Below are 49,533 nucleotides of genomic sequence, written 5' to 3'. Positions count from 1 at the left end.
CACAAGGGATTTGTGAAAGGCGCAGATCCCCTGTGGGAGCGAGCCTGCTCGCGAAGGCCGCGACCCGGTCAATAGCCTGTCACGGGATTATGCCTGCCCCGGATGCGCCGCCGCCAACAGCTCCTTGGTGTACGGATGCTGCGGTGAACCAAACACATCATGGCTGGCGCCGCTTTCCACCACCTTGCCGTCCTTGATCACGATCATGTCGTGGGCCAGGGCGCGCACCACCGACAGGTCATGGCTGATGAACAGATACGTCAGACCATGTTTTTCCTGAAGCTGGCGGAGCAGGGCGACCACTTGTTTTTGCACGGTGCGGTCCAGCGCCGAGGTCGGTTCGTCCAGCAAAATCAGCGCCGGTTTCAAGACCAGCGCCCGGGCAATGGCGATGCGTTGGCGCTGGCCGCCGGAAAATTCATGGGGATAGCGATGGCGGCTTTGCGGATCGAGGCCGACTTCCTGCAAGGCCCGAATCACCTCGGCGTTGCATTGATCGACGCTCAACTGGCTATGCACTTCCAGGCCTTCGCTGATGATCTGCGCCACGGACATCCGTGGGCTGAGGCTGCCAAACGGGTCCTGGAACACCACCTGCATTTGCTTGCGCCACGGCCGCAACTGTTTCTGCGTCAGGCCGTCCAGTGCCTCGCCCTGGAAGCGAATGCCGCCTTCGGAGTCGAGCAGGCGCAGAATCGCCTGGCCCAGTGTTGATTTGCCGGAGCCGGATTCGCCGACAATGCCCAGGGTCTTGCCGCGCTGAACATTAAGGCTGATGCCGTCCACGGCGTTCATGTAAGTCTTGCGCCGGAACAACCCGCCACTCACCGCAAACTGCACCCGCAGATTGTTGACCTCAAGCACGTTTTCACGCTCGTCACGGGGCAGCGCTTCGCCTTCCGGCTCGGCATTGAGCAGCACGCAGCTGTAGGGGTGTTTCGGTTCGGTGAAAATGGTTTCGCAGCTGGCCTGCTCGACGATTTCCCCGGCCTTCATCACACAGACGCGCTGGGCAATGCTGCGTACCAGGTTGAGATCGTGGCTGATCAGCAGCAGCGACATGCCGAGCCGCCGTTGCAAGGATTTGAGCAGCAGCAGAATCTTGCGCTGTACGGTGACGTCCAGTGCGGTGGTGGGTTCGTCGGCGATCAACAGCTCCGGCTCGCAGGCCAGGGCCATGGCGATCATCACCCGTTGGCGCTGGCCGCCGGACAATTGATGGGGGTAAGCCTTGAGCCGTTCCTTGGGTTTCTGGATACCTACCAGGTGCAGCAACTCAAGAATCCGCGCCTGGGCCTCCTTGCCCGCCATGCCTTTGTGCACCAGCAAGGTTTCGCCGATCTGCTTTTCGATGCTGTGCAACGGATTCAGGGAGGTCATCGGCTCCTGGAAAATCATGGCGATGCGGTTACCGCGTAATTGACGCAACCTTTTGGCGTCTGCGCCCACAATCTCCTGGCCGCGATAACGGATGCTGCCAGTGGTTTGGGTCCCGCATTCGGGCAGCAACTGCAGGATCGAGTGGGCGGTCACCGACTTGCCCGAACCCGACTCGCCCACCAAGGCCAGGCATTCGCCGGGGCGGATGTCCAGGCACAGATTGCGCACCACCGTCTGGCCGCTGAAGGCCACGCTGAGGTCACGGATTTCGATCAGGTTACTCATATCAACAGTCCGCCTCTCAAGATCGGGGATCAAACGCGTCGCGCAAGGCTTCGCCGATGAACACCAACAAGGAAAGAATCAACGCCAGGGTGAAAAACGCCGTCAGCCCCAGCCACGGTGCTTGCAGGTTCTGCTTGCCCTGGCCGATCAGTTCGCCCAGGGATGCACTGCCGGCCGGCATGCCGAAACCGAGGAAGTCCAGCGCCGTGAGGGTCGAGATGGCCCCGGTCAGAATGAACGGCAGGTAGCTCAAGGTCGCGTTCATGGCGTTGGGCAGAATATGCCGCACGATGACTTTGCGATCGGTCAGGCCCAAGGCCCGGGCGGCCTTGACGTACTCCAGGTTGCGCCCGCGCAGGAACTCGGCGCGCACCACGTCCACCAGTGCCAGCCAGGAAAACAGCGCCATGATCCCCAGCAACCACCAGAAATTCGGTTCGACAAACCCCGACAGAATGATCAGCAGATACAGCACCGGCAACCCGGACCAGACCTCTTGCAGGCGCTGGCCGAGCAAGTCGACCCAGCCACCGTAATAGCCTTGCAGGGCGCCGGCAGCAATGCCGATCAGGGCGCTGACGAAGGTCAGCATCAGGGCAAACAGAATCGATACCCGGGCGCCGAAAATCACCCGGGCCAAGACGTCCCGCGCCTGATCGTCGGTGCCCAGCCAGTTCACGTTCGAGGGCGGGCTGGGCGCGGGTTTGTTCAGGTCGTAGTTAGGTGTGTCGTCGCTGAAGGGGATAGGCGGAAACAACAGCCAGCCTCCGTCCTTCTTGATCAGGTTTTGCACGTAGTCGCTGCGGTAATCGGCCTGGAACGGCAACTGACCGCCAAACTCCTGTTCGGTGTAGCGCTTCAGGGCCGGAAAATACAACGAACCTTGATAGCTGACGATCAGCGGCTTGTCGTTGGCGATCAGCTCGCCACCCAGGGTCAACAGGAACAGGCCGACAAACAGCCACAGCGACCACCAGCCGCGACGGTTTTTCTTGAAGCGTTCGAAACGACGACGGCCCAGCGGCGAAAGCTTGAACATCAGGCATTCCTCGCGGCGAAGTCGATGCGCGGGTCGACCAGGGTGTAGCACAGGTCGCCCACCAGTTTTATCAAGAGACCGAACAGGGTGAAGATGAACAGCGAGCCGAACACCACCGGATAGTCCCGTGAAACGGCGGCCTCGTAGCTCATGCGACCCAGGCCGTCGAGGGAGAAGATCACTTCGATCAGCAAGGAACCGGCAAAAAACACGCTGATGAACGCCTGGGGGATCCCCGACACCACCAGCAGCATGGCATTGCGGAACACATGGCCATACAGCACCCGGCGCTCACTCAAGCCTTTGGCGCGGGCGGTGACCACGTATTGCCGGGTGATTTCATTGAGGAACGAGTTCTTGGTCAGGATGGTCAAGGTGGCGAAACCACCGATCACCAGCGCCGTCACCGGCAGCACCAGGTGCCAGAAGTAATCGGCGATTTTGCCCAGGGTCGACAGCGACTCGAAATTGTCCGACACCAGCCCGCGTACCGGGAACCAGTTCAGGGAAGTGCCGCCGGCGAACACCACGATCAGGAACATCGCGAAGAGAAACGCCGGCATCGCGTAACCGATGATGATCGCCGTACTGCTCCAGATATCGAAATGACTGCCATGATGCACCGCCTTGCGGATGCCCAATGGAATCGATACCAGGTAGGTGATCAGCGTCGCCCAGAGTCCGAGGGAAATGGTCACCGGCATCTTCTGCAGGATCAGGTCGGTGACCGTGGCGCCGCGGAAGAAGCTCTTGCCGAAGTCCAGGCGCGCGTAGCTGGTGAGCATCAGCCAGAGCCGTTCATGGGCCGGTTTGTCGAAGCCGTACTGTTTTTCGATGTCTTTGATCAGCTGTGGATCGAGGCCGCGACTGGCCCGGGAAGTGCCACTCATGGACTCGCCGGAACCGCCGCCGACACCGGCCCCGCCGATGCCTTGCAGATGGGCGATGGCCTGTTCCACCGGGCCGCCCGGTGCCGCCTGGACGATCACGAAGTTGACTAGAAGAATGATCACCAGCGTCGGAATGATCAGCAGCAAGCGCCGCAGTATGTAAGCCCACATCAATGCGGTCCTCCGGGGCTGCCACGGCGAATGCGCTCGGCGGTCATCTGCTGGTTGGTCAGCGGCGTGGTGCTGACTTCCCACCAGCTCTCGATGGCCTCGTCATTGCTGGCCTGCACGTTGGGGATGCCGAAGCGATTCCACCACACGGTGGACGTTCCCGGCGGGTAATAGTTGGGAATCCAGTAGTAGCTCCATTGCAGCACCCGGTCCAGCGCATGGGCGTAGCGCAACATGTCGGCCTTGTTGTCGGCGCGCACCAGCCCGTTGATCAGGGTGTCCACCGCCGGGTTCTTCAGGACCATGTAGTTGTTGGAACCGGGGTCGGTGGCCGCGGCGGAGCTGAAATAGTTGAGCAGTTCGCCCCCCGGTGAAGTGGTGACCGGGTAGCCGGTGACGATCATGTCGTAGTCTCGACTCATCAGGCGATTGACGTACTGTGACGCGTCGATGCGACGGATGTTCAGGTCGATGCCGATCTGCTTCAGTGTGCGTTTGTACGGCAGGAGCAAGCGGTCCATGCCGTTCTGGCTGACCAGGAACGTGAAGCTCAGTGGTTCACCGTCGGCGTTGACCAGTTGATCGCCTTTGGGTTTCCAGCCGGCCTGTTCGAGCAGGTCCAGCGCTTGTAGCTGTTTATCGCGAATCAAGCCGCTGCCATCGGTTTTCGGGGCTTCGAACACCTTGGTAAAGACTTCGTCCGGGATCTGTCCGCGCAGCGGTTCGAGTATGGCCAGTTCACCGGCATCCGGCAGTTGTCGTGCGGCAAGTTCGGTGTTGGAAAAGAAGCTCTGCTGGCGGATGTACAGATTGCGCATCATCTGCCGGTTGCTCCATTCGAAATCCCAGAGCATGACCAGCGCCTGGCGCACCCGGCGATCCTGGAACATCGGCTTTTGCAGGTTGAACACGAAGCCCTGGCTCGGTTGCGGCGCTTCTGTGGCCAGGTGGGCTTTTTGCAGGCGACCGTCGCTCAGGGCCGGGCTTTCATAGCCGATGGAATAACCGGTGGCGGAAAATTCGCGGTTGTAGTCGTAGGCGCCGCCGCGCAGCACCTGACGGGCAACGTCGGTATCGCCAAAGTACTCGATACTGAAATGATCGAAATTGTAGAGGCCGCGACTGACCGGCAAGTCCTTGCCCCACCAGTCGGCGTTACGTTCGAACGTGATGCTGCGTCCGGAGTCGACCTTGCCCACTCTGTACGGGCCGCTACCCAGCGGTGCCTCGTAACCGCCGCCACCGGCGAAATCGCGGGTTTTCCACCAGTGCTCGGGAAATACCGGGAGGGTGGCGATGTCCAGGGGCAGGGTGCGGTTTTCGTTGTTCTTGAAATCGAAACGCACGGTCAGCGGCGATTCCACTTCGACGCCTTTGACGTCGGCGAACTGCGTGCGATAGCGCAGGCTGCCCTGGGTCATCAACAGATCGAAGGTGTAGCGCACGTCCTCGGCCGTGATGGGTTTGCCATCGGCAAAGCGTGCCTTGGGGTTGAGGTAGAAGCGCAGGGACAGCCCGTCATCGGAGCGTTCCATCTTCTGCGCCACCAGGCCATACACGGTGTAAGGCTCGTCCAGCGAGCGCTGGGCCAGGGGCGAATAGAGCAAGCCGTCAATCTGCGAGACACCGATGCCTTTGTCGATGTATGGCAACACATGGTCGAAGTGACCGATTTCGATCGCCGAACGACGCATGGTGCCACCCTTGGGGGCCTGCGGGTTGGTGTAGGCGAAGTGACTGAAACCGGCAGGGTATTTGGCCGGTTCGCCGTAAACGGTCAACGCATGTTGCGGTGCGGCGTTCACACCGGCGGCGCCCAACAACAGGGCCGCGGCAGTGAATAACACAGTAGGGAAAGCCAGTCGCATTGTCAGCCTTAGAGCCGGGTGGTCGTTAACGACAATTTGTACGCTAGCGGCGCGTCCCTCGCCAGCCGAATTACGTATCTGAAACACGACGGCCCACCAATAGGCGGGCCGCTGTGAAGGAAAACCAGGCGTCGATCAGTCCTGACGGCTGGTCACTTCCAGCAGGTGGTAGCCGAACTGGGTCTTGACCGGGCCTTGCACGACGTTGAGCGGTGCGCTGAAGACCACGGTGTCGAATTCCTTGACCATCTGGCCCGGACCGAACGAACCCAGGTCACCGCCCTGGCGGCTGGAAGGGCAAGTGGAGTTGGCTTTGGCGATTTCGGCGAAATCTGCGCCAGCCTCGATCTGGGCCTTGAGTTCGGTGCACTTGGCTTCGCTGGCAACGAGGATGTGGCGGGCAGTGGCTCTAGCCATGGGAAAATACTCCTTTCAATGTTCGGTAAAATGAACAGCCTACCGGATTCAGCGCGCTATTTCTCCTCTAACTTCCGCTGCGAGGCACCTGCAGGGCCGGTGTTCCTGTGGGAGCGAGCCTGCTCGCGATGGACGTAAACGATCACGGGTGCTGCCTGAGTAAACGCGTTGCCCCTGAGTTCATCGCGAACAGACTCGCTCCTGCAGGGTGGTATGTGGGTGATATCGCGATCAAAGTCCGGCTTTCTTCAGGCGCTCAGCGTGCTGCACGTAGAGATCAATCGGGTCAATGCGTTTCGCGAGGGGGAAACCTGTCTGGCGCAGGGTGCCCAGGTGATCCAGTGGATAGTCGGAGCGAATGACGGTCCCCAGATGGGAGCTGTAGCGGCCGACCAGGCCATCGTTCTGCCCGGCTTCAGTTATGAAATACCGGGAGAAGGCCCGCATAAATCCGTGCAATGGATCAAGTGAGTTCAAACCATCATCCAGAAGTTTTCCCGACAAGATGCCGCTCCAGGAATAATAGCGGACACCGTTGACCTGTCCGCAGCCCTTGCCACCCCAGGTTTTCGGCAGGCCTTGGGGGAATTTTTCGTTGAATGCGACTACGCCTTCCGTGGTCAGGGCGTTGAGTGCCGCGATAGCGTCTTGCGGCAGGCCGCGCTTGCCACTGAGTAACGACAAGAAGTCCGCAAACAGGGTCGCGACCGTGTCGGCTATCTGCTCAGGCAGGCTTGCGGGCGTGAGCGCCTTGCGCAGGAAATCGGCCAGCTCGGAGCCGTGGTTCGGTCCGCTGACCGAGGTCACCGAAGCAACCGATTGCGGTGCGACCGCTGCTGCATAACGAGCGGCCAGTGCACCCTGGCTGTGACCGATCAGGTTGACTTTGCTTGCACCAGTGCCTTCCAGCACCCGTACGATTTGCGCCAGCAGCTGTTCGCCCCGTGCTTCGTTGCTGTGGGTGGCCGACAGATGCGGTACGAATACCCGCGCTCCAACGTTTCGGAGCGCCTGTTTGATGTCATGGAAGAGCTCGAAGGTGCCGATCCGGTCGAATCCGAAGAGCCCATGAACCAGCAGGATCGGGTAATGAGTGTCTGCATTCCTTTGCATGTTTTTGTCCTTTTTCAGCGGTCAGGGGGAGGAGCCTTGCGCCTCACTCTAAAACACTCGGACGTCGACGCGATGTATGAAAAGGACGCGCTCAGCTGACGAAAACGGAATAGGGGAGTACCGAAAAGACGGGGTGGATAAGGTGCCAGTCGGACCCCCTATCCACCCTTTGAGCATGCCGGGCGCTCTTAATCACGCTGTGCGCGAAGCCGGCCTGCCGCTAGACGCAACAGCTGTTCCGTCCCGCTCCAGCCCAGGCAGCCGTCCGTTACCGACACGCCGTACTTCAGCGACGGGCTCAGCGGCTGGCAGCCCTCGAACAAATGGCTCTCGATCATCATGCCGATCAGCGAGCGGTCACCCTGCAAGCGCTGTTCAAGCACGTCATTGAACACCGCCGGCTGACGCAGCGGATCCTTGCCGCTATTGGCGTGGCTGCAGTCGACCATGATCCGGGCCGGGATCTTCAGTCGGGTCAAGTCGCCGTGTACCTTGGCCACGCTCGCGCGGTCGTAGTTAGGTCCGTGATGACCGCCGCGCAGCACCAGATGGGTGTCCGCATTGCCCGGGGTCTGGATGATCGCGGGGTGTCCCTGGCTGTCGACACCGAAATGGCGATGCGGGTGGGCCGCCGAGCGCATGGCATCGCTGGCCACCGCGACACCGCCGTCGGTGCCGTTTTTGAAGCCTACCGGCATGCTCAGGCCGCTGGCCATCTCGCGATGGATCTGCGATTCGGTGGTGCGTGCGCCAATGGCCACCCAGCTGAGCAAGTCATCGAAATAGCCGGCGGCCATGGGTTGCAGCAGTTCAGTCGCCACCGGCAAACCCAGCAGGAGCATTTCGCGCATCAACTGGCGGGACAGGGCCAGGCCGCCAGCCATGTCGTCGCTGCCGTCCAGGTGCGGATCGTAGGCCAGGCCTTTCCAGCCAACTGTGGTGCGGGGTTTTTCGACGTAAGCGCGCATCACCAGCAGCATTTCGTCGCTGACTTCGGCAGCCAGGCGGGCCAGATTGCCGGCGTATTCGAGGGCAGATTTGGGGTCGTGAATCGAGCAGGGGCCGACAATGACCAGCAGGCGGGAATCTTCACCGTTGAGGATCGCGCGAACGGCCTGGCGGTGGGCCGCGACTTGCTGGGTCAGTGCGTTGGTGAGCGGCAGTTGCTGTTTGAGTTGCAGCGAGCTGGGCAGACGCAGGGTCAGCGCTTCATTGGCAGGGCTCAAGGTGGACAGCGGCAGAGCGGAGACGGACGAGTTCATATTCAGGTTTCCTGGGCGGGCAGCGGGTTCGTTCCCGCGCGCTCGGCCCTATTGGGGTGTTCGACAATTGGCCGGATTGGCTGCGTGTGTGTGCTTGCCACCTATGGGTGACCGATCGGAGGCGGCAGGCTGTCCCGAGCGGAGGGTGGTAAATCGCCAGGCGGTAAAACTGTCGTAACGGTAATAAGTGGCGTAGTTCATGTTCTTGATCCTCTGAATGTCTGGTGTGTCGCTAAAAATTGTTTAGGGCTGAAAAAACAAAACCCCCGGTCAGGAGGCCGACCGGGGGTTGAGAATTCTCTGGTGGCGACCCGTTTGAAGTGGGCGCCGTGTGGGTATCAGGCGCGCCAGTGGCTAAACCAATACCCAAAATAAATGCTGACCGGAGCACAAGCGTCGTTCGCCCGGGCAGCCGCAACCGAGCGCGGGGCGCTGGCGGTATGGAGCTGTGAGAGGGCATTGAACATGGTTTGTCTCCGATGGATGCGCCGAGCTTACAAGAGCCCGGTACGAGTATTCAATCAGAAAATGCTATCGGGTAAAAATGGCGTTTTCTATTGCTTGAGCGCCCCGGCGGTTGTGACACACTTCCAGCTCCCACAAAAGGCAATCGAGGCGTGATGGAATTTGAATGGCGTGCTGCAACTGACCGCGATCTTGAATTTGCCCGTGAACTGACCTGCAGCAATATGCTGCGTTATTACATTGAGCATGATCTGCTGTGGCAGGATGAGGCATTCGACGTCGCTTGGGCAGGTCGCGACAATCGTTTGATCATGCGCGGCGAGAACAGGGTGGGGTACGTCAGCCTGAGTCGAGACGCCAGGGCGCTCTACATCCGCGAATTGCAGATTTCCAAGGGGTTTCGCCGGCAAGGTGCCGGATCCTGGGCAATCGATCAGGTTTTTGCCATGGCTGGCCAGGAACGGCGCCCGGCATTGCGCTTGACGGTTTTTCAAAACAACCCGGCGCGGGCGTTATATGAAAGAAAGGGATTACAAGTGATGGGAACGGACGAGTGTTTTCTGAGAATGCAGCGCGACGTCGAAGGTCCGCATCGCTGAAACACGCTTGGCACCGGGCTTACAAGACACATTGAAACTTTTTATCTGACGCTTTCCGCTAGGTCTGCCAGAAGCTTTTTTGCTAAGGTGTCGACAACTTAATAAGACCATATCGCGAGGTGTCTGCTTGATTAGGGTGCTAGTGGTCGATGACCATGATCTCGTTCGTACAGGCATTACACGAATGCTGGCTGACATCGATGGCCTGCAAGTGGTCGGCCAGGCTGAATCGGGGGAAGAGTCCCTGCTCAAGGCCCGTGAGCTGAAACCCGATGTGGTCTTGATGGACGTCAAGATGCCCGGTATCGGCGGTCTTGAAGCCACTCGCAAATTGTTGCGCAGTCATCCGGACATCAAAGTCGTCGCGGTGACTGTCTGTGAGGAAGATCCGTTTCCTACACGGTTATTGCAGGCCGGTGCCGCGGGCTACCTGACCAAAGGCGCGGGTTTGCCGGAAATGGTCCAGGCCATCCGCCTGGTATTCGCCGGGCAGCGCTACATCAGTCCGCAAATCGCTCAGCAACTGGCGATCAAATCCTTCCAGCCGACCAACGATTCGCCCTTCGATGCCTTGTCCGAGCGGGAGATCCAGATTGCGTTGATGATCGTTGGTTGCCAGAAGGTCCAGATCATTTCCGACAAGCTGTGCCTGTCGCCAAAAACCGTGAACACCTACCGTTACCGCATTTTCGAAAAGCTTTCGATCAGCAGTGATGTCGAGTTGACGCTGCTGGCGGTTCGTCACGGCATGGTTGATGCCAGCCTCTGAAAATGACTGATACCTTTGATCCAAGTGCCTTTCTGTCGACCGTCAGTGGGCGCCCCGGTGTGTACCGCATGTTCGACAGCGATGCGCGCCTGCTGTATGTCGGCAAGGCCAAGAATCTCAAGAACCGCCTGTCGAGCTACTTCCGAAAAACCGGCCTGGCGCCCAAGACAGCTGCGCTGGTGGCCCGTATCGCCCAGGTCGAAACGACCATCACGGCCAACGAAACCGAGGCGTTGCTGCTTGAGCAGACGCTGATCAAGGAATGGCGTCCGCCGTACAACATCCTGCTGCGGGACGATAAGTCCTACCCCTACGTATTTCTCTCCGATGGCCAATTCCCGCGTCTGAGCATCCACCGTGGGGCGAAGAAGGCCAAGGGCAAGTATTTCGGACCTTATCCCAGCGCCGGTGCGATTCGCGAAAGCCTGAGCCTGCTGCAAAAGACGTTTTTTGTTCGCCAGTGCGAAGACAGCTATTACAAGAACCGCACGCGACCTTGCCTTCAATACCAGATCAAGCGCTGCAAGGCGCCCTGTGTCGGTCTGGTCGAGCCCGAAGTGTATGCCGAGGACGTCCGGCACTCGGTGATGTTTCTTGAAGGTCGCAGCAATGCGTTGACCGATGAATTATCGACGGCCATGGAAGAGGCAGCGATCAACCTGGAGTTCGAGCGCGCTGCCGAGTTGCGCGACCAGATTTCGCTGCTGCGGCGGGTGCAGGACCAGCAGAGCATGGAAGGCGGGACCGGTGATGTCGACGTGATCGCGGCGTTCGTCAATCCCGGCGGCGCCTGCGTGCATTTGATCAGCGTGCGCGGTGGGCGGGTGCTGGGCAGCAAGAACTTCTTCCCGCAGGTCGGTATTGAAGAGGACGTTTGCGAAGTCATGGCAGCATTTCTTGGCCAGTACTTCATCAGCAGCCCTGAACGCGACTTGCCCAGCGAGCTGATCGTCAACGTGGTTCACGAGGACTTTCCGACCCTGATTGCGGCCATCGAAGAGCTGCGTGGTCGCGAACTGACCATCAGTCACCGGGTGCGCGGCACGCGAGCACGCTGGCAGCAACTGGCGGTGACCAACGCGGAGCAGGCGTTGGGCGCACGTCTGGCGAACCGTCAGCACATCACGGCGCGCTTCGACGCGCTGGCAGACGTATTGAAGCTGGACGAGCCACCGCAGCGACTCGAGTGCTATGACATCAGTCACTCCAGCGGTGAAGCGACCGTGGCGTCTTGCGTGGTGTTCGGCCCCGAAGGCCCGATCAAGTCCGACTACCGTCGCTACAACATCGAAGGCGTGACGGCCGGGGATGACTACGCGGCGATGCATCAGGCGCTGACGCGACGCTTCAGCAAGCTGAAGGACGGGGAGGGCAAGCTGCCGGACATCCTGCTGGTGGACGGTGGCAAGGGGCAGCTATCCATGGCCCGCGATGTGCTCAATGAGCTGGCGGTGCCGGACCTGATCCTTCTCGGCGTGGCCAAGGGGGCGACGCGCAAGGCCGGCTTCGAAACCCTGTACCTTAATGACGCCGCCCATGAATTCACCTTGCGCGGAGATTCCCCCGCGCTGCATTTGATCCAGCAGATTCGTGACGAAGCTCACCGCTTCGCCATTACCGGGCACCGTGCCCGACGCGGAAAAACCCGTCGAACGTCTACGCTTGAGGGTGTTGCCGGTGTCGGACCCACTCGTCGACGCGATTTGTTGAAACATTTTGGTGGATTGCAGGAGCTGTCTCGTGCCAGCATCGAAGAGATCGCCAAAGCACCCGGGATCAGTAAAAAGCTCGCAGAGTTGATTTATGCAAATCTGCACAGCGAGTAGAATGCCCCCTCACCTCGTAGCCAGTTGTGCCGATGAATATCCCTAATCTGATTACCGTTCTACGTGTCCTGCTCATACCGATCTTCATTTTACTGTTTTACCTGCCTTACCAATGGAGCTACCTGGCGTCAGCCTCGGTCTTCGCATTTGCCGCTGCCACGGACTGGCTGGACGGGTATCTGGCCCGCCGTCTGGAACAAAGCACGCCGTTCGGGGCTTTTCTCGATCCCGTTGCCGACAAGTTGATGGTTGCCGTTGCACTGGTACTGCTGGTGCAGGAACACGGCAATCTGTGGCTCACGCTGCCGGCTGCCGTGATCATCGGTCGCGAGATCGTGGTTTCGGCCCTGCGTGAATGGATGGCCGAACTCGGCGCGCGTGCCCATGTGGCTGTGTCGAACCTGGGCAAATGGAAAACCGCCGCGCAGATGCTGGCGCTGGTGATCCTTCTGGCCAATCCGTCGCACTTCAGCTTTTGGGTGGCGTTGGGTTATGCCTTGCTGATGGTGTCTGCCGGCCTGACGTTGTGGTCCATGGTCCAGTACTTGCGGGCTGCCTGGCCGCATCTGAAGACCGACGTTGAAAAGAAATAAAACTTTTTTGAATCAAAGGGTTGACGGGGCTTCTGGATTCTATAGAATGCGCCACACCAAGACGCGGGAATAGCTCAGTTGGTAGAGCACGACCTTGCCAAGGTCGGGGTCGCGAGTTCGAGTCTCGTTTCCCGCTCCAAGTTTGTACGCATTTGATGTCGCGCTACTGACAGCAAATGTTTTGAGGCCGAGTAGCAAAATGGTTATGCAGCGGATTGCAAATCCGCCTACGCCGGTTCGATTCCGACCTCGGCCTCCACTATAAACAACCCCGTAGATCGATGATCTACGGGGTTTTTTATTGGCTTCAGGAAAGTGCTTCGGTGGCACATGTCCGCTGTTGGTTGTACTTGGGAGAGAGGCTCCTACCAAAGCTAATGCAGGTTAGTTAAGAGTGACAAAACCTGTGGCGAGGGAGCTTGCTTCCGCTGGGCTGCGTAGCGGCCCCAAAAAAAGGACTGCTGCGCAGTCCAACGGGAGCAAGCTCCCTCGCCACAGGTTAATCTTCATCTAACGATCCAGTCACTTCAATAAGGCCGAGCGTTGCAAGCCTCGTCGATGATGTCGATGAAGTCATCATGGGAAACCGGTTTGCTCACGTGGTAGTTGAATCCGGACTGCCTGGCTTTTCTCTGGTCATTGCTGTTTGTATAGCCTGTAAGGGCGATGGCCGGCGTGTGTTTGAGTTGGGGAAACTGTCGAATGGCCTGGATGAATTGATGGCCATCCATGGCAGGCATCCCGATGTCCGAAATGATGACGTCATAGTTGCTGTCCTTCGCGGCCTTGAGGGCTTGCAACGGATCATTGAAAGCCTCCACGTGGGCGTCTTCCATTTCCAGCAGCATCTGCAGGACGTCCATGACGTCTCGAGAGTCTTCCACCAGCAGGACTTTCTGGCCGACCAGACGTCCCGGTTCTGCGACGGCCGGTTGTTCGCCAGGCTGCTGTGAGGGCTGGGAAAGCGGTAGCCGGATGGTAAAGGTGCAGCCTCGGCCAATGCCTTCGGACGTGACATCCACCGAGCCGCCATGAGCTTCCACCAGTTGCCGCACCAACGACAGGCCTATGCCCAGGCCTTCACGCTGATGGCTGGTGTGCTGGTTGTCCGCCTGGCTGAAGAGGTCAAACACCTTGTGCAGGTTGTCCCCTTCAAGTCCCACGCCGCTATCGATGACGTCCAGCTGGGCCATGTCCTCGACGCGATGGGCGACCAGCTCGACACGACCCTCCTTGGGCGTGAACTTCAACGCGTTATTCACCAGGTTCCAGACGATCTGTTCCAGGCGCGTGCTGTCGGCATCGACCACCAACGGCGGCTCGGGCGGCTGCGGTACGTGCAGCGTGACCTCGCACGGATGCTGGTCATTGATTACCACGGTGTAGATATCCTGGAGAATCCGCCCCAGGTCCACTGCCTGCTTTTTCAGCTTGAGTTTGCCGGTGCGCACCCGGGCGACGTCCAGCAGGTCGTCGATGATCCGCGCCTGACTCGAAACGGCATCGCAGATGGTGTTCACGGCTTTCATGACCGGGCCGGCGGTTTTGGTGACGGGCAGGCGGCGCAGCAGTTCGGCATTGAGCTGTATGAGATTGAGCGGGTGCTTGAGCTCGTGGGACATCACCGCAAAGAACTCGTCCTTGAGGTGGCTGCTGGATTGGGTTTCGGCGAGCTTCTGGCTTTGTTCGTCGTGCATGCGCTTGTGACCGGTCAGGTCACGGGCAATTTTGACGTAGCCCTCCAGGTTCTCTCCCTTTAGCAGCGTGACTTCACCGCTGCAATAAAAGCGGCTGCCATCTTTGCGCAGGTGCCAGCGTTCGTCTTCGCCGCGACCCTGCTCGCGGGCTGCTTTCAATTCCAGCGCAGGTATGCCGGCGGCACGATCCTCGGGCGAGAAGATAAGGTCGTAATAAGCGCCGAGCACTTCCGCTTTGGTGTAGCCGAATATCAGCTCGGCGCCGGTGTTCCAGTCGGTAATCACGCCATGCTCATCGAGAATGATGATGGCGAAATCGTGTGTGCTTTCGGCGACCAGGCGCATGCGTTCTTCATTCAGGCGCAACTCATCTTCCGCCGTGCGACGCTTGGTAATGTCGATAAAGGTCAGTACCGTGCCGTCGATGTGATCCTCGCTGGAACGATAGGGCAGGAGGCGGGCGATATACCAGCGCTGGTCGTTGCTGCTGACCTCACGCTCGATCATGTTCAGCGATTCGAAGACGGTCGCGGCATCCTCGGTCATTTCCGGATAATCGAGCCGATGGGTGATGTCCAGCAACGAGCGTCCTGTGTCGACCGGCAGCATGCTGAAAATGTCCGTGGCCCGAGGTGTGAACCAGCGGATGCGCATGTTGCGATCGACGAATACCGTGGCAATGTCGGTCGAGGCAATCAGGTTGGTGAGGTAGTCGTTGATCTTGTCGGTTTCTTCAACCTTGGTCTTGAGCTCGAAGTTGACCGTCAGCAACTCTTCGTTGATCGACTGCAATTCTTCCTTGCTGGTTTCCAGTTCTTCGGTGGCTGAACGCAGCTCTTCGTTGATGGCCTGCATTTCCTCGTTCGAGGCCTTCAGTTCCTCGCTGGAGACTTCCGACTGCTCGATCGTTTCCTGCAAGTGCAGCTTGGTACGCTGCAGCTCATGCTCAAGGTTGACCAGCATCTGGTTTTCAGTCTGATTGGCGGCGACATCCCGCGGGTCTTGAGGGTCGACACTGCGCTCCTCGAAGGTCACCAGCACACAGTCGGTGTCTGTTTTTTCATCGTTGAACGGGTGTGCCGTCAGGTCGATCAGGTAGTTATTCCGATCACGCTCGAAGCGGACTTTGCGGGAGGTGACCGGGACCCCCGCCTGGTTTGCCTGGAACAGGGTAGTGCGGATTTCCAGGCGCAGGTCCGGGTGAGCCAGCGTCAGCAGATTGCGGGAAATCTCACCGGCAACGTAGCGCAGGAAACGCCCGGCGCCTTCGCTCATGTGCAGGATGTTGGCGTTACTGTCGACAATGATGCTCGGCGGGGCGGCCTTTTCCAGCGCTCGCAGGTGAATATCGGCGTAAGAGACTTTGCGTGGCACCGTCGCTTCAATGGGGCTGACGGCAGCTGTGGTCCGTGCATAGCCACCCCGCGGCATGGCCGGCGCACGCCGGACGCTGCTCGAAACGCTTTTGGCGCGGAAGATGCGGTTACGCTTGTCCACCGGGGTAAACAGGTCCAGGCAACCATCAGCAGACTCGGAAGTGCCCAGAAACAAATAGCCACCCGGCCTCAAGGCAAAATGGAACATCTGCATGATGTCACGCTGCACTTCGCGGTCGAGGTAGATCAGCAGGTTTCGGCAGACGATCAGATCGATTTGAGAGAACGGCGGATCCAGCAACAGGCTGTGTTTGGCGAACAGCACTTTTTCTCGGATTTCCTTGCGCACGCGATAGTGCAGGTTTTCCCGTGAGAAGTACTGACGCATACGCGAAGGGGGAACGTCGGTCACGATCGCTTCGGGATAGGCGCCGGCACGGCCAAAGGCTATGGCACGATCATCGATGTCGGTAGCGAAGATCTGCAACTTGGCAGGATTGGCTTCTAGCGTCAGCTGGTCGCTTAACAGGATGGCCAGGCTGTAGGCTTCTTCGCCCGTCGAGCAGCCGGCCGACCAGACACGGATTTCTTCTCGATACGGCAGGGTTTCTCTTAGCGAAGTGACCAGGTTCGGAATGACATCGCGTTCCAGTGCCTCGAACGCATCGCGGTCGCGGAAGAAATTGGTGACGCCGATCAGCATGTCGCCCAGCAATGCCTTGGTTTCTTCCGGGTGGGTTTGCAGGTATTGGTAGTAGGCAGCCAAGTCCGGTTGAGCGGTCACTTGCAGGCGGCGTTCAATGCGACGCAGTACCGTTGCACGCTTGTAGTGTTTGAAGTCGTGGCCAGTACCCACGCGCAATTGCTGCAAAATGTCCTGTAGCAGTTGTTCGGCGAGGGCGACGTCGCGTTCGGTGGACGGTGGCAGGGCCTTGAATTCCGGGTCATTGGCGGTCGGCAGGGTGATGGCTTGCGAGTTGCGCCAAAGCTCCAGCAATTTTTGCGGCATCTCCACGACAGGCAGCACCAGATCGACCATTTGCGTGTCGATGGCTGCCCGCGGCATGCCGTCGAACTCGGCATCTTCCGGCGCCTGCACGAGTGTAATCCCCCCTTGCTCCTTGATCCGCGACAGACCGACCGCGCCATCGGAGCCGGTGCCCGAGAGCACCACACAAAAGGCCCGCTCCTTGTGCACATCCGCCAAGTCCCGGAAGAACAGGTCAATGGCGATGTGTGATCCAGGTGGTCGCTGCGAGGATGTCACCGAAAGATAACCATCGTTCATCGTCAGGTCATGGGCCGGAGAGATGACGTACACGGTGTTTATTTCAATGCCAATCGTGTCAGTCACTTGGTGGACCGGCATTTGGGTGACGTCCTGGATAATCCGGTCCGCGATGCTTTCGTGATCAGGCGATAGATGAAGAATGACGACAAAGGCCATGCCGCTGTCAGCGGGCATGTGTTCAAAAAACGACTTGAGCGCTTGCAGTCCGCCAGCGGAGGCACCGATCCCGACCACGGCAAATGGAAGGGTGCTGGGTGTCAACTCCTTGCGCTGCGGGGCACTGGGTGAGCGCTTCGCGGAAGACTTCATTCATATGGCCTTAAAAGGCTTCGACAATGGCCTGCCGACGCCAATCCAAACGGGTTAGAGATAGTGAAAAAAGGATAATGCGGCAGGCGTTGCATTGCGAAATATCGTCGCTACCGACGCCCATGATAGTTAAAGTATAGGCGTTGGCCAGTGTCGCAATTTCCGTGGGGAACCCGTTCTTGATAACCCGTTGAATCACTCCCTCGCCCAAAGGTTTAGACCTCTGTCGATTTCACTCACACGTGGCGACGATACCTGTGTTCGGCGAGGACTTGTTTCTTGACGGTGCGGGGGGAGTGTAAGCGCCAGGCTATTGAAATTTCGGGATTTCTCGATGGATTGCAGAACCTCCCGGCAGCGGTTTGGTACCGACTTTGTCGATCACTGCAAGAAAACTTCGTAGGTCCATGATTTGCGAAGTTTTTTATTTTCGGAATCAGCAAGATTTAGTCTTGAAAATCGCACTCCCGACCTTGCTTCACCGGGACGGGATGTATATATTCCCCCCCTCTGATTCACCGCGCTACCGCCCGAATGGCGAAACTGGTAGACGCATGGGACTTAAAATCCCCCGCTCGTAAGGGCGTGCCGGTTCGATTCCGGCTTCGGGCACCATCTAAAATCAAGGGTTTGCGAGCGAAAGCTAATGCAAACCCTTGTTTGTTTCCGGGCCGCAATTTTCAGATGCAGCCCCACACCTCATTCACACGCCGTACTGACCGCCTTCTCGGCGCGCTGGATTTCCAGCTTCACGTCAGTCGTTATCCGCTGCTCCTTGAGCTGTTGTCCAAGAAAGGGTTGGTCGCCCCGGGATTTCACTTCCGCATCCGTTGCGGCAACCTGCGCCTGGACGGTGGCGGAGTGCTCCGTGATGACAGCTTCCACTTCCTCTTTGGTGTTGGCGGTATCCAGCGCGGTGATGAGTTTGCCCACCTCGGCTTTTTCCGCTTCGGCATAGCCTTCGACGGACAAACCGGTTGCCATGGCGCGTGCCTGGATCTGCACGGTCTTGAGATGCTCTTGCGCAACTTTGCACAGTGCTTCCTGTCGACGGTTCTTGTTGGACTCCCACGTGCTCAACCCGTAAGTCACGGCAGCCAGTAGGGTCACGACGACAGTAGTGCCAATCAATTTGCCTTTCACGTTTACGAACCCTCAAAAGGCAATGGAATAAGGAGTGGTCGTACGTTTTCACTCAAGAGAGGAAGACTAGCCCAGGATGTGCAGCGAAGGTTGCTCAGTAAATCGCAGCCAAGGAAAAACTCCCGACTACAGGAGTGCAGAAGTCAGGGAGCATTATAGAGCGGGTTGAGCGGTGAGAGTACTCAGCCTTCCGAGTCGCTACTTCCCTGGTTGTCCCCGTCGTCCTTCGAGTGACTCGAGGACTCCGCTTCTTTTTCCAGGGCTTGCGAATCGGCACCGGAATTCGAGCCTGCCGCTTCCTCGCCAATTTTATCGGCCTTTTCCTCGTTGGACTCAGCGCCCTGAGCCTGGTTGAGTCCGGGAATCGCAGCAGGGGGAACAGCGGATCCCTGTTTTGTCGTCTCGCCAGCCAGTGTAAAAAACGAGCAGCTCGACATCAGACCCGCCAACGTGAGCGCAGCCATTTTTCTGTTCATCATTTGAGTCTTCCGAACAAAGGGGTGTACAGCGTTGGAAGAGCGGTGAGGGGAAAGGTGCTGAGCGCCTGACGAGCGGAAAACAGGAAGCCCGGTGTTTAGCCGGGCTTTTGGCATATGTGCTATCTACTACGTCCGGCTCAACCGCCAGTGCCAGGTTCTGTCTTGCGTCGATCGCTGCCGTTAGGATTGCCGCTATTAATCAGCCTCCTTTCCAGCAGAATATTTTGCAGCGCCTCGCGGTCTGACGGGGCCAGTTGATGTTCTCGCTCCTTGAGTTCGAGCAGGATCGGGCTGGACCACTGGCGATAGGTTTGTTCCGCACTACGAATGGATGACATTGTTTCCTCCTTATCAGGCTCCTGCCAATAAAGGCATCGCAGTTCGACACGAAGGTGACCCTAGTCGAGGAAGCCGATTGTCGCCAATGCAGTACGTCGGTACTCAACCCTGATGGTTCCAGATCCCCGTCTCAGCGGTGCGTCGGACATAATCGGAAAAGTCTCGCGCCGGCCGTCCCAGTGCTCGTTGCACACCATCGGTAACGGGCGTGTTGCGGCCGTCGAGTACTGTGGTGAACAGATACAACACCAGGTCCACCAACTCAGCCGGCAACTGTTCCTGCTCCAGTGCCTGGCGATAGGCGTCCGGCGGCACTGCGACGAAACCGATATCGCGATCTGTCGCCCGGGCGATCTCGGCGACGGCGTCGGCGAAGGTCAGTGCCCTTGGTCCGGTCAGCTCGTAGAGCTGGCCGCAATGCCCGGGCTGGGTCAACGCGGCGACCGCGATCTCGGCGATGTCTTCGACGTCGACAAAGGGCTCAGCGATGTCACCGACGGGCAAGGCCAGTTCGCCTTGCAGGATCGGTTCAAGAAAGTGCGCTTCGCTGAAGTTCTGGCAGAACCAGCTGGCACGCAGGATGGTCCAGTCGACGCCACTGTTTTGCACCACGCGTTCGGCCTGTTCCGCTTCGAGCTCACCGCGACCCGACAACAACACCAGTTTGCCGACACCACTATTTACCGCCTGGGCCGTGAACGCCTGGACCGTCTCAAGGGCACCGGGCACCGCGAGGTCCGGTTGAAAGGAGATGTACGCGGCTTGAACGCCCTCCAGGGCAGCCGCCCAAGTCGAACGGTTTTCCCAGTCAAAAGGCGGGGTGGCGCCACGGGAGCCCAGTCGCACGGGCTGTCCGGCCGCTTCGAGCCGCTGGGCAATGCGCCGTCCAGTCTTGCCGGTGGCGCCGAGAATCAGAATGGTTTGCTGATGGTTGTTCATCGCGTTCATCTCCCTTGACAATATGAGTGATGCTCATGTTTAAAAAGATGATAGACCCTCATGTTTTGGCGTCAATCACTGGAAGGTAAAGCCCGACGTACGGCCATCGCCTATTGGGCGCACCGGTGTGCGATGCTAAGGTGAGTCAATGTCATGTTTATTGAACGGGAAGGCGACCGTGGGCAAAAAGACCAGCGAGGTGCTTGAACAGCCTCTTTCAGAGCCGATTCGGCGCAATCCCACGCAGCAACGCAGCCGCGAACGCCAGGAGCGCATTCTCGCCGTGGCTACGCAATTGATCGCAGACAAGGGCAGCGATCAGCTCAAGATGAGCGAGATTGCCGAGCGTTCCGAGATTTCCATCGGCTCCCTTTATCAGTATTTTCCCGACAAAAGCTCGGTCATTCGCACGTTGGCCGAACGCTACAACGCCGAAAGCCGTCGCTGTATCGAGGACGCGTTGGGGGCAGTCAAGGATGTCCCGGGGTTGCAAGCGGCCTATTCGGATTTGCTCGATCAGTATTGCGAGATCGTGTTGGCAACCCCGGCGATGCGTGACATCTGGTCAGGCATGCAGGCCGACAAACAGCTGTTGGCGCTGGAACTGGAGGAGAGTCGCGTTGCCGGTGGTTTATTGGCCGAGGCGATGCTGCGGGTCTATCCGCACAGCGATCCTCGGCAGGTCCGGGAGTCGGCGTTTCTGATCTGGCATCTGGGTGAGGCGACCATGCGCCTGGCGATCTCCTGCGCGCCTGAGGAAGGACGGGGATTGGTCGAGGCCTTCAAGCGCATGACATTGCGCGAGATTCTGCAACCAGCTTGCATGAATACAACGTCTGAAAAGCCCGATCCGGCTATTTGACTTTCCAGCTGCCACCACCGGTTTCACAATCGATCTTCGATTGCGCCAGGTTTTCCGCGTTGTAGTAATACGTAGCGACTTGGGCATTCGCGGGAATATTCAGCGATTTGCTGTCCTTGTCCTTGCTGGTGGACTGGGGATTGGCCAGCGACTCCGGGGTCAATCTGCCCAGGCACGTGGCCTTGTACTGATCGCCGCACCGAGCGACTTTTTTCTTGGTGCTGGTGAGCATTTCCTTGCTCTCGTTGCTGCATGACCAATCGATGGCATCGACCGGCATGTTTTCGTATTCATAGCAGGTGTGGGACTCGATCACCGGGACGGAAGGACTCTGGGAGCGGGTGATGACATCGCAGCCCTGTGCCATGGCCAGGCTGGGGCACAGGCTGCCGATCAGAAGCAGAAGTCTACTGTTCATACCGATTTACTCGCCAATGGTGTCCTGCGCATGTGTGCGCGGACCTAAAGGTTGGGCAAAGCAATCAGCGTTCTCGTTCAATCCATTTTCCGGTTCGCACGCCTCGGGCGGTCGGGTCGAATCGACTCGACCGCCGAAGTTGTCGGTCATACGAAAGGTTGGCCGGTAAAGCCACGGGGCAGCCTTTGCAGCCCGGGCAGGGCGGTCAGGCGCTCGGTCCAGCTCTGGCGCCAGTCGGTAACGGTCTGGGTGACTTTGGTTTTGCGCGCTGCGCGTCGGGCGGCGTTGCGTTGGGCTTTGCGCGCCTCTTTGTACACTTCGGTATTTCGGCAGCTTCTGCATTTGACCCGGTTGAGTTCACGGGTCGAGATAAGCTTGTTGCCTTTGTGGCCGCAGGCCAGATGCCCGCTGACTTTGAAGTGAGTAACCATCGGGACGTCTCCTCGTGACGTGTGATCGTTGGACCCCGCGCGCGTGGTGACGTTCGTTGCCTGCCTTGGGCACAAAAAAAATCCCAGCGCCTGGCTGGGTTCGGGGTGAAGCACGAAATCATCGGGCAGGCATACATGCGGTGACGAGAATGTCGCCGATCATGCCTGCATTGTCAGCCCGTATCTTGGCATCGACTGTCCGGATCGACTCATCTGAACCGTGGCAGCGGTGGCTCGACAGGTTTGAGCGACGACAAGGTGTTGCGGATCAGCGGTGTATCCTTTTCGATGTCGTTCAGGCGATCACGAATTCTCAGGGCAGTCGGGTGTCCGCCTTGATGATCGACCCAATCGGCGATTTCCTTGCATGCCGCAGCCAAGCGAACCTGACGGGAATCAAGCAGGGTAAGCAGGGTGGTGATGGACTCTTTTTCGGACATGGGAAACACCTCCGTTGAAGACACCTGGCAGGGCCTGCCAATGTAGGAGCGAGCATGCTCGCGATGGTCGTTAACGATGACGTGTGTCGATTGACTGAACGCGGCACTCTTCAGTCCATCACGAGCAGGTTCGCTCCTACACACTTCAGCCCTCTTCATTATAGACCCGTAATAGGCACGCCAAGGCTCCTCAGCCTTGTCGGGCCGTGACTTGTGATCTGGCATTCAGCTGGCGGCAGACGCGTTGGGCGTCTTCTTCAAGATCGTAGCCGTCACCGATGAAACCTTGGGTGCGGGTATCGTTTATGCGGTACCAGACAGCGGCATCGGGGGGTGGGTGACCGGTTTCTCCTGCCCGGCGGCCATGAATGATGATCTTGTTGCAACGCTTGACGACGAATATGTCTTCCATGGCTTCACCGCAGCTGATTCGTGTACAGATCAACTATAGAAGTCATTTGTAATCGTGCAAAAAATAGGCGGGTCAATTCGTCGGTTCAGATGCCAGTTTCTCCAGCAACATCGCCAGGCCGACTTCTTCGGCGCGCAAGCCTTTGCGGGTTCTCGGCCGGGGCAATTCGGCCAGGGCGCCCAGCAGAAAGCTCTCGAGTACCGCCGGATGGATATAGCATTTGCGGCACACCGCTGGGGTATTGCCCAACTGTCTGGCAACGTTTTTTACCATCTCCACCACATGCCGTTTCGCCTCCGATTCCGGCTGCCACTGCAATGTGCGCAACACCGCCAGCGCCAGGGCACTACCGGCCCAGGTGCGATAGTCCTTGGCGGTGAAGTCGGCACCGGTCAGGGTTTGCAGGTAACTGTTGACGTCGTTGGACGTGATGGTGTGCCGCTCGCCGTTTTCATCGAGGTATTGAAAGAGGTTTTGCCCCGGAATGTCCTGGCAACGCTTGATGATCCGCGCCAGGCGCCGATCCTTTACGGTGATTTGATGTTCGACGCCGCTCTTGCCGCGAAACTGGAACAGGATCGCGCTGCCGTTGATTTCCACATGACGACTGCGCAAGGTGGTCAGGCCATAGGAGCGATTGTCCCGTGCGTATTGAGTATTGCCGACACGGATCAACGTGGCATCGAGCAAGGTGATGACGGTGGCCATGACCTTGTCGCGACTGAAGCCCGGTGCGGCCAATAACGCTTCCAGCTGCTTGCGCAGTTTCGGCAGGGCCAGGCCGAAATCCCGCAGGCGTGAGTACTTGTCGGTGTCGCGCACTTCGCGCCAGCGCGGGTGATAGCGGTACTGCTTGCGACCGCGCGCATCGCGGCCGGTGGCTTGCAGATGGCCCCGAGGGTCTGCGCAGATCCAAACATCGGTGTAGGCCGGCGGCACCGCGAGGGAATTGATGCGCTGAATCTCGTCCGGGTCGGTAATGCGCTGGCCAGCCGGATCGACGTAGCAGAACTTGCCGCGCAGTTTCCGGCGGGTGATACCGGGCTGGGTATCGTCGACGTAATGCAAATCAGGCGGTAGCGCATCGGGCATGGCGATAGTCCTGGGCAAGGAATCCTGGGGCGTTAAAGCCATTGACCTCACGCCACAGCAGACGTGCCCGCGCGTTTACCCGGATTGCTACGCCTATGCCAGGACGGCCACGGCCTTGATCTGCGCCCAGAGCTGCTGGCCCGGATGCACGTTCAGCTGGTCGCGGGAAAAGCGCGTGATGCGCGCCAACAGTGGCGTGCCCGCCGCCTCCAGGCGCACGAGTACGTGGGCGGCGTTGTCGGCACCCAGTTCACTGACCACCGTGACCGGCAGACGATTGAGGATGCTGCTGTGTTCGGCGCTGTGCAGGCTCAAGCTCACGTCCCGCGCCTGAACCTTGCAGCGCAACGCCTGGCCCGCCGCCATCGGCGTGTGTGCCACGCGAATGTGCAGGTCCGTATCGGGCAGTTGCAGGGTGAGCAACTGGTAGTGAGCGTCATAGGCGCTGACACACCCTTCAATCACCACGCCGGCGTCATCGCCCAGCGCCAAGGGCAAGTCGAGGCGGGCCAGGGTCTGGCCGATGGGGCCGCTGGCCAGCGCCTTGCCGTCGCTGAGCAACACAATATGGTCGGCCAGACGCGCCACTTCATCCTGGGAATGACTGACGTACAGCACCGGGATGTCCAGTTCATCGTGGAGCCGTTGCAGGTAAGGCAGGATTTCACCTTTGCGCCGGGCATCCAGCGCCGCCAGCGGTTCATCCATCAACAACAGTTTCGGGCTGGTGAGCAGGGCGCGGGCGATGCCGATGCGTTGTCGTTCACCACCCGAGAGGTGTTGCGGATGGCGATCGAGCAGGTGGCCGATCCCGAGCAATTCGGTGGCGTGGGCCATGTCGACCCGGCGCTGGTGTTTCGGGATGCGTTTGAGGCCGAATTCCAGATTGGCCAGTACCGACAAATGCGGGAACAGACTGGCTTCCTGAAACACGTAACCCAGCGCACGTTTGTGGGGGGCGACGAAAAGCTTCTTGTCGCTGTCCTGCCAGATTTCATCGTTGACCTTGATAAACCCCCGATCGGCGCGTTCCAGGCCTGCAATACAACGCAGACAAGTGGTCTTGCCCGAACCGGAATGTCCATAAAGGGCCGTAACGCCGCGGCCGGGCAACTGCAAATCGACATCCAGGGCGAACCCCGGGTAACTCAACTTCAGGCGCATTTGAATCATCGATCAGCTCCAGCCCGCTTTGGTTTTGCGGCTGGAGTACAGCGCCAGCAGGACCGCAAAAGAGAACACCAGCATCGCCCCGGCCAGCCAATGGGCCTGGGCGTATTCCATCGCCTCGACGTGATCGTAGATCTGCACCGAGACCACGCGGGTCTTGTCGGGAATGTTGCCGCCGATCATCAGCACCACGCCGAACTCGCCCACGGTATGGGCAAAACCCAGGATGGCCGCAGTGATGAAGCCGGGGCGGGCCAGGGGCAGAGTCACACTGAAAAAGGTGTCCCAGGGATTGGCGCGCAAGGTCGCGGCCACTTCCAGCGGGCGAGTGCCAATGGCTGAAAAGGCGTTTTGCAGCGGCTGGACCACGAACGGCATCGAGTACAACACCGAGCCGATGACCAACCCGGCAAAACTGAAGGTGAGGGTGCCAAGCCCCAGAGACTGGGTGAAATGGCCGACGAACCCGTTCGGGCCGAGCGCCAGCAACAGATAAAAACCGATCACCGTGGGCGGCAGTACGAGGGGCAGGGCAACAATCGCCCCGACCGGACCGCGCAACCAGGATTGGGTGCGCGAGAGCCACAACGCCAGCGGAGTGCCGATCACCAAGAGGATGACGGTCGTCAGGGACGCCAGTTTCAGGGTCAGCCAGATAGCGGAGAAATCGGCACTCGTCAGCGTCATTTAGAGTTGGTAACCGTAGGATTTGATGACAGCAGCGGCTTTCGGGCCCTTGAGGTAGTCAACCAGCGCCTTGGCGGCCGGATTGTCCTTGCCTTTGTTGAGAATCACCGCGTCTTGTTTGATCGGGTCATGCAGGTCGGCCGGAACGATCCAGGCCGAGCCGCCGGTGACTTTGCCGTCTTTGTAGATCTGCGACAAGGCCACGAAGCCCAACTCGGCGTTGCCAGTGGACACGAACTGGTAGGCCTGGGTGATGTTCTGGCCTTCAACGATCTTGTCCTTGACCGTGTCGGTCAGGCCTTGTTTGGCCAGTACTTGAGTGGCTGCCAAGCCATAAGGCGCGGTTTTCGGGTTGGCGATGGACAGATGCCTGTACTGGTTGTCGCTCAGGACATTGCCCTTGGCATCGACATAGCCTTCCTTGGCCGACCACAGTGCCAGAGTGCCAACGGCGTAGGTGAAGCGCGAACCCTTGATGGTGTCACCTTCCTTTTCCAGTTTGTCCGGGGTGGTGTCGTCCGCCGACAGGAACACTTCGAACGGCGCGCCATTCTTGATCTGGGTATAGAACTGACCGGTTGCACCGAACGAAGTCACCAGTTTGTGGCCGGTGTCTTTTTCGAAGTCGGCGGCGATCGCCTGAATCGGCGCAGTGAAGTTGGCGGCGACAGCGACCTGGACTTCATCGGCCTGGGCGGCGCCGAGGGTAAATGAAGCAAGCAGGGTTGCCAGGCAAGTCGGGGCAAAACGTGAGGCGCGCAGGGTCATGAAACGGCTCCGTTACAGGCGAATGTTGCAAGGGGGTAATCGCTATGTATTTAAATATATAGCGAAATGCCTGTGAACGGAATGTGCTGTATTCGGAGCGCTTTGAGCTGGATGTGAGCGTCTAACTGTGGCGAGGGGATTTATCCCCGTTGGGGCGCGTAGCGGCCCTCGCTTTTTCAGCTGTATTAAACGAGTTTGCGTCTGCTGCGCAGCCGAACGGGGATGAATCCCCTCGCCACAGAAAAATCCCTCATCCCCAGGGTTTTTTGCTTGTTCAGCGGCGAAGTAGTTTCGCCAAGCCTTGCTCGGCCAACTGCCGGGTCAGTTCCGCAGTCGTTAACTCAACCCCCAGGGTGAACGCCTGTCCGGCCCAGAGGTTGCTGAAGTCGGCTTCACCCTTGGCCCGCAACGGCATCAGCGCGCCACCGGCCAGCGGGAAGGCCGGTGCCTTGGCGCTCATCGGTCCAAGTTCGCGCATCACCCGATTCAGAATCCCGCGCGCCGGGCGCCCGGTGAACAGGTTGGTGACGGCAGTCTCACTTTCTTTCGCTGTACGCAACGCTTTGTGATGCGACGCACTGACCTTGGCTTCCGGGGTAAACAAATACGCCGTCCCGACTTGCACCGCCGAAGCGCCGAGCATGAACGCGGCCGCCACACCGCGTGCATCGGCAATACCGCCAGCGGCGATCACCGGCACTTTCACCGCATCGACGACCTGGGGCACCAGTGCGAACGTGCCGACCTGGCTGCTCAGGTCATCGCTCAGAAACATCCCGCGGTGCCCGCCCGCTTCGTAACCCATGGCGATGATCGCGTCACAGCCATGTTGCTCAAGCCAGATGGCCTCTTCGACCGTGGTGGCCGAGGACAGCACTTTTGCCCCGGTAACCTTCACCCGCTCCAGCAGGGATTTTTCCGGCAGACCGAAGTGGAAACTCACGACTTCCGGGCGAAACTCCTCGATCACTGCGCAGCCTGCGGCATCGAATGGTGCACGATTGGACACCGGTGTCGGCGCATCGAAGTCGACGCCCAATTCGCGGTAATAGGGTTCCAACAGGTTCTTCCAGTCTTGCGCCCGCTGCTCGTCGGCCGGCGGCGGTTGATGGCAGAAGAAGTTGACGTTGATCGGACGCTGAGTGTGTTGGCGAATCGTCTTCAACTCTTCGCGCAATTGCTCGATGCTCAGCATCGCTGCCGGCATGGAACCCAGGCCACCGGCGTTGCTCGCCGCGATGACCATGGCAGCGTTGGTGGCGCCGGCCATCGGCCCCTGGATGATCGGCAGTTCAATACCGAGCAGGTCAAGAATGCGGGTGTCTGGCCATTGGCTCATTTGGGTATTCTCCGACGGTGGAATCGGGCAGGGACGGTAGATCAGGATTTGTAGCAGCATGACTGACCCAAGACCAGTCATGTTTTGTTTATAGCTCCGGTCGTTTCATGAATTGGCTTAAAGTCGAGTACGGCATTTTTTTGCGATGTGGTATTTAAATCACACCACAACAGGTGAACCCACCGGAGGCAGTCATGTTCCAAGGCATTTTGATCGACAAAGACGACAGCGGTTACCGAGCCACCCTGCAACAGATCAACGACGATCAACTGCCCGAAGGCGACGTGACGGTGCGTGTGGCGTACAGCACGTTGAATTTCAAGGATGGCCTGGCGATCACCGGCAGCAGCCCGGTGGTGCGCAAATTCCCGATGGTGCCGGGAATCGATCTGGCGGGGACTGTCGAAGTCACCGGGCATCCGGACTACAAGGTCGGCGACCAGGTCCTGCTCAATGGCTGGGGTGTCGGCGAAGGGCATTGGGGCGGTCTGGCGCAGAAAGCGCGCCTGAATGGCGATTGGCTGATTCCGCTGCCCACGGCATTTAGCGCTGCGCAAGCCATGGCCATCGGGACCGCCGGTTACACGGCGATGCTGTGCATCCTCGCGCTGGAACATAACGGTGTGACGCCCGGGCAAGGCGAAGTGCTGGTCACTGGCGCCAATGGCGGCGTGGGCAGTTTCGCCATCGCATTGTTAAACAAACTCGGTTACAGGGTGGTCGCGTCAACGGGGCGTACCTCGGAACACGACTACCTCAAGCAATTGGGCGCCAGCGAAATCATTGACCGCGCCACACTGTCCGAACCTGGCAAGCCACTGGCCAAGGAACGCTGGGCGGCGGTCATCGACTCGGTCGGCAGCCACACCCTGGCCAACGCCTGTGCCAGCACCAAGGCCAACGGCACCGTCGCCGCGTGCGGCCTGGCTCAGGGCATGGATTTCCCGGCTTCGGTCGCACCGTTCATTTTGCGTGGCGTGACCCTCGCCGGCATCAACAGCGTGACGCAGCCCAAAGCCAAGCGCATAGAGGCGTGGCGTCGCCTGGCGCAGGATCTGGACTTCGATCTGCTGCCGTTGATCAGCCACGAAATCGGCTTGAGTGAAGCCATTGATGCGGCGCCACGCTTGCTCGCCGGGCAATTGCGTGGGCGGGTTGTGGTGGATGTGAATCGCTGATTGGGCACACCCCCTGTAGGAGCGAGCTTGCTCGCGAAAAACGCAAAGACACCGCGTTTATCCAAATAACCAACGTAATCGTTGACGTCCATCGCGAGCATGCTCGCTCCTACAAGGGTTAGGTGTTGCTTTCTCGGTCGAGCAACTGCCGTTTACGCTCCACACCCCAGCGATATCCCGATAGATTGCCATCGCTGCGCACCACGCGGTGGCAGGGGATCGCCACCGCCAGGCTGTTCGCGCCGCAGGCTTGTGCTACGGCGCGAACCGCTTTCGGCGAGCCAATGCGTTGAGCGATATCGGCGTAACTCGCAGTGCTACCGGCAGGAATCTCCCGCAAGGCTTGCCAGACCCGCTCCTGAAACGCCGTGCCGCGCACATCCAGCGGCAAGTCCAGGCCCAGGGCCGGCGCTTCGATAAAACCCACGACCCTGGCGATCAACTGTTCGAAGGCCTGATCGGCACCGATCAGATTGGCCCGGCGAAACTTGTCCTGCAGATCGCAGACCAGTTGCTGCGGATCATCTCCCAGCAGGATCGCGCACACCCCGCGCTCACTTTGCGCCACCAGAATCGCCCCGAGGGAGCACTGGCCGACGGCAAAACGAATGTCGTTGTTCTGGCCGGCGGCGCGGTAATCGGCGGGTTTCATGCCCAGCACCTGATCCGCCGCCTCATAGAAACGCCCGTTGGAATTGAAGCCGGCATCGTACAAGGCGTCAGTGACCGAACTGCCATCCGCCAGCCGCTCCCGTACCCGGCGTGAGCGATGGGCCGCGGCGTAACCCTTGGGCGTCAGGCCGGTGACGGCCTTGAACACCCGATGGAAGTGAAAGCTGCTCAGGCCCGCGGCCTCCGCCAGCGCGTTCAGTGCAGGAAGCTCTTCGGCGATTTCGATCTGACGGCAGGCGGCGGCCACAGTGGCCGCATGCCGGGCGGCCATCTCGCTCTGGTCCTTAGCCGCACGCTTGCTCGGACGATAACCCGCCGCCTGCGCCTGTTCGGCGGTATCGAAGAATTCGACATTCTGCGGCTTGGGCAAGCGTGCCAGACTGCTGGGATTGCAGTAGATCCCGGTGGTTTTCACTGCGTAGACAAACTGCCCGTCCGCCTGCGGATCGCGGGCGACAACAGCGGCCCAGCGTGGATCGTTTTCGGTGCTGATTTTTGTCGATTGGCATGTCATGGCTTTACATCCTTTGACCCGTTTGCCGCAGATTAACCACTCGCCAACACGCCCACACTCCGGCGCTTGCGGTCAAACTCCAATGCTTCATCCAGCGGTGCGAAAAGTGAAGTTGATTCGCTGCTGACCCAAATGCGGGTGCTGGCCATCCTTGATCGGCAGGACGCCGTGATAACGCAAGCGATCGACACCGCCCCAGACTACGATGTCGCCATGCAACAACGGCACCCGTTGGCTTTTATCACCGCGTTCAAAGCCACCGAACAGGAACATGGCCGGCAGCCCCAGTGACACCGAAACAATAGGCGCCGCGTAGGATTTCTCGTCCTTGTCCTGATGCAGTGACATTTTCGCACCGGGGATATAGCGGTTGATCAGACAGGAGTCCGGCACAAACTCCGTGAACCCCGCTTCCCGCGCCGCGGCTTGCGCCAATTGGAGGAACACCTCAGGCATGGGTGGCCAGGGCCGGCCAGTTTCCGGATCGTTATGGGTATAACGATAACCGCTGCGGTCGGTGGTCCAGCCCCATGTACCGCAGCTGCTCAAGGCGACCGACATGGTGAAACCGCCCGGCGTGACCATCTGCCGAAACGGCGCAGTCGCCAGTACCGCCTCCAGTGCAGGCAACAAGCGCTCCAGCCAGGGCAGGGCAAAGCCTCTCAAGACCCAGGATTGTTCGCCGATCCGCTCGCGCCCAGGTGGCTGCTCGGGCTCTTCGTCGGCAAACAGGTCAAAGGTGGTCGGGTTCATGGGGTTCATGATGCGTCGTGGAAGATAATGCCAAGGGTATGCCGTTTTCCGCTGTGCAGGCGACTGACGCCATGACGCAGGGTCACTCGATAGTAACCGCGTGCACCTTTGACCGGGCGCTGATTGACCGCAAAGATCAGGCCGTCACCTTTTTTCAGGCCGATGACCTGCGGGCGCGACTGCATGCGCGGGCGCTGCTCGGTCAGCACGAACTCGCCACCGGTGAAATCTTCACCCGGTTCTGACAGAAGAATCGCTATTTGCAGCGGGAAGACGTGTTCGCCGTACAGATCCTGATGCAGGCAGTTGTAGTCCTGCGGCCCGTATTGCAGCAACAAGGGTGTCGGACGCTCCTGACCGGCGGCATGACAACGTTCGAGAAAGGCTTCATGCGTGTCAGGGAACCGGTTCGGCAAGCCCATCTGTTCATGCCAGCGATTGGCGATCGGCACCAGTCGCGGGTACAGCGAAGTGCGCAGCCGGGCCACGAGGTCGGGTAACGGGTATCGGAAGTATTTGTACTCACCACGACCGAAGCCATGACGAGCCATGATCACTTGCGAACGAAAAGGCTCGGATTGGGCGTACAAGGCGCTGATGTCATCACACGCCTTGTGACTCAACAGCGACGGGATGACCGCGCAACCATCCTGATCAAGCTGCTGCTCGAGCAACGGCCAATCCAGCCTGTTCAGGTAGTTCTCGCTCATTACCGGGCCTCACGTGATATAGAGGGGCCAGTTTAGAAAACGCTGACTTTGCGAACACTCCGGCGCTTGCGGTCAAATTTCAACATGCGGATGGCATTACAGCGCTTTGCTCACACTGATTTCGCTGATGACGTCTTCGCCCTGGCCGTGCAAAGCGTCCAGTGCCGCCTTGGCTTCTTCCTCGGTGCCGTTTTCCAGTTGGGCGAATTCGAAGCGGCGTTCGCCGTTGAGCTTGTATTTGATGACGTATTTGGTTGTCTGGGCCACGGTCATACCTGTCTGTTTGACGCTCTGTTCAGGAGCGGGGGGCGTCACTCAGCTCAGTTTCGAGCTGGAGCGGCGGATGATCTTGATCGAATGGGTCAGGGTCGGTTTGCGGGTCACGCTGATCGCCCGGCGGTTGACCGTGTCGATGGTGATGTTCCAGAAACCGGTGCTCGGCGCAGTGATGCGGGCCGGGAAGGTGTCGAACGCGCCACCGTGGTAGGTGTGACGGCCGCCATTCTTGAAGCTGCGGAAATTGGCGTCGTTCATCAAACGGATGTTGCACATCTGCGAGCATTGAATGACGACGATGTCGTCTTCGTTGAGGTGCTCGCGCTGGTGGATAAATTTCATGGGCGCCTCCAGAAGGGCTTTTTCTACAAAATCAAAACGATAGCAGTGGGCAATGGGCGCAGTTTATCAGCCCGCAGCCGTTATTATCTGGCTGTAAAAGCCCGCTTTGACAATTAAAAACGGTTATCCGGCAATCTTTGGGCGATAAAAGCATGAACGCCCGGAGAAAAACCGCCTCTGCGCTGTCGGAGGGTCTTTATCGGGAGCTTTCGTATGAAGTGGGGTGTGTGGGTTTTGCCAATGGCGTTGGCGACAGGTGGTTGCGCAAGTGTCTCGGACATCAACGAGACCCTGCCCACCATGAACGTGATTTCCGGCAAGAAACCCCATGAATACGCGCAATGCCTGAGCGAAAAACTCGCCGGTAGCCGCGGCGCGCTGCAGATCGAGCCACAAAAAGACGGGGTTCGGGTAATCGTGCCGCAGAAACTGTCATCGGGGCCGGCCGCCGTATTCGATATCGAAGAGCGCTCCGGCGGCAGCGGGATCAAGCTCCATGAACGTATCTCCAACGTACCGCTGCGCCCCTTTGATGTACGCAATGCCGCGACCGCGTGCATTTCCGGCTGAGAAACCAGCCCTATTCAATGGGTAGGGGCAGGGCGCCTTACTTGCAGACCACCACCACGCTACGGTTCTTGTAGTTGCCGACGTCGACTCCCAGGGTCTTGTCGCTTTCCTCAGGGGCCGGCGTGCCGTCGGTGCCCACGATGCGGTAACCGGTACCGGCACAGGAGGCATCGGCCTTTTCATAGCAGGCCGCCCAGGAATTGGCTTCCCCGGAGCAATCAATGGCCAGGCCTTGTTCGCCGTTGTTGAGGTAGGTGGTTTCGGACGTCGCGCAGCCACTCAGGGCCAATACCGCAATCAGTGGCAAAAATCGGGTCATGTCGTTGTCATCGTCATAGTGATGGGCAAAGCCTGTGACAGCGCCGCGGGCAAAAAATTATAGCGAAAGGCCACTTTTCTTCAGCAGTCACAAAAAAGCCCTGCGCAATGGCAGGGCTGTGGGCATGTCAGTTCTTGTCTTTACCGCGTCGTTTAGGTTCCGGGTGTTCCAGCTCCAGCACCGACGCCACTTCGATCGCCATGGCTTCGGTCGGAAAAGGCCCGACGATATTTTCGCCCCCAGCGTTGCCAATCCACCACTGGCCGTCTTTTGCCTTGTTGATCAGGTACCCGTTGACGCTTTTTGCTGCCGACATCTATCTGCCTCGTTGGCTGGTTCAAGTGCGCCATGATAGCGCCAAATAACCCGGCGGGGGTCGAAGGATGCGGGGGGTGTGATTGTTTGTCAGTCGACAGGGCGTGCAATTCTGGCGGTCTCTGCTATCACTTACAGGTTGCCGAAGGACGAACACCACCTCTTGCGGAACTATCCGCCAGAATATTTCTCTATGATGGCATCGGTTAGCCAGCGCGGGGCATTGTAAGGTGCACGCCGCCTGATTAGACTGCGCCGAAACTCGTACACACAGCCCTTTCAAGGACTTATATGATCAAGAAATGCTTGTTCCCAGCAGCCGGTTACGGTACTCGCTTCCTGCCAGCGACTAAAGCCATGCCCAAGGAAATGCTGCCGGTGGTAAACAAGCCACTGATCCAGTACGGCGTCGAAGAAGCACTGGACGCTGGTTTGAACGAAATCTCCATCGTCACCGGTCGCGGCAAGCGCGCCCTGGAAGACCATTTCGACATCAGCTACGAGCTGGAAAACCAGATCAAAGGCACCGACAAGGAAAAATACCTGGTCGGCATCCGCAAACTGCTCGACAACTGCTCGTTCTCCTACACCCGCCAGACCGAAATGAAAGGCCTGGGTCACGCGATCCTGACCGGCCGTCCGCTGATCGGCGACGAACCGTTCGCCGTGGTGCTGGCGGACGACCTGTGCGTCAACCTCGAAGGCGACGGCGTACTGACCCAGATGGTCAAGCTGTACAAGCAGTTCCGCTGCTCGATCGTGGCCATCCAGGAAGTCGACCCGCAAGAAACCAACAAGTACGGTGTCATCGCCGGTGAAATGATCCGCGACGATATTTACCGCGTTCATAGCATGGTCGAAAAACCAAAACCGGAAGACGCGCCATCGAACCTGGCCATCATCGGTCGCTACATCCTGACCCCGGACATCTTCGACCTGATCGAACAGACCGAGCCAGGCAAGGGCGGTGAAATCCAGATCACCGACGCCCTGATGAAGCAAGCCCAGAACGGCTGCGTCATGGCCTACAAGTTCAAGGGCAAGCGTTTCGACTGCGGCGGCGCCGAAGGCTACATCGACGCGACCAACTTCTGCTTCGAGAACTTCTACAAGACCGGTAAGGCGTATTGATAGCGCGCTCGACCTGCTTGTATTGAAAAGCCACCTTCGGGTGGCTTTTTCATTGGCGGCGCTTGCCCAACGAGCGCTCACGGGTATGCTGGTCACCTGCCGAGGAGATAGACAAATGGCCCACGATTTTGACCTTTATGTGATTGGCGCCGGTTCAGGCGGTGTGCGGGCGGCTCGATTTGCGGCCGGGTTCGGCGCGAAAGTGGCGGTGGCCGAGAGTCGCTACCTGGGTGGTACCTGTGTAAACGTCGGCTGCGTGCCGAAAAAGTTGCTGGTCTATGGCGCGCATTTCGCCGAGGACTTCGAGCAGGCGTCGGGGTTTGGCTGGAGTCTGGATGAGGCGCAGTTCGACTGGGCGACGCTGATCGGCAACAAGGACCGCGAGATCAATCGCCTGAATGGCATTTACCGCAACCTGCTGGTCAACAGCGGTGTGACCCTGCATGAAGGTCACGCGAAAATCGTCGACCCGCATACCGTCGAGATCAACGGCGAGCGTTTCACGGCGAAGAACATATTGATCGCCACCGGCGGCTGGCCGCAGATCCCGGAAATTCCGGGGCATGAACACGCGATCAGTTCCAACCAGGCGTTCTTCCTCAAAGAACTGCCCAAGCGCGTACTGGTGGTGGGTGGCGGTTACATCGCTGTCGAATTCGCCGGGATTTTCCACGGTCTCGGCGCGCAAACGACGCTGCTGTATCGCGGTGAATTGTTCCTGCGCGGTTTCGACGGTTCGGTGCGCAAGCATTTGCAGGAAGAGCTGACCAAACGCGGCATGGACCTGCAATTCAACGCCGACATCGAGCGTATCGACAAACAGGCTGATGGCAGCCTGAAAGTGACGCTCAAGGACGGTCGCCAGCTGGAGGCCGATTGTGTGTTCTACGCCACGGGCCGGCGTCCGATGCTGGACAATCTCGGGCTGGAAAACACCAGGGTCAAACTCGACAAGAAAGGTTTCGTCGAAGTGGACGAGCAGTATCAAACCGCCGAGCCGTCGATCCTGGCCCTGGGCGATGTGATCGGCCGCGTTCAACTGACGCCGGTGGCACTGGCCGAAGGCATGGCGGTGGCGCGGCGTTTGTTCAAGCCCGAGCAGTATCGCCCGGTGGATTACAAGATGATCCCGACGGCGGTGTTCAGCCTGCCGAACATCGGTACCGTCGGATTGACCGAAGAAGAAGCGCGTGATGCCGGGCATGAGGTGGTGATCTTCGAAAGCCGTTTCCGGCCGATGAAGCTGACCCTGACCGAATGCCAGGAGCGCACGCTGATGAAGCTGGTGGTGGATGCCAAGACCGACAAGGTGCTGGGTTGCCACATGGTCGGGCCGGAAGCCGGCGAGATCGTGCAGGGCCTGGCGATCGCATTGAAGGCAGGCGCCACCAAGCGCGACTTCGACGAAACCATCGGCGTACACCCGACGGCCGCCGAAGAGTTCGTCACCATGCGTACGCCGGTCGCCGGTTAATCATCCCTTGTGGGGGCGAGCCTGCTCGCGAAAGCGGTGGGTCAATGGCAGTGGTGTAGGCTGTGCTGGCCTCTTCGTCGGAACGCCGCCCGGAGCCGGCTCGCTCCCACAGGGAGTTTGTGTGGTTCATGATGTTTGTGTTCCGCCACTGTCCCTTGTGGGAGCGAGCCTGCTCGCGAAAGCGGTGGGTCAGCCAGCGGGGGTGTTGGATGTGAAGGCGTCTTTGTGAGCGTGTTCATTCCGGCAGTGGGTCGGGTTTGTTCCGGCGCGCGTTTTCTTCAAGCTCTGCCTGGGCCTTGGTCAATTCGATTTCCAGTGATTTGTTGATCTGTGCCTGTTCATCGACATTCTGTTTAAGCGACTGACTTTCCAGCAGGGCGACGCGCAAGCGTTCCTGGAGGAGGGTGCGTTCGCCGTCGACACGGGTGGTTTGCTCCAGCAACTGATCCTGACGGTTGTTGCTCTGCTTGAGTTGTTCCTGCAGCAGGCTCAGCTCGCGCAAGGTGCCGCGATTTTCCGTCAATAAACGCTCGTTGTCGCGGTGCAGCTGGGTGATTTCATCCTGTCGGACCAGCGCGCTTTGCTGGGCCTGACGCAACTCCATCTGCAACTGCTGCACCTGACTTTCATGGCGGCTGTGTTCCTGCTCGCGTTGCTCCTTGACGGCATTGCGGTAGTGCTCAAGCGCGTCGCGCGCATGCAGGTGCTTTTCCTCCAGCGAGCGGATCTGCTCGTCTTTGTCCTGCAAGCGTAATTCAAAATCGGCCAACGCCTGATTCAGCCCGGCATTGCGGGTTTGCTCGGTCTGCAGCAGGGCGCGGGTTTCGTGCAGTGCCTCGGATTCCTGGGTCAGTGCCAGGCTCTGAATCTCGTACTGCTGATGCAGTTCGGTGTTGGCTTCCCGGGCTTCTTCCAGTTGCGTTTCCAGCGCTTTACGTTGCGTTTCGAACGCTTCGCGAGCCTGATCGATCGGCGCTTGCGCCTGCTCCTTCAAGCGTTGTGCCAGTCGTGAAACCAGTGCCAGCAACTCGTCGTCGATGGGCTCGGAAGGCTCTGTTTCCGCCGTTTCGGGGCCATCGCCCAATTCTTTCAAATACCGATGAATCGTGGTCTTGGAGCCGGTATTGCCCATTTCGATCCGTACTGCATCGATGCTGGGGTTCTCGCCGCGAGCGAGGATCGCCAAACGCGCAGCCTGCACTACTGCCTTATTTACACCGCCACGGGCCATGACTGCTCCTACGATTTCGTGATGTGGTACGTATTACGTAAATACACATTGTACCATTGTATTATAAAAGTTAAATACAGCATGTTATTGACACGGGATATACTGGTATTACCCCGTGTTAAAGCGGTTTTGAGATATTCCATGTGTACACCCCCTGTAGGAGCGAGCTTGCTCGCGATGAATTCACAGACGCCGCTGGGTATCAGGTTTCACGCGTTATCGTTCACGACCATCGCGAGCAAGCTCGCTCCCACAGGTTTCCCGCAAGGCCATTGCGATGAGTGAGCTCGACCGTTACCTGCAAGCCGCCACGCGCGACAACACCCGTCGCAGCTATCGCGCAGCCATCGAGCACTTCGAAGTCACCTGGGGTGGATTTCTGCCGGCCACCAGCGACAGCGTGGCGCGTTATCTGGTCGCCCATGCCGGTGTGCTGTCGATCAATACCTTGAAGCTGCGATTGTCGGCGCTGGCGCAATGGCACAACAGTCAGGGCTTCGCCGACCCGACGAAAGCGCCGGTGGTACGCCAGGTATTCAAGGGGATTCGTGCATTGCATCCGGCCCAGGAGAAACAGGCCGAGCCGTTGCAGCTTCAGCATCTGGAACAAGTGATCGAATCCCTGGAGCGAGAAGCGCAAACCGCACTGAGGCAGGGTGATCGACCGGGGTTGTTGCGAGCCAGGCGCGACACGGCGTTGATCCTGTTGGGCTTCTGGCGAGGCTTCCGGAGCGACGAGTTGTGTCGTTTGCAGGTCGAACATGTGCAAGCCACAGCCGGCTCCGGCATCAGCTTGTACCTGCCACGCAGTAAAAGTGACCGGGAAAACCTCGGCAAGACTTACCAGACCCCGGCCTTGCAGCGGTTATGCCCGGTGCAGGCATACATCGCCTGGATCACTGAGGCCGCTCTGGTGCGCGGAGCGGTTTTTCGCGGCATTGATCGCTGGGGCCATTTGAGCGAGGAGGGCTTGCACGCCAACAGCGTGATCCCATTGCTGCGTCAGGCGCTTGAGCGTTCTGGCATCGCCGCCGAACACTACACCAGCCACTCGTTGCGCCGCGGTTTTGCCTCCTGGGCACATCAGAGCGGCTGGGACTTGAAGTCATTGATGAGCTATGTGGGCTGGAAGGACATGAAATCCGCCATGCGCTACATCGAGGCCAGCCCGTTTCTCGGCATGACCCGCCTCACCGAAAAACCATTGTAGGAGCGAGCTTGCTCGCGATGGACGTGAGGGCGCTGCGTTCATTCAGGAGGTACGTGTCAACGTTTGACGACCATCGCGAGCAGGCTCGCTCCCACAAGATCGTTTTCTTCTATTAATACTGTTGGCTAATAGCGAAAGCCAATCAGCAGCATCAGGTTTGCCAATGAGCCAACCGTCCGTCGAGTGGTTAAAGTGAACGCCATCAAGTTCTTAACCCCTGACGGAGAGTCAACGATGCCTATCATCAACAGCCAAGTTAAACCGTTCAAAGCTACCGCCTACAAAAACGGCGACTTCGTACAAGTGTCGGACGCTGACCTGAAAGGCAAGTGGTCGGTCGTGTTCTTCTACCCTGCCGACTTCACCTTCGTGTGCCCAACCGAGCTGGAAGACCTGGCCGACAACTACGACGCATTCCAGAAGCTGGGCGTCGAGATCTACAGCGTTTCCACCGACACTCACTTCGCTCACGCTGCCTGGCACAACACTTCGCCAGCCATCGGCAAAATCCAGTACACCATGATCGGCGACCCGACTCACGTGATCTCCCGCAACTTCGACGTGCTGATCGAAGAAGCTGGCCTGGCTGACCGTGGCACCTTCGTGATCAACCCTGAAGGCCAGATCAAAATCGTCGAGCTGAACGATGGCGGCGTGGGTCGTGACGCTTCCGAGCTGCTGCGCAAAATCAAGGCTGCCCAGTATGTTGCCGCTCACCCGGGCCAGGTTTGCCCAGCCAAGTGGAAAGAAGGCGAGGCCACTCTGGCTCCGTCCCTGGACCTGGTCGGCAAGATCTAAGTCTGTGACGCGTAATCCGGGGCGGAACACCGCACCTGCTCAGTAAGCTGCACCGCCCAATAGAAACGCCCGGGCGAGATTCGCTCGGGCGTTTTTTTATGCAAAAAATTCAGTAAAGGAAATCGCCCGTATGTTGGACGCCAATCTTAAAGCCCAGTTGAAATCGTACCTGGAACGGGTCACCCAACCGATCGAGATCGTTGCCTCCCTCGACGACGGTGCGAAATCCCGGGAAATGCTCGAACTGCTGAAAGACGTTGCCAGTCTTTCTACTCAAATTACCTTGCTCGACAACGGTGACGATGCCCGCAAGCCATCGTTCTCGATCAATCGCCCGGGCGCCGATATTAGCCTGCGTTTTGCCGGCATCCCGATGGGCCACGAATTCACTTCGTTGGTGCTGGCCTTGCTGCAAGTCGGCGGCCACCCTTCGAAAGCCAGTGTCGAAGTCCTTGAACAGATCCGTTCGCTCAAAGGCGAGTTCAACTTCGAGACTTACTTCTCGCTGTCCTGCCAGAACTGCCCGGATGTGGTCCAGGCGCTGAACCTGATGGCGGTACTCAACCCGAACATTCGCCACGTCGCCATCGACGGTGCACTGTTCCAGGCCGAAGTCGATGAGCGCCAGATCATGGCGGTGCCCAGCATCTACCTCAACGGGGTGAACTTCGGTCAGGGTCGCATGGGCCTGGAAGAAATCATCGCCAAGATCGACACCAGCGGCATCGAGCGTCAGGCCGAGAAGATCAGCGCCAAGCAAGCCTTTGATGTGCTGGTGGTCGGCGGTGGCCCGGCCGGTGCTTCGGCGGCCATCTACGCCGCGCGTAAAGGCATTCGCACCGGTGTCGCGGCTGAGCGTTTCGGCGGCCAGGTGCTGGACACCATGGCTATCGAGAACTTCATTTCGGTGCAGGAAACCGAAGGGCCGAAACTGGCGGTGGCGCTGGAAGAACACGTCAAGCAGTACGACGTGGACATCATGAACCTGCAACGTGCCGACAAGCTGGTGCCGGGCACGAATGGCGAGCTGCATGAAATTCAATTCGCCAGCGGCGCCAGGCTCAAAGCCGGGACCGTGATCCTGGCGACCGGTGCGCGGTGGCGTGAAATGAACGTGCCGGGTGAACAGCAATACCGCAACAAAGGCGTGGCGTACTGCCCGCACTGTGACGGCCCGCTGTTCAAAGGCAAGCGCGTGGCAGTGATTGGCGGCGGTAACTCCGGCGTCGAAGCGGCCATCGACCTGGCCGGCATCGTGTCCCATGTCACGCTGCTGGAGTTCGACGTGCAACTGCGCGCCGACGCAGTGTTGCAGCGCAAGTTGCACAGCCTGCCGAACGTTACCGTGATCACCAGTGCGCAAACCACTGAAGTGACCGGCGATGGCCAGAAGGTCAACGGCCTGCGCTACAAGGATCGTCAGACTGACGAACTGCGCAGTGTGGAGCTGGAGGGGATCTTTGTGCAGATCGGTCTGTTGCCCAACACCGACTGGCTCAAAGGCACCATCGAGCTGTCACCGCGCGGCGAGATCATCGTCGATGCCCGTGGGGAAACCTCGACACCGGGCGTGTTCGCCGCCGGCGACGTGACCACCGTGCCGTACAAGCAGATCGTGATCGCGGTGGGCGAGGGCGCCAAGGCTTCCCTGAGCGCTTTCGATCATCTGATCCGCACGTCAGCCCCGGCATAAACGCCAAGGCTGAAAACACAAAATCTTGTAGGAGCGAGCTCGCTCGCGATGGTCGTCAACGATAACGCGGGCTGCCAGATACCCCGTGGCGATTTCATGATCATCGCGAGCAAGCTCGCTCCTGCAAAGAAAAACCCCATGAGCGATCATGGGGTTTTTTGTGTGTTGCGCCATCCAAATAATGGATTGATCTTTGTGGGAGCGAGCCTGCTCGCGAAAGCGGTGGGTTAGTCAACGAAGATATTGAATGATCAGTCGCATTCGCGAGCAGGCTCGCTCCCACAGGGGATTTTGCTCTGATGCTTAGGGCGGTGCGGGCTGAATGATCTCGATCCAATAGCAATCCCGGTCCTCGATAAGCGCCAGGCTTTTCTGTGGGAGCGAGCCTGCTCGCGAAAGCGGTGGGTCAGTCAACTAAGATGCTGAATGATAAGTCGCCTTCGTCGGAACGCCGCCCGGAGCAAGCCCGCTCCCACAAGGGATTCTGCGGTGAGGCTTACAGCGGGGCAGGCTGGATGATTTCGACCCAATAGTTGTCCGGGTCCTTGATGAACGCCAGGCTCTTCATGCGGCCGTCGTTCAGGCGTTTCTGGAAGTCGCAGCCCAGTGCTTCAAAGCGCTCGCATGCGGCGACGATGTCCGGTACCGAGATGCAGATGTGGCCAAAGCCGCGCGGGTCGGTGTTGCCGTTGTGGTAGGCGAAGTCCGGGTCGTTTTCGGTGCCGTGGTTGTGGGTCAGTTCGAGAATGCCGGGGATTGATTTCATCCACTCGGTGCGCGCGGCGGCGTCGGCCGGGATCTGTGATTTATCGACCAGCGCGAGGAAGTACAGGCTGAATTCGGCTTCCGGGAAATCGCGTTTTTCCACCAGAGTAAAACCGAGGATGCGCGTGTAGAAATCCAGCGACCTGGTGATGTCCTTGACCCGCAGCATGGTGTGGTTGAAGACAAATTTTTGCGTCGCGGCATCAGGTTGGGCGGTGACGCCGGGGAAGGTGTTCAGTTCGTGCAGGCTCATGGGCCCTCCGGAATATAAGCGGGGCTATCGAATGGCGACAATGATACGCAAGGGTTCGGACATCACCAAACCCAATGCGTCGGCTATTGCCTGACAGCCGGCCCGGGCTCAGACTTCACGGCTCAAAACGCGAGTGTTGATTGCAATGATTCGATTCAGTACATCGGTGTTCGTCCTGGTTGGCATGCTGTCCTGGGTTGCCAGCGCCCGGGCAGAGGCGCCGGTCATGATTTGGCCTGCGGGCTGGCAGGTCGAAGAGATGGCCCCAAGTGATGCCGCTTCCACTGTTTCCCGCCAGCGCGCGGTGAAAGTCGATTCGGGCGGCACGCCGGTGATGGTGATGGAATTGACCATGACGCAAGTGGAAAGTGGTCACCAGGTGAACCTTGAAGGCGTGTTGCTGGAGATGCGCAAGTCAGTGCAAAAAGACTTTTTTCAGGGTGGCTATCAAAGTGTCTGCAACCGGATTCATCCGACGACCTTGAGCCGATTGTCGGCGCTGGAAACCACCTGCACCATTACGCAAAACGGCCGTCATGTCCTTTCTCAAACTTTGGTCGCTGCAGTGGACGCCAATAAAGCCTACGTTCTTTCCTACGCCGGGCAGGCCGAGGCTTATAAGGCCAGCCTGGATGAAATACAGGCGGCGCGTAGCGCCTTGAAACTTTAATCGAAGACTTTAGTGACTTCAGGCTTTATGCCCATGCGGAAATGTTTAGATACCCAAAAGGATTAAGCAAAAAGTTAGCCGGCAAGTAGCGAGTTGATCGACCAACATCGTTGCATTTAGCGGCTATTCATGAAAAAGCCCTGCATTCGCAGGGCTTTTTTTTACGGCGCAAGTGCTTAGCCGCGCAACCAGGAATCAACGGTAGAGGCACCGTATTGTTCCTTCCAGGCTTTCAGGCCGCGGTGGTTGCCACCCTTGGTTTCAATCAGTTCACCGGTGTGCGGGTTCTGATAAACCTTGACCACGCGAGCGCGGCGGGTCTTAGGCGCCGTAGCCTGTTGCAGGCCGGATTTGGCCGGGTTCGGATCGAGAATGGCGATGATGTCGCGCAGGCTCTTGCCGTAGGTTTTCATCAGCCCCTGGAGCTTCTCTTCGAATTCGATTTCTTTCTTGAGCCCGGCATCGTTCTTCAGGGACTCAAGCTGCTTGAGCTGCTCTTGAAGGGCCTTTTCAGCTGCACGAAATTCAGCGAGTCTGGACAATATCTTTACTCCAATAGTGTGTTTGGCTGATACCAACCGCAAACAAAGCTATAAGCCAAGAGCCTTGAAGCGACTCGGTGATAAATGGCTCACCTGCCAAATAACCGCAGGCATGAAAAATTGTAGTAGTTAATGGCGCAAGAGTAAATCATGTCTTTTTTTTCATGTAACCAAGAGCGGTTTTTTGTTTCAAATTGGTGCGTTCTATCGCTGTCTCGTCGCTTGAAAACGTTAGTTAATGGTCACTTAATGCACTAATGAACTCCACACCGGGCATCGGTCGCCCATACAGATAGCCTTGCAGGAAGTTAACGTTATGGGCGGTCAGGTAATCACTTTGCACCTGGGTTTCCACGCCTTCTGCAACCATCGCCAGATCGAGCTTGGCGGCCAGCTCCATGATGCTGTCCAGAATGTGGCCGGACAGTGTGTCGATACCGATCATGGCAACGAAACTCTGGTCGATTTTCAGGTAGTCCACATTGAACTGGCGCAGGTAGCCGAGGCTGGAATGGCCTGTACCGAAGTCATCGATGGCGATCTTCACCCCAAGTTCGTGCAACTGCTCGAACAATTGATGGGTAACAGGCGTGGGCTCGATCAGTTCGCGCTCGGTCAACTCCAGCACTAGGTAAATGGACCCTGGCGCGAAAGCTGCCAGGAATCGGCGGCAATCTTCGACCAGGTCCAGATCCTGGCAGTGACTGGCGGTGATGTTGATGCCGATGTGAAAGGGCTCTTTGAACGACGCGGACAGCGGCGCCAGCAACGCGCAGGTCTGTTGCATCAATGAACGGGTCATCGGCACGATCAGTCCGGAGTATTCGGCGAACGGAATGAACAGGTCCGGACGCACCAGGCCCTCTTTCGGGTGATTCCAGCGCATCAATACTTCAATGCCCGACAGTTTTTTGCTGTCACCGTGCACGACCGCCTGGAAGTAAGGAACGAACTCCGCCGCTTCCAGCGCACGCTTCATTTCATGAGTCGGTGATGATGAACGTTTTTGCAGCAGGTGCCCGATCAAACCGGAAACAGCACCAAAAAAGATCAGCAGGCTGAACAGTGGCGGATATTCACTGCTCATGTAGCGCCAGGTTTCGCCTTCGGGAAAACCGGCCTCTACGCCAAAGGCATAACGGGAAGAGTCGAGCCTGGTTTGCGCCACCGGAAATTCGGGCAAGGCATCATCATGAAAGTGGCCGTCGGCGGACAACCAATTGGAGCCAACCTGCAAAACCAGGAGAGTCTTGCCGCCGATCATGCGCAAGACGTTACTCAGGTGGTAGCCATCAAGTGTGCTCATGGCGCCGCGTTTGCCTTCGCCGAGGCGGTACACCAGCAATGCGGTGTCGGGCGTGACCGGGTTGCCCTTCATTAATAGCAAACGACCACCGGTATAGTCCCCGGATGCGATCTTCTCGTGATAGTCGCCAAACAGGGAACTGCAATAAATGGTGTCATCCCACACCAGATTGGTCGAACGCACGAAGGGACGTCGGGTGACTTGTTCGCGCAACGCCAGGTTGACGTCGATGCAACTTTGTCCGGCCAGCGGCAGTAATTCCCGAGCAGCCTGCGCTGTGTTGTCGAGCATCAGTTCGAATTGGCGAATGGCCTCTTCGGCGGTTAGTTCAGCGCTTTGTTTAAGTGTTCGTTCAGCCTGCATATAAAGTATGACAGCACCCAGCACGAGCGGGAGTAATCCGCTTGCGAGGGTCACAGCAATCCTGGTGCTGCGTTTGCGGGTCTTGGCGTTCAGGGGCATTCGCGAAACCTGTAACAATGAAATAGGGCTCTCAAATACCGGCAGGAAGCATCGCCCTGCAGGAAGCGTTCAAGTTCGAGCCATGATAGTTGGCCCTTGGCACTTATGCCGCTCAACGGTAATCGAGTCGCTGGGCCAGTTTGATGAAGGCCAGCGCCGCCGGAGATGCCTGGCGCTGATCGAGTACGGCCAGGCCGACCTGTCGGGCCACGGCGGGGGACAGATTCTTTTTCACATGGCGGCTGTCATTCAGTTCGGGCAACGAGCCTTCGGCGACCACGGTCAACCCGTCGCCGCGCCCCACCGTGTCCAGGGTGCTCAGCAGCTGCGAGCAGCGAAAACGGATGTTGGGTGTCAACCGGGCGGCGTTGAACAACCGTGTCACCAGCTCCGAGGATCCGGCCTCGGTCAACACGAAAGGGTCGTGGCACAAGTCGCTCAGGCTCACGCTGTCGCGGATCGCCAGCGGATGATTGGCCGGCAGCAGCGCGACCATCTGGTCTTCCATCAGCGCCACCGTGTCGAAACGCTCGTCCGGCAGCACCACAAAGCCAATGTCGATCCGCCGTTCTTCCAGCCACTGGATCACCTGACGGTCCGGGCCTTCATCGATGTGAACCTCGATGCCCGGATGTTCGGCACGGTAGTGCTGCAGGATCAAGGGCAATAACTTGATTGATGAGGTGGGGCCGAACGAGCCTATGCGCAAGGTGCCGCGCTTCATGCCCCGGGCATCCGCCGCTTCCTGGCGCAGCGTGTTGGCCAGCCCCAGCATGGCCCGCGCGCGCAGCAGGAGCAGTTGGCCGATGTCGCTCAATTCAACCTGGGATTGATGGCGGCGCAGCAGTTCGACGCCCAGTTCCTGCTCCAGGGATTTCAACGCATGGGACACCGCCGATTGGGTAATCCCCAGGCGATTGGCTGCCGCCGTGAAGCCGTGCAACTCGGCGACGGTGGAGAAGATCTCCAGCTGAGTGAGAGTCATGAGCTTTTACTCATTTTACGATGACCAAGTATTAGCCCAATGATACGTCATCCAATCGATCACAAATCCGGAGACCTATGTCCACATGTGAACAAAGCCTGTCCAGGCAGTCCGATGTGCCGGTTTATTTGAAACTGGCGACGGTCACCATGATCTGGGGCGGCACCTTTGTGGCAGGGCGGTTTCTGGCTGACAGCCTCAGTCCGCTGTTTGCCGCCAGCCTGCGGTTCCTTCTGGCCAGTGCGGCGCTGCTGCTGTTTTTACTCCTGACCCGCGTACGGCTGGTGCGACCCAGCCCCAGGCAATGGTTGCAACTGGTGCTGCTGGGTTTTTTCGGTATCTTCTTTTACAACCTGTGTTTCTTTCATGGCCTGCACTACATCAACGCCTCGCGGGCGTCGTTGATCGTGGCGCTCAACCCTGCGGTGATCGGCCTGGCCTCGTGGCTGATGTTCAAGGAGCGCTTGAGCCGGCTGAAAATCGTCGGTATCGCCATCTGCATTGCCGGCGCAAGCCTGGTGATCGTCAGCCGCAACCCGCAACTGCTTGCCGACAATCCCGACGCCTGGATCGGCGACCTGTTGATTCTCGGTTGCGTACTCGGCTGGGGGATTTATTCGCTGTGCTCCAGGGAGCTTAATCACAGCCTGGGGCCGGTGCAAACGGTGACCTGGTCGATTCTGCTGGGCACCTTGATGCTGTGGCTGACTTGCGCATTTCGCGGCGAGGTGAGGGTGGATGTACTCGCCAGTCTTGGCCCGACACAGTGGCTGAGCCTGATGTACCTGGGCGTATTGGGCTCAGCCCTGGCGTACATTGGCTACTACGACGGCATCCGCAAGATCGGTGCGACCCGTTCCGGTGTGTTTATCGCCCTGAACCCGCTGACAGCGGTGATCCTCGGCGCGCTGCTGCTGGGCGAGCAACTGACGCTGGCGATGTACGTGGGGGGAGGGCTGGTTCTGGCGGGGATTTACCTGTGCAACAAACCCCTTGCGCCCACGGGGAAAAAGCGGATTTTATACAGAAGGCGGACAAACTGATTTACGCTGTGTAGAATCAGGTTACGCATATAAGAATAACGTCTTCTGGCAGCAGAAGCCTCGCCCGCAAGAGCCTTGGGTCGACAATGAAGAGTTTTGGGTTTCAATTGATCTACGGTGACTTCCTCGCCCGCAGCGTGCGGGGCATCTCCTGTGCGCCACCCACCGGTCTCAGCATTGCTAGCAACTAACCTTTGTTAATTGATAAGAATGATGAGGCGCCAACCATGGCAGATTTATACGAAAACCCAATGGGCCTGATGGGCTTCGAGTTCATCGAATTCGCATCGCCAACCCCCAACACCCTGGAGCCGATCTTCAAGATCATGGGCTTCACCAAGGTCGCGACCCACCGATCCAAAGACGTGCACCTGTATCGTCAGGGCGCAATCAACTTGATCCTCAACAACGAACCCAACAGCGTGGCATCGTACTTTGCGGCCGAGCACGGTCCGTCGGTGTGCGGCATGGCGTTCCGGGTCAAGGATTCGCAGAAAGCCTATAAGCGTGCCCTGGAACTGGGCGCCCAGCCGATCCATATCGAAACCGGCCCGATGGAGCTGCATCTGCCGGCGATCAAAGGCATCGGCGGCGCGCCGCTGTACCTGATCGACCGTTTCGGTGAAGGCAGCTCGATCTACGACATCGACTTCGTGTACCTCGAAGGTGTGGACCGCCACCCGGTCGGTGCCGGCCTGAAAATCATCGACCACCTGACCCACAACGTGTACCGCGGCCGCATGGCCTACTGGGCGAACTTCTACGAGAAGCTGTTCAACTTCCGCGAGATCCGCTACTTCGACATCAAGGGCGAATACACCGGCCTGACGTCCAAGGCCATGACCGCACCGGATGGCATGATCCGCATCCCGTTGAACGAAGAATCGTCCAAGGGTGCCGGGCAGATCGAAGAGTTCCTGATGCAGTTCAACGGCGAAGGCATCCAGCACGTTGCGTTCCTCTCCGACGACCTGATCAAGACCTGGGATCACCTGAAAAGCATCGGCATGCGCTTCATGACCGCGCCACCGGACACCTACTATGAAATGCTCGAAGGCCGTTTGCCGAACCACGGCGAGCCGGTTGGCGAACTGCAGGCAAGGGGCATTCTGCTGGACGGCTCGTCCGAATCGGGCGACAAGCGTCTGCTGCTGCAGATCTTCTCGGAAACCCTGATGGGGCCGGTGTTCTTCGAGTTCATCCAGCGCAAGGGTGACGATGGTTTCGGTGAAGGTAACTTCAAGGCGCTGTTCGAATCCATCGAGCGCGACCAGGTTCGTCGCGGCGTGTTGTCCACTGATTAACCCGGTCCACCGCTAAAAACTGTGGGAGCGAGCCTGCTCGCGAAAGCGTCTTCAGATTCAACATTGATGTTGACTGAATGACCGCATTCGCGAGCAGGCTCGCTCCCACATTTGTTTTGTGTTTGCCTCAAGGCCTGCGCTGGCGCATCAGGTGCTTGAACCCTTCAAACACCAACACCAGCACCGCCAACCAGATCGGGATATAGGTCAGCCATTCTCCCGGCTTGATGCTTTCACCCAGCAACAACGCCACGCCGAGCAATAGCACCGGCTCCACATAACTCAACAGACCGAACAGGCTGAACGGCAGCAAGCGGCTGGCGATGATGTAGACCACCAGTGCCGAGGCGCTGATCAGACCGAGCAGCGGGATCAGCCAGGCGAGGGCCGGGTGTTGGTCGAAGACGCCGAAGCCTTGCTCGCCACCGTGCACGAACCAGTAGGCAATCGGCAGCATCAGGGTCATGTCCACCCACAGTCCGCCGAGGTTGTCAGCCTTCAGCCATTTGCGCAGCACGAAGTACAGCGGATAGCCCACGACCACCACCAGGGTGGCCCAGGAAAAACCACCGACCTGATACAACTCATTGACCACGCCCAGGCTGGCGAAGAACACCGCGACCTTTTGCAGATACGACAGACGTTCCCCGTAGGCGATGCGCCCGGTCAGCACCATGGCCAGCGGCAACAGGAAATAGCCCAGCGACACGTCGAGGCTGTAGCCGTTGAGCGGCGCCCACATGAACAGCCAGAGTTGTACACCCAGCAACGCCGACGAGACGATCAGGCCGCCGATCAACTTCGGCCGGAGGCTGATCCGCCGCACCAGGTCAGCCACACGCCGCCATTCGCCGGACACCACCATGAACACGGTCATGCACGGCACGGTCAGCAGCATGCGCCAGCCAAAAATCTCCACGCCGCTCAGGGGGGTGAGCAGCGAAGTGTAGTAATACATGACGGCAAACAGCACCGAGGCTGAAACCGATAGAGCGATACCTTTAGACAAGCTGTCCTCGCGTGAATTTGAGTGGGTAAAACGGCCGCAGAGGATACGTTGTTTTAGTGATAAATATTGTCCGTTCGATCAATAAGATCCCCTGTGGGAGCGAGCCTGCTCGCGAATGCGATCTTCCAGTCAACATTGA

50 protein-coding genes and 3 tRNA genes are annotated in these 49,533 nt (G+C 58.7%); 19 read left to right on the top strand and 34 right to left on the bottom strand.

Going from position 1 to position 49,533, the window contains the following annotated elements; all coding sequences use genetic code 11:
• Nucleotides 1-87 precede the first annotated feature (87 nt).
• The 7 genes from ACW9HW_RS08790 to ACW9HW_RS08760 form a co-directional block, all read right to left on the bottom strand.
• The gene (locus ACW9HW_RS08790) at nucleotides 88-1,665 is read right to left on the bottom strand and encodes an ABC transporter ATP-binding protein (protein ID WP_457399470.1); all 1,578 of its coding nucleotides are present in this window, start codon (nucleotides 1,663-1,665) and stop codon (nucleotides 88-90) included.
• Between the two features lie 16 nt (nucleotides 1,666-1,681).
• Nucleotides 1,682-2,704, bottom strand: a complete 1,023-nt coding sequence (locus ACW9HW_RS08785; RefSeq protein ID WP_095194711.1) for an ABC transporter permease — start codon at nucleotides 2,702-2,704, stop codon at nucleotides 1,682-1,684.
• Nucleotides 2,704-3,765: a microcin C ABC transporter permease YejB gene (locus ACW9HW_RS08780; protein ID WP_095194712.1), complete on the bottom strand. Its 1,062-nt coding sequence runs from the start codon at nucleotides 3,763-3,765 to the stop codon at nucleotides 2,704-2,706. The genes ACW9HW_RS08785 and ACW9HW_RS08780 overlap by 1 nt, the downstream gene beginning before the upstream one ends.
• Nucleotides 3,765-5,633: an extracellular solute-binding protein gene (locus ACW9HW_RS08775; protein ID WP_457399468.1), complete on the bottom strand. Its 1,869-nt coding sequence runs from the start codon at nucleotides 5,631-5,633 to the stop codon at nucleotides 3,765-3,767. The genes ACW9HW_RS08780 and ACW9HW_RS08775 overlap by 1 nt, the downstream gene beginning before the upstream one ends.
• Before the next feature lie 135 nt (nucleotides 5,634-5,768).
• The gene (locus ACW9HW_RS08770; RefSeq protein ID WP_095194714.1) at nucleotides 5,769-6,050 is read right to left on the bottom strand and encodes a peptidylprolyl isomerase; all 282 of its coding nucleotides are present in this window, start codon (nucleotides 6,048-6,050) and stop codon (nucleotides 5,769-5,771) included.
• Nucleotides 6,051-6,281: 231 nt separating this feature from the next.
• Nucleotides 6,282-7,163, bottom strand: coding sequence for an esterase/lipase family protein (locus tag ACW9HW_RS08765; protein ID WP_457399466.1), 882 nt, complete (start codon nucleotides 7,161-7,163; stop codon nucleotides 6,282-6,284).
• A gap of 188 nt (nucleotides 7,164-7,351) precedes the next feature.
• Nucleotides 7,352-8,425, bottom strand: a complete 1,074-nt coding sequence (locus ACW9HW_RS08760; RefSeq protein WP_457399464.1) for a 3-deoxy-7-phosphoheptulonate synthase — start codon at nucleotides 8,423-8,425, stop codon at nucleotides 7,352-7,354.
• Between the two features lie 620 nt (nucleotides 8,426-9,045).
• On the opposite strand from ACW9HW_RS08760, the gene ACW9HW_RS08755 reads away from it, so the two are divergent.
• From ACW9HW_RS08755 to ACW9HW_RS08730, 6 genes are all read left to right on the top strand, one after another.
• Nucleotides 9,046-9,489, top strand: a complete 444-nt coding sequence (locus tag ACW9HW_RS08755; RefSeq protein ID WP_457399462.1) for a GNAT family N-acetyltransferase — start codon at nucleotides 9,046-9,048, stop codon at nucleotides 9,487-9,489.
• 127 nt (nucleotides 9,490-9,616) lie between these two features.
• Nucleotides 9,617-10,258, top strand: coding sequence for a response regulator transcription factor GacA (gene gacA / locus ACW9HW_RS08750; RefSeq protein WP_008015884.1), 642 nt, complete (start codon nucleotides 9,617-9,619; stop codon nucleotides 10,256-10,258).
• A gap of 2 nt (nucleotides 10,259-10,260) precedes the next feature.
• Nucleotides 10,261-12,084, top strand: a complete 1,824-nt coding sequence (gene uvrC, locus ACW9HW_RS08745; protein WP_095194718.1) for an excinuclease ABC subunit UvrC — start codon at nucleotides 10,261-10,263, stop codon at nucleotides 12,082-12,084.
• 32 nt (nucleotides 12,085-12,116) lie between these two features.
• Nucleotides 12,117-12,677 (top strand): CDP-diacylglycerol--glycerol-3-phosphate 3-phosphatidyltransferase, encoded by a 561-nt coding sequence (gene pgsA / locus ACW9HW_RS08740; RefSeq protein WP_095194719.1) that lies wholly within the window; start codon nucleotides 12,117-12,119, stop codon nucleotides 12,675-12,677.
• Between the two features lie 63 nt (nucleotides 12,678-12,740).
• Nucleotides 12,741-12,816: transfer RNA gene (locus ACW9HW_RS08735), tRNA-Gly, on the top strand.
• A gap of 46 nt (nucleotides 12,817-12,862) precedes the next feature.
• Nucleotides 12,863-12,936 (top strand) — tRNA-Cys (locus ACW9HW_RS08730).
• A 268-nt stretch (nucleotides 12,937-13,204) separates the two neighbouring features.
• Here ACW9HW_RS08730 and ACW9HW_RS08725 read toward each other — a convergent pair.
• Nucleotides 13,205-17,350, bottom strand: a complete 4,146-nt coding sequence (locus tag ACW9HW_RS08725) for a CheR family methyltransferase (RefSeq protein WP_457399460.1) — start codon at nucleotides 17,348-17,350, stop codon at nucleotides 13,205-13,207.
• A gap of 528 nt (nucleotides 17,351-17,878) precedes the next feature.
• Here ACW9HW_RS08725 and ACW9HW_RS08720 point away from each other — a divergent pair.
• A tRNA-Leu gene (locus ACW9HW_RS08720) sits at nucleotides 17,879-17,965 on the top strand.
• A gap of 84 nt (nucleotides 17,966-18,049) precedes the next feature.
• Here the strand turns inward: ACW9HW_RS08720 and ACW9HW_RS08715 are convergent.
• From ACW9HW_RS08715 to ACW9HW_RS08700, 4 genes are all read right to left on the bottom strand, one after another.
• Nucleotides 18,050-18,493 (bottom strand): hypothetical protein, encoded by a 444-nt coding sequence (locus tag ACW9HW_RS08715; RefSeq protein ID WP_256590232.1) that lies wholly within the window; start codon nucleotides 18,491-18,493, stop codon nucleotides 18,050-18,052.
• Nucleotides 18,494-18,675: 182 nt separating this feature from the next.
• Nucleotides 18,676-18,969, bottom strand: a complete 294-nt coding sequence (locus ACW9HW_RS08710; RefSeq protein ID WP_457399474.1) for a hypothetical protein — start codon at nucleotides 18,967-18,969, stop codon at nucleotides 18,676-18,678.
• Nucleotides 18,970-19,109: 140 nt separating this feature from the next.
• Complete coding sequence (locus ACW9HW_RS08705; RefSeq protein WP_095194721.1) at nucleotides 19,110-19,310, bottom strand: hypothetical protein; 201 nt, start codon at nucleotides 19,308-19,310, stop codon at nucleotides 19,110-19,112.
• 103 nt (nucleotides 19,311-19,413) lie between these two features.
• The gene (locus tag ACW9HW_RS08700) at nucleotides 19,414-20,250 is read right to left on the bottom strand and encodes an NmrA family NAD(P)-binding protein (RefSeq protein WP_457399458.1); all 837 of its coding nucleotides are present in this window, start codon (nucleotides 20,248-20,250) and stop codon (nucleotides 19,414-19,416) included.
• 178 nt (nucleotides 20,251-20,428) lie between these two features.
• On the opposite strand from ACW9HW_RS08700, the gene ACW9HW_RS08695 reads away from it, so the two are divergent.
• A complete protein-coding gene (locus ACW9HW_RS08695) occupies nucleotides 20,429-21,112 on the top strand; it encodes a TetR/AcrR family transcriptional regulator (protein WP_457399456.1) in 684 nt (227 codons plus the stop codon).
• Here ACW9HW_RS08695 and ACW9HW_RS08690 read toward each other — a convergent pair.
• The 9 genes from ACW9HW_RS08690 to ACW9HW_RS08650 form a co-directional block, all read right to left on the bottom strand.
• Nucleotides 21,105-21,530: a hypothetical protein gene (locus ACW9HW_RS08690; protein WP_095194723.1), complete on the bottom strand. Its 426-nt coding sequence runs from the start codon at nucleotides 21,528-21,530 to the stop codon at nucleotides 21,105-21,107. The genes ACW9HW_RS08695 and ACW9HW_RS08690 overlap by 8 nt on opposite strands.
• 146 nt (nucleotides 21,531-21,676) lie before the next feature.
• Nucleotides 21,677-21,961 (bottom strand): hypothetical protein, encoded by a 285-nt coding sequence (locus tag ACW9HW_RS08685; RefSeq protein ID WP_457399455.1) that lies wholly within the window; start codon nucleotides 21,959-21,961, stop codon nucleotides 21,677-21,679.
• Between the two features lie 209 nt (nucleotides 21,962-22,170).
• Complete coding sequence (locus ACW9HW_RS08680; RefSeq protein ID WP_008031039.1) at nucleotides 22,171-22,401, bottom strand: hypothetical protein; 231 nt, start codon at nucleotides 22,399-22,401, stop codon at nucleotides 22,171-22,173.
• A 190-nt stretch (nucleotides 22,402-22,591) separates the two neighbouring features.
• On the bottom strand, nucleotides 22,592-22,813 hold the full coding sequence (locus tag ACW9HW_RS08675; RefSeq protein WP_095194725.1) for a hypothetical protein: 222 nt from the start codon (nucleotides 22,811-22,813) through the stop codon (nucleotides 22,592-22,594).
• Between the two features lie 72 nt (nucleotides 22,814-22,885).
• Entirely contained in the window at nucleotides 22,886-23,905 is a 1,020-nt protein-coding gene (locus ACW9HW_RS08670) for a DNA topoisomerase IB (protein ID WP_371917524.1), read from the bottom strand.
• A gap of 93 nt (nucleotides 23,906-23,998) precedes the next feature.
• Nucleotides 23,999-25,078 carry a molybdenum ABC transporter ATP-binding protein gene (gene modC, locus ACW9HW_RS08665; protein WP_457399452.1) on the bottom strand — a complete coding sequence of 360 codons (1,080 nt, stop codon included), beginning with the start codon at nucleotides 25,076-25,078 and terminating at the stop codon, nucleotides 23,999-24,001.
• Between the two features lie 3 nt (nucleotides 25,079-25,081).
• Nucleotides 25,082-25,762 carry a molybdate ABC transporter permease subunit gene (gene modB, locus ACW9HW_RS08660; protein ID WP_095194728.1) on the bottom strand — a complete coding sequence of 227 codons (681 nt, stop codon included), beginning with the start codon at nucleotides 25,760-25,762 and terminating at the stop codon, nucleotides 25,082-25,084.
• The gene (modA, locus tag ACW9HW_RS08655; protein ID WP_457399450.1) at nucleotides 25,763-26,530 is read right to left on the bottom strand and encodes a molybdate ABC transporter substrate-binding protein; all 768 of its coding nucleotides are present in this window, start codon (nucleotides 26,528-26,530) and stop codon (nucleotides 25,763-25,765) included.
• 274 nt (nucleotides 26,531-26,804) lie between these two features.
• Nucleotides 26,805-27,869: an NAD(P)H-dependent flavin oxidoreductase gene (locus ACW9HW_RS08650; RefSeq protein ID WP_457399448.1), complete on the bottom strand. Its 1,065-nt coding sequence runs from the start codon at nucleotides 27,867-27,869 to the stop codon at nucleotides 26,805-26,807.
• Nucleotides 27,870-28,063: 194 nt separating this feature from the next.
• Here ACW9HW_RS08650 and acuI point away from each other — a divergent pair, with 194 nt between their 5' ends.
• On the top strand, nucleotides 28,064-29,047 hold the full coding sequence (gene acuI, locus ACW9HW_RS08645) for an acrylyl-CoA reductase (NADPH) (protein ID WP_095194731.1): 984 nt from the start codon (nucleotides 28,064-28,066) through the stop codon (nucleotides 29,045-29,047).
• Nucleotides 29,048-29,165: 118 nt separating this feature from the next.
• On the opposite strand, the gene ada is transcribed toward acuI, so the two are convergent.
• The 5 genes from ada to ACW9HW_RS08620 form a co-directional block, all read right to left on the bottom strand.
• The gene (gene ada, locus ACW9HW_RS08640; RefSeq protein ID WP_457399445.1) at nucleotides 29,166-30,233 is read right to left on the bottom strand and encodes a bifunctional DNA-binding transcriptional regulator/O6-methylguanine-DNA methyltransferase Ada; all 1,068 of its coding nucleotides are present in this window, start codon (nucleotides 30,231-30,233) and stop codon (nucleotides 29,166-29,168) included.
• 87 nt (nucleotides 30,234-30,320) lie between these two features.
• The gene (gene alkB, locus ACW9HW_RS08635) at nucleotides 30,321-30,986 is read right to left on the bottom strand and encodes a DNA oxidative demethylase AlkB (RefSeq protein ID WP_457399472.1); all 666 of its coding nucleotides are present in this window, start codon (nucleotides 30,984-30,986) and stop codon (nucleotides 30,321-30,323) included.
• A gap of 5 nt (nucleotides 30,987-30,991) precedes the next feature.
• Nucleotides 30,992-31,696: a 2OG-Fe(II) oxygenase gene (locus ACW9HW_RS08630; RefSeq protein ID WP_457399443.1), complete on the bottom strand. Its 705-nt coding sequence runs from the start codon at nucleotides 31,694-31,696 to the stop codon at nucleotides 30,992-30,994.
• Nucleotides 31,697-31,792: 96 nt separating this feature from the next.
• Entirely contained in the window at nucleotides 31,793-31,963 is a 171-nt protein-coding gene (locus tag ACW9HW_RS08625) for a hypothetical protein (RefSeq protein WP_095194899.1), read from the bottom strand.
• A gap of 48 nt (nucleotides 31,964-32,011) precedes the next feature.
• Nucleotides 32,012-32,314 (bottom strand): DUF1883 domain-containing protein, encoded by a 303-nt coding sequence (locus tag ACW9HW_RS08620; protein ID WP_057400164.1) that lies wholly within the window; start codon nucleotides 32,312-32,314, stop codon nucleotides 32,012-32,014.
• Between the two features lie 213 nt (nucleotides 32,315-32,527).
• On the opposite strand from ACW9HW_RS08620, the gene ACW9HW_RS08615 reads away from it, so the two are divergent.
• On the top strand, nucleotides 32,528-32,884 hold the full coding sequence (locus ACW9HW_RS08615; RefSeq protein WP_095194735.1) for a hypothetical protein: 357 nt from the start codon (nucleotides 32,528-32,530) through the stop codon (nucleotides 32,882-32,884).
• Between the two features lie 37 nt (nucleotides 32,885-32,921).
• Here the strand turns inward: ACW9HW_RS08615 and ACW9HW_RS08610 are convergent, their stop codons facing one another.
• Together ACW9HW_RS08610 and ACW9HW_RS08605 are read right to left on the bottom strand one after the other, a co-directional pair.
• Nucleotides 32,922-33,203 carry a hypothetical protein gene (locus ACW9HW_RS08610; protein WP_137806317.1) on the bottom strand — a complete coding sequence of 94 codons (282 nt, stop codon included), beginning with the start codon at nucleotides 33,201-33,203 and terminating at the stop codon, nucleotides 32,922-32,924.
• A gap of 127 nt (nucleotides 33,204-33,330) precedes the next feature.
• Entirely contained in the window at nucleotides 33,331-33,519 is a 189-nt protein-coding gene (locus ACW9HW_RS08605; protein ID WP_095194737.1) for a hypothetical protein, read from the bottom strand.
• 290 nt (nucleotides 33,520-33,809) lie between these two features.
• Here ACW9HW_RS08605 and galU point away from each other — a divergent pair, with 290 nt between their 5' ends.
• Together galU and gorA are read left to right on the top strand one after the other, a co-directional pair.
• On the top strand, nucleotides 33,810-34,649 hold the full coding sequence (gene galU, locus ACW9HW_RS08600; protein ID WP_095194738.1) for a UTP--glucose-1-phosphate uridylyltransferase GalU: 840 nt from the start codon (nucleotides 33,810-33,812) through the stop codon (nucleotides 34,647-34,649).
• A 115-nt stretch (nucleotides 34,650-34,764) separates the two neighbouring features.
• Entirely contained in the window at nucleotides 34,765-36,123 is a 1,359-nt protein-coding gene (gorA, locus tag ACW9HW_RS08595) for a glutathione-disulfide reductase (RefSeq protein WP_457399440.1), read from the top strand.
• 235 nt (nucleotides 36,124-36,358) lie between these two features.
• On the opposite strand, the gene ACW9HW_RS08590 is transcribed toward gorA, so the two are convergent.
• The gene (locus ACW9HW_RS08590; protein WP_457399439.1) at nucleotides 36,359-37,354 is read right to left on the bottom strand and encodes a DNA-binding protein; all 996 of its coding nucleotides are present in this window, start codon (nucleotides 37,352-37,354) and stop codon (nucleotides 36,359-36,361) included.
• A gap of 277 nt (nucleotides 37,355-37,631) precedes the next feature.
• Here ACW9HW_RS08590 and ACW9HW_RS08585 point away from each other — a divergent pair, with 277 nt between their 5' ends.
• The 4 genes from ACW9HW_RS08585 (at nucleotide 37,632) to ACW9HW_RS08570 (ending at nucleotide 41,286) form a co-directional block, all read left to right on the top strand.
• Nucleotides 37,632-38,564, top strand: a complete 933-nt coding sequence (locus tag ACW9HW_RS08585; RefSeq protein WP_457399438.1) for a site-specific integrase — start codon at nucleotides 37,632-37,634, stop codon at nucleotides 38,562-38,564.
• Between the two features lie 234 nt (nucleotides 38,565-38,798).
• On the top strand, nucleotides 38,799-39,362 hold the full coding sequence (ahpC, locus tag ACW9HW_RS08580) for an alkyl hydroperoxide reductase subunit C (protein WP_095194743.1): 564 nt from the start codon (nucleotides 38,799-38,801) through the stop codon (nucleotides 39,360-39,362).
• 130 nt (nucleotides 39,363-39,492) lie between these two features.
• On the top strand, nucleotides 39,493-41,055 hold the full coding sequence (ahpF, locus tag ACW9HW_RS08575) for an alkyl hydroperoxide reductase subunit F (protein WP_457399436.1): 1,563 nt from the start codon (nucleotides 39,493-39,495) through the stop codon (nucleotides 41,053-41,055).
• Between the two features lie 48 nt (nucleotides 41,056-41,103).
• Nucleotides 41,104-41,286, top strand: a complete 183-nt coding sequence (locus tag ACW9HW_RS08570) for a hypothetical protein (protein WP_457399434.1) — start codon at nucleotides 41,104-41,106, stop codon at nucleotides 41,284-41,286.
• A 265-nt stretch (nucleotides 41,287-41,551) separates the two neighbouring features.
• On the opposite strand, the gene gloA is transcribed toward ACW9HW_RS08570, so the two are convergent.
• Entirely contained in the window at nucleotides 41,552-42,073 is a 522-nt protein-coding gene (gloA, locus tag ACW9HW_RS08565; RefSeq protein WP_095194746.1) for a lactoylglutathione lyase, read from the bottom strand.
• Nucleotides 42,074-42,218: 145 nt separating this feature from the next.
• On the opposite strand from gloA, the gene ACW9HW_RS08560 reads away from it, so the two are divergent.
• Complete coding sequence (locus ACW9HW_RS08560) at nucleotides 42,219-42,743, top strand: DUF4946 domain-containing protein (RefSeq protein WP_095194747.1); 525 nt, start codon at nucleotides 42,219-42,221, stop codon at nucleotides 42,741-42,743.
• A gap of 176 nt (nucleotides 42,744-42,919) precedes the next feature.
• Here the strand turns inward: ACW9HW_RS08560 and ACW9HW_RS08555 are convergent, their stop codons facing one another.
• From ACW9HW_RS08555 to ACW9HW_RS08545, 3 genes are all read right to left on the bottom strand, one after another.
• The gene (locus ACW9HW_RS08555) at nucleotides 42,920-43,285 is read right to left on the bottom strand and encodes a histone-like nucleoid-structuring protein, MvaT/MvaU family (RefSeq protein WP_095194748.1); all 366 of its coding nucleotides are present in this window, start codon (nucleotides 43,283-43,285) and stop codon (nucleotides 42,920-42,922) included.
• A 235-nt stretch (nucleotides 43,286-43,520) separates the two neighbouring features.
• Nucleotides 43,521-45,053, bottom strand: coding sequence for an EAL domain-containing protein (locus ACW9HW_RS08550; RefSeq protein ID WP_095194749.1), 1,533 nt, complete (start codon nucleotides 45,051-45,053; stop codon nucleotides 43,521-43,523).
• 112 nt (nucleotides 45,054-45,165) lie between these two features.
• Entirely contained in the window at nucleotides 45,166-46,038 is an 873-nt protein-coding gene (locus ACW9HW_RS08545) for a LysR family transcriptional regulator (protein WP_095194750.1), read from the bottom strand.
• 77 nt (nucleotides 46,039-46,115) lie between these two features.
• Here ACW9HW_RS08545 and ACW9HW_RS08540 point away from each other — a divergent pair, with 77 nt between their 5' ends.
• Both ACW9HW_RS08540 and hppD read left to right on the top strand, forming a co-directional pair.
• Nucleotides 46,116-47,081, top strand: coding sequence for a DMT family transporter (locus ACW9HW_RS08540; protein WP_457399432.1), 966 nt, complete (start codon nucleotides 46,116-46,118; stop codon nucleotides 47,079-47,081).
• 227 nt (nucleotides 47,082-47,308) lie between these two features.
• Nucleotides 47,309-48,385 (top strand): 4-hydroxyphenylpyruvate dioxygenase, encoded by a 1,077-nt coding sequence (hppD, locus tag ACW9HW_RS08535; RefSeq protein ID WP_095194752.1) that lies wholly within the window; start codon nucleotides 47,309-47,311, stop codon nucleotides 48,383-48,385.
• A 127-nt stretch (nucleotides 48,386-48,512) separates the two neighbouring features.
• On the opposite strand, the gene rarD is transcribed toward hppD, so the two are convergent.
• Nucleotides 48,513-49,394, bottom strand: coding sequence for an EamA family transporter RarD (gene rarD, locus ACW9HW_RS08530; protein ID WP_457399429.1), 882 nt, complete (start codon nucleotides 49,392-49,394; stop codon nucleotides 48,513-48,515).
• Nucleotides 49,395-49,533: the final 139 nt, after the last annotated feature.

This window comes from Pseudomonas sp. SDO5532_S415 (assembly GCF_054071155.1).
The sequence above is the reverse complement of the archived record's forward strand: the minus strand, read 5'-3'. Positions and strand labels throughout refer to the sequence as shown.

Coding starts and splice junctions, on each gene's coding strand:
- ACW9HW_RS08590 (WP_457399439.1), bottom strand. CDS start 37,354: ATGGCCCGTGGCGGTGTAAATAAGGCAGTAGTGCAGGCTGCGCGTTTG.
- modB (WP_095194728.1), bottom strand. CDS start 25,762: ATGACGCTGACGAGTGCCGATTTCTCCGCTATCTGGCTGACCCTGAAA.
- ACW9HW_RS08725 (WP_457399460.1), bottom strand. CDS start 17,350: ATGAAGTCTTCCGCGAAGCGCTCACCCAGTGCCCCGCAGCGCAAGGAG.
- ACW9HW_RS08610 (WP_137806317.1), bottom strand. CDS start 33,203: ATGACCCGATTTTTGCCACTGATTGCGGTATTGGCCCTGAGTGGCTGC.
- ACW9HW_RS08630 (WP_457399443.1), bottom strand. CDS start 31,696: ATGAGCGAGAACTACCTGAACAGGCTGGATTGGCCGTTGCTCGAGCAG.
- ACW9HW_RS08605 (WP_095194737.1), bottom strand. CDS start 33,519: ATGTCGGCAGCAAAAAGCGTCAACGGGTACCTGATCAACAAGGCAAAA.
- galU (WP_095194738.1), top strand. CDS start 33,810: ATGATCAAGAAATGCTTGTTCCCAGCAGCCGGTTACGGTACTCGCTTC.
- ACW9HW_RS08620 (WP_057400164.1), bottom strand. CDS start 32,314: ATGAAATTTATCCACCAGCGCGAGCACCTCAACGAAGACGACATCGTC.
- ACW9HW_RS08670 (WP_371917524.1), bottom strand. CDS start 23,905: ATGCCCGATGCGCTACCGCCTGATTTGCATTACGTCGACGATACCCAG.
- alkB (WP_457399472.1), bottom strand. CDS start 30,986: ATGAACCCGACCACCTTTGACCTGTTTGCCGACGAAGAGCCCGAGCAG.
- ACW9HW_RS08760 (WP_457399464.1), bottom strand. CDS start 8,425: ATGAACTCGTCCGTCTCCGCTCTGCCGCTGTCCACCTTGAGCCCTGCC.
- ACW9HW_RS08615 (WP_095194735.1), top strand. CDS start 32,528: ATGAAGTGGGGTGTGTGGGTTTTGCCAATGGCGTTGGCGACAGGTGGT.
- ada (WP_457399445.1), bottom strand. CDS start 30,233: ATGACATGCCAATCGACAAAAATCAGCACCGAAAACGATCCACGCTGG.
- ACW9HW_RS08690 (WP_095194723.1), bottom strand. CDS start 21,530: ATGAACAGTAGACTTCTGCTTCTGATCGGCAGCCTGTGCCCCAGCCTG.
- ACW9HW_RS08675 (WP_095194725.1), bottom strand. CDS start 22,813: ATGGAAGACATATTCGTCGTCAAGCGTTGCAACAAGATCATCATTCAT.
- ACW9HW_RS08560 (WP_095194747.1), top strand. CDS start 42,219: ATGATTCGATTCAGTACATCGGTGTTCGTCCTGGTTGGCATGCTGTCC.
- ACW9HW_RS08755 (WP_457399462.1), top strand. CDS start 9,046: ATGGAATTTGAATGGCGTGCTGCAACTGACCGCGATCTTGAATTTGCC.
- ACW9HW_RS08780 (WP_095194712.1), bottom strand. CDS start 3,765: ATGTGGGCTTACATACTGCGGCGCTTGCTGCTGATCATTCCGACGCTG.
- ACW9HW_RS08705 (WP_095194721.1), bottom strand. CDS start 19,310: ATGTCATCCATTCGTAGTGCGGAACAAACCTATCGCCAGTGGTCCAGC.
- ACW9HW_RS08775 (WP_457399468.1), bottom strand. CDS start 5,633: ATGCGACTGGCTTTCCCTACTGTGTTATTCACTGCCGCGGCCCTGTTG.
- ACW9HW_RS08570 (WP_457399434.1), top strand. CDS start 41,104: ATGGTCGTCAACGATAACGCGGGCTGCCAGATACCCCGTGGCGATTTC.
- ACW9HW_RS08790 (WP_457399470.1), bottom strand. CDS start 1,665: ATGAGTAACCTGATCGAAATCCGTGACCTCAGCGTGGCCTTCAGCGGC.
- ahpF (WP_457399436.1), top strand. CDS start 39,493: ATGTTGGACGCCAATCTTAAAGCCCAGTTGAAATCGTACCTGGAACGG.
- ACW9HW_RS08540 (WP_457399432.1), top strand. CDS start 46,116: ATGTCCACATGTGAACAAAGCCTGTCCAGGCAGTCCGATGTGCCGGTT.
- ACW9HW_RS08785 (WP_095194711.1), bottom strand. CDS start 2,704: ATGTTCAAGCTTTCGCCGCTGGGCCGTCGTCGTTTCGAACGCTTCAAG.
- ACW9HW_RS08700 (WP_457399458.1), bottom strand. CDS start 20,250: ATGAACAACCATCAGCAAACCATTCTGATTCTCGGCGCCACCGGCAAG.
- ACW9HW_RS08680 (WP_008031039.1), bottom strand. CDS start 22,401: ATGTCCGAAAAAGAGTCCATCACCACCCTGCTTACCCTGCTTGATTCC.
- ACW9HW_RS08685 (WP_457399455.1), bottom strand. CDS start 21,961: ATGGTTACTCACTTCAAAGTCAGCGGGCATCTGGCCTGCGGCCACAAA.
- uvrC (WP_095194718.1), top strand. CDS start 10,261: ATGACTGATACCTTTGATCCAAGTGCCTTTCTGTCGACCGTCAGTGGG.
- modA (WP_457399450.1), bottom strand. CDS start 26,530: ATGACCCTGCGCGCCTCACGTTTTGCCCCGACTTGCCTGGCAACCCTG.
- gloA (WP_095194746.1), bottom strand. CDS start 42,073: ATGAGCCTGCACGAACTGAACACCTTCCCCGGCGTCACCGCCCAACCT.
- ACW9HW_RS08770 (WP_095194714.1), bottom strand. CDS start 6,050: ATGGCTAGAGCCACTGCCCGCCACATCCTCGTTGCCAGCGAAGCCAAG.
- ahpC (WP_095194743.1), top strand. CDS start 38,799: ATGCCTATCATCAACAGCCAAGTTAAACCGTTCAAAGCTACCGCCTAC.
- ACW9HW_RS08550 (WP_095194749.1), bottom strand. CDS start 45,053: ATGCCCCTGAACGCCAAGACCCGCAAACGCAGCACCAGGATTGCTGTG.
- ACW9HW_RS08650 (WP_457399448.1), bottom strand. CDS start 27,869: ATGAGCCAATGGCCAGACACCCGCATTCTTGACCTGCTCGGTATTGAA.
- pgsA (WP_095194719.1), top strand. CDS start 12,117: ATGAATATCCCTAATCTGATTACCGTTCTACGTGTCCTGCTCATACCG.
- ACW9HW_RS08585 (WP_457399438.1), top strand. CDS start 37,632: ATGAGTGAGCTCGACCGTTACCTGCAAGCCGCCACGCGCGACAACACC.
- ACW9HW_RS08710 (WP_457399474.1), bottom strand. CDS start 18,969: ATGAACAGAAAAATGGCTGCGCTCACGTTGGCGGGTCTGATGTCGAGC.
- acuI (WP_095194731.1), top strand. CDS start 28,064: ATGTTCCAAGGCATTTTGATCGACAAAGACGACAGCGGTTACCGAGCC.
- ACW9HW_RS08765 (WP_457399466.1), bottom strand. CDS start 7,163: ATGCAAAGGAATGCAGACACTCATTACCCGATCCTGCTGGTTCATGGG.
- hppD (WP_095194752.1), top strand. CDS start 47,309: ATGGCAGATTTATACGAAAACCCAATGGGCCTGATGGGCTTCGAGTTC.
- gorA (WP_457399440.1), top strand. CDS start 34,765: ATGGCCCACGATTTTGACCTTTATGTGATTGGCGCCGGTTCAGGCGGT.
- ACW9HW_RS08545 (WP_095194750.1), bottom strand. CDS start 46,038: ATGACTCTCACTCAGCTGGAGATCTTCTCCACCGTCGCCGAGTTGCAC.
- modC (WP_457399452.1), bottom strand. CDS start 25,078: ATGATTCAAATGCGCCTGAAGTTGAGTTACCCGGGGTTCGCCCTGGAT.